At 66.1% G+C, this 57,004-nt stretch carries 50 protein-coding genes, 4 tRNA genes and 1 riboswitch (1 of these 55 cut by a window edge); of the genes, 11 read left to right on the plus strand and 43 right to left on the minus strand.

Translation table 11 applies throughout. The annotated features are described in order from the left end of the window. Positions 1-392 precede the first annotated feature (392 nt). The 6 genes from AC5RUU_RS18275 to AC5RUU_RS18300 are packed head-to-tail and all read right to left on the minus strand — an operon-like array spanning position 393 to position 5,533. Positions 393-1,151 (minus strand): hypothetical protein, encoded by a 759-nt coding sequence (locus AC5RUU_RS18275; RefSeq protein ID WP_493976628.1) that lies wholly within the window; start codon positions 1,149-1,151, stop codon positions 393-395. After that, on the minus strand, positions 1,148-2,155 hold the full coding sequence (locus tag AC5RUU_RS18280; protein ID WP_493976629.1) for a VWA domain-containing protein: 1,008 nt from the start codon (positions 2,153-2,155) through the stop codon (positions 1,148-1,150). Before AC5RUU_RS18280 ends, AC5RUU_RS18275 begins: the two co-directional genes overlap by 4 nt. Further along, positions 2,152-3,168 carry a vWA domain-containing protein gene (locus AC5RUU_RS18285; protein ID WP_493976630.1) on the minus strand — a complete coding sequence of 339 codons (1,017 nt, stop codon included), beginning with the start codon at positions 3,166-3,168 and terminating at the stop codon, positions 2,152-2,154. The genes AC5RUU_RS18280 and AC5RUU_RS18285 overlap by 4 nt, the downstream gene beginning before the upstream one ends. Further along, positions 3,159-3,629 (minus strand): hypothetical protein, encoded by a 471-nt coding sequence (locus AC5RUU_RS18290; protein ID WP_493976631.1) that lies wholly within the window; start codon positions 3,627-3,629, stop codon positions 3,159-3,161. The genes AC5RUU_RS18285 and AC5RUU_RS18290 overlap by 10 nt, the downstream gene beginning before the upstream one ends. Next, positions 3,619-4,518 (minus strand): DUF58 domain-containing protein, encoded by a 900-nt coding sequence (locus AC5RUU_RS18295; RefSeq protein ID WP_493976632.1) that lies wholly within the window; start codon positions 4,516-4,518, stop codon positions 3,619-3,621. The genes AC5RUU_RS18290 and AC5RUU_RS18295 overlap by 11 nt, the downstream gene beginning before the upstream one ends. Positions 4,519-4,525: 7 nt before the next feature. Continuing rightward, positions 4,526-5,533, minus strand: coding sequence for an AAA family ATPase (locus tag AC5RUU_RS18300; RefSeq protein ID WP_493976633.1), 1,008 nt, complete (start codon positions 5,531-5,533; stop codon positions 4,526-4,528). A 139-nt stretch (positions 5,534-5,672) separates the two neighbouring features. On the opposite strand from AC5RUU_RS18300, the gene AC5RUU_RS18305 reads away from it, so the two are divergent. Further along, a complete protein-coding gene (locus AC5RUU_RS18305; RefSeq protein ID WP_493976634.1) occupies positions 5,673-5,876 on the plus strand; it encodes a hypothetical protein in 204 nt (67 codons plus the stop codon). A gap of 8 nt (positions 5,877-5,884) precedes the next feature. On the opposite strand, the gene AC5RUU_RS18310 is transcribed toward AC5RUU_RS18305, so the two are convergent. The 6 genes from AC5RUU_RS18310 to AC5RUU_RS18335 form a co-directional block, all read right to left on the minus strand. Continuing rightward, on the minus strand, positions 5,885-6,757 hold the full coding sequence (locus AC5RUU_RS18310; RefSeq protein WP_493976635.1) for a carbohydrate ABC transporter permease: 873 nt from the start codon (positions 6,755-6,757) through the stop codon (positions 5,885-5,887). After that, a complete protein-coding gene (locus AC5RUU_RS18315; protein ID WP_493976636.1) occupies positions 6,754-7,635 on the minus strand; it encodes a carbohydrate ABC transporter permease in 882 nt (293 codons plus the stop codon). The genes AC5RUU_RS18310 and AC5RUU_RS18315 overlap by 4 nt, the downstream gene beginning before the upstream one ends. A 3-nt stretch (positions 7,636-7,638) precedes the next feature. Further along, on the minus strand, positions 7,639-8,991 hold the full coding sequence (locus AC5RUU_RS18320; RefSeq protein WP_493976637.1) for an extracellular solute-binding protein: 1,353 nt from the start codon (positions 8,989-8,991) through the stop codon (positions 7,639-7,641). Positions 8,992-9,106: 115 nt separating this feature from the next. Then, a complete protein-coding gene (locus tag AC5RUU_RS18325; protein ID WP_493976704.1) occupies positions 9,107-10,309 on the minus strand; it encodes an ROK family transcriptional regulator in 1,203 nt (400 codons plus the stop codon). 162 nt (positions 10,310-10,471) lie between these two features. After that, a complete protein-coding gene (locus tag AC5RUU_RS18330; protein WP_493976638.1) occupies positions 10,472-11,641 on the minus strand; it encodes a class I SAM-dependent methyltransferase in 1,170 nt (389 codons plus the stop codon). A gap of 58 nt (positions 11,642-11,699) precedes the next feature. Further along, positions 11,700-12,782, minus strand: coding sequence for an FAD-dependent oxidoreductase (locus tag AC5RUU_RS18335; protein ID WP_493976639.1), 1,083 nt, complete (start codon positions 12,780-12,782; stop codon positions 11,700-11,702). A gap of 116 nt (positions 12,783-12,898) precedes the next feature. On the opposite strand from AC5RUU_RS18335, the gene AC5RUU_RS18340 reads away from it, so the two are divergent. Continuing rightward, positions 12,899-14,221 carry a class I SAM-dependent methyltransferase gene (locus AC5RUU_RS18340; RefSeq protein ID WP_493976640.1) on the plus strand — a complete coding sequence of 441 codons (1,323 nt, stop codon included), beginning with the start codon at positions 12,899-12,901 and terminating at the stop codon, positions 14,219-14,221. Between the two features lie 91 nt (positions 14,222-14,312). Here the strand turns inward: AC5RUU_RS18340 and AC5RUU_RS18345 are convergent. From AC5RUU_RS18345 to AC5RUU_RS18405, 13 genes are all read right to left on the minus strand, one after another. Continuing rightward, a tRNA-Ala gene (locus AC5RUU_RS18345) sits at positions 14,313-14,388 on the minus strand. A 208-nt stretch (positions 14,389-14,596) separates the two neighbouring features. Next, positions 14,597-14,669, minus strand: a tRNA-Ala gene (locus AC5RUU_RS18350). A gap of 112 nt (positions 14,670-14,781) precedes the next feature. Continuing rightward, positions 14,782-15,183 (minus strand): ribosome silencing factor, encoded by a 402-nt coding sequence (gene rsfS, locus AC5RUU_RS18355; protein WP_493976641.1) that lies wholly within the window; start codon positions 15,181-15,183, stop codon positions 14,782-14,784. Positions 15,184-15,221: 38 nt separating this feature from the next. Further along, positions 15,222-16,544, minus strand: a complete 1,323-nt coding sequence (locus AC5RUU_RS18360; protein ID WP_493976642.1) for a hypothetical protein — start codon at positions 16,542-16,544, stop codon at positions 15,222-15,224. A gap of 7 nt (positions 16,545-16,551) precedes the next feature. Then, positions 16,552-17,208, minus strand: coding sequence for a nicotinate-nucleotide adenylyltransferase (gene nadD, locus AC5RUU_RS18365; protein ID WP_493976643.1), 657 nt, complete (start codon positions 17,206-17,208; stop codon positions 16,552-16,554). A 13-nt stretch (positions 17,209-17,221) separates the two neighbouring features. Beyond that, a complete protein-coding gene (locus tag AC5RUU_RS18370; RefSeq protein WP_493976644.1) occupies positions 17,222-17,452 on the minus strand; it encodes a hypothetical protein in 231 nt (76 codons plus the stop codon). 80 nt (positions 17,453-17,532) lie between these two features. Further along, the gene (locus AC5RUU_RS18375; RefSeq protein WP_493976645.1) at positions 17,533-18,909 is read right to left on the minus strand and encodes a glutamate-5-semialdehyde dehydrogenase; all 1,377 of its coding nucleotides are present in this window, start codon (positions 18,907-18,909) and stop codon (positions 17,533-17,535) included. Positions 18,910-18,935: 26 nt separating this feature from the next. Beyond that, positions 18,936-20,087 (minus strand): glutamate 5-kinase, encoded by a 1,152-nt coding sequence (proB, locus tag AC5RUU_RS18380; RefSeq protein ID WP_493976646.1) that lies wholly within the window; start codon positions 20,085-20,087, stop codon positions 18,936-18,938. Further along, positions 20,077-21,663, minus strand: coding sequence for a GTPase ObgE (obgE, locus tag AC5RUU_RS18385; RefSeq protein WP_493976647.1), 1,587 nt, complete (start codon positions 21,661-21,663; stop codon positions 20,077-20,079). Before obgE ends, proB begins: the two co-directional genes overlap by 11 nt. Positions 21,664-21,779: 116 nt before the next feature. Next, positions 21,780-22,043, minus strand: a complete 264-nt coding sequence (gene rpmA / locus AC5RUU_RS18390) for a 50S ribosomal protein L27 (RefSeq protein WP_009372867.1) — start codon at positions 22,041-22,043, stop codon at positions 21,780-21,782. Between the two features lie 61 nt (positions 22,044-22,104). Beyond that, a complete protein-coding gene (gene rplU, locus AC5RUU_RS18395) occupies positions 22,105-22,413 on the minus strand; it encodes a 50S ribosomal protein L21 (protein ID WP_066276623.1) in 309 nt (102 codons plus the stop codon). Positions 22,414-22,685: 272 nt separating this feature from the next. After that, on the minus strand, positions 22,686-24,221 hold the full coding sequence (gene thiD / locus AC5RUU_RS18400; protein WP_493976648.1) for a bifunctional hydroxymethylpyrimidine kinase/phosphomethylpyrimidine kinase: 1,536 nt from the start codon (positions 24,219-24,221) through the stop codon (positions 22,686-22,688). A gap of 7 nt (positions 24,222-24,228) precedes the next feature. Next, positions 24,229-24,326, minus strand: a riboswitch (TPP riboswitch). Between the two features lie 157 nt (positions 24,327-24,483). Further along, complete coding sequence (locus AC5RUU_RS18405) at positions 24,484-27,828, minus strand: Rne/Rng family ribonuclease (RefSeq protein WP_493976649.1); 3,345 nt, start codon at positions 27,826-27,828, stop codon at positions 24,484-24,486. 437 nt (positions 27,829-28,265) lie between these two features. On the opposite strand from AC5RUU_RS18405, the gene AC5RUU_RS18410 reads away from it, so the two are divergent. Further along, positions 28,266-28,934 carry a vitamin K epoxide reductase family protein gene (locus tag AC5RUU_RS18410; protein WP_493976650.1) on the plus strand — a complete coding sequence of 223 codons (669 nt, stop codon included), beginning with the start codon at positions 28,266-28,268 and terminating at the stop codon, positions 28,932-28,934. A gap of 92 nt (positions 28,935-29,026) precedes the next feature. On the opposite strand, the gene ndk is transcribed toward AC5RUU_RS18410, so the two are convergent. From ndk to ileS, 4 genes are all read right to left on the minus strand, one after another. Then, positions 29,027-29,440 carry a nucleoside-diphosphate kinase gene (gene ndk, locus AC5RUU_RS18415; protein ID WP_493976651.1) on the minus strand — a complete coding sequence of 138 codons (414 nt, stop codon included), beginning with the start codon at positions 29,438-29,440 and terminating at the stop codon, positions 29,027-29,029. Between the two features lie 64 nt (positions 29,441-29,504). Further along, positions 29,505-29,969, minus strand: coding sequence for a DUF4233 domain-containing protein (locus AC5RUU_RS18420; protein ID WP_493976652.1), 465 nt, complete (start codon positions 29,967-29,969; stop codon positions 29,505-29,507). A 2-nt stretch (positions 29,970-29,971) separates the two neighbouring features. Further along, complete coding sequence (locus AC5RUU_RS18425) at positions 29,972-31,330, minus strand: bifunctional folylpolyglutamate synthase/dihydrofolate synthase (RefSeq protein WP_493976653.1); 1,359 nt, start codon at positions 31,328-31,330, stop codon at positions 29,972-29,974. Between the two features lie 3 nt (positions 31,331-31,333). Continuing rightward, a complete protein-coding gene (gene ileS, locus AC5RUU_RS18430) occupies positions 31,334-34,654 on the minus strand; it encodes an isoleucine--tRNA ligase (RefSeq protein WP_493976654.1) in 3,321 nt (1,106 codons plus the stop codon). 342 nt (positions 34,655-34,996) lie between these two features. Here ileS and AC5RUU_RS18435 point away from each other — a divergent pair, with 342 nt between their 5' ends. Then, positions 34,997-36,004, plus strand: coding sequence for an endonuclease/exonuclease/phosphatase family protein (locus AC5RUU_RS18435; RefSeq protein ID WP_493976655.1), 1,008 nt, complete (start codon positions 34,997-34,999; stop codon positions 36,002-36,004). 6 nt (positions 36,005-36,010) lie between these two features. Here AC5RUU_RS18435 and AC5RUU_RS18440 read toward each other — a convergent pair whose 3' ends face one another. Beyond that, positions 36,011-36,766: an SDR family oxidoreductase gene (locus AC5RUU_RS18440; RefSeq protein WP_493976656.1), complete on the minus strand. Its 756-nt coding sequence runs from the start codon at positions 36,764-36,766 to the stop codon at positions 36,011-36,013. 237 nt (positions 36,767-37,003) lie between these two features. On the opposite strand from AC5RUU_RS18440, the gene valS reads away from it, so the two are divergent. Next, complete coding sequence (gene valS, locus AC5RUU_RS18445; RefSeq protein ID WP_493976657.1) at positions 37,004-39,625, plus strand: valine--tRNA ligase; 2,622 nt, start codon at positions 37,004-37,006, stop codon at positions 39,623-39,625. A gap of 333 nt (positions 39,626-39,958) precedes the next feature. On the opposite strand, the gene AC5RUU_RS18450 is transcribed toward valS, so the two are convergent. From AC5RUU_RS18450 to AC5RUU_RS18475, 6 genes are all read right to left on the minus strand, one after another. Next, positions 39,959-40,573, minus strand: coding sequence for a mycothiol-dependent nitroreductase Rv2466c family protein (locus AC5RUU_RS18450; RefSeq protein ID WP_493976658.1), 615 nt, complete (start codon positions 40,571-40,573; stop codon positions 39,959-39,961). 80 nt (positions 40,574-40,653) lie between these two features. Then, on the minus strand, positions 40,654-41,934 hold the full coding sequence (clpX, locus tag AC5RUU_RS18455) for an ATP-dependent Clp protease ATP-binding subunit ClpX (RefSeq protein WP_493976659.1): 1,281 nt from the start codon (positions 41,932-41,934) through the stop codon (positions 40,654-40,656). A gap of 177 nt (positions 41,935-42,111) precedes the next feature. Continuing rightward, positions 42,112-42,771: an ATP-dependent Clp protease proteolytic subunit gene (locus tag AC5RUU_RS18460; RefSeq protein WP_493976660.1), complete on the minus strand. Its 660-nt coding sequence runs from the start codon at positions 42,769-42,771 to the stop codon at positions 42,112-42,114. A 37-nt stretch (positions 42,772-42,808) separates the two neighbouring features. Next, entirely contained in the window at positions 42,809-43,432 is a 624-nt protein-coding gene (locus tag AC5RUU_RS18465) for an ATP-dependent Clp protease proteolytic subunit (RefSeq protein ID WP_493976705.1), read from the minus strand. 229 nt (positions 43,433-43,661) lie between these two features. Further along, positions 43,662-45,044: a trigger factor gene (tig, locus tag AC5RUU_RS18470; protein ID WP_493976661.1), complete on the minus strand. Its 1,383-nt coding sequence runs from the start codon at positions 45,042-45,044 to the stop codon at positions 43,662-43,664. Positions 45,045-45,126: 82 nt separating this feature from the next. Beyond that, positions 45,127-45,201 (minus strand) — tRNA-Pro (locus AC5RUU_RS18475). Positions 45,202-45,342: 141 nt separating this feature from the next. Here AC5RUU_RS18475 and AC5RUU_RS18480 point away from each other — a divergent pair. Continuing rightward, positions 45,343-45,413 (plus strand) — tRNA-Gly (locus AC5RUU_RS18480). A 108-nt stretch (positions 45,414-45,521) separates the two neighbouring features. Here the strand turns inward: AC5RUU_RS18480 and AC5RUU_RS18485 are convergent. The 3 genes from AC5RUU_RS18485 to AC5RUU_RS18495 form a co-directional block, all read right to left on the minus strand. Continuing rightward, positions 45,522-46,475: an Fpg/Nei family DNA glycosylase gene (locus tag AC5RUU_RS18485; RefSeq protein ID WP_493976662.1), complete on the minus strand. Its 954-nt coding sequence runs from the start codon at positions 46,473-46,475 to the stop codon at positions 45,522-45,524. Then, the gene (locus tag AC5RUU_RS18490) at positions 46,475-46,969 is read right to left on the minus strand and encodes a ribose-5-phosphate isomerase (RefSeq protein WP_493976663.1); all 495 of its coding nucleotides are present in this window, start codon (positions 46,967-46,969) and stop codon (positions 46,475-46,477) included. Before AC5RUU_RS18490 ends, AC5RUU_RS18485 begins: the two co-directional genes overlap by 1 nt. A gap of 78 nt (positions 46,970-47,047) precedes the next feature. After that, the gene (locus AC5RUU_RS18495; RefSeq protein ID WP_493976664.1) at positions 47,048-48,064 is read right to left on the minus strand and encodes a hypothetical protein; all 1,017 of its coding nucleotides are present in this window, start codon (positions 48,062-48,064) and stop codon (positions 47,048-47,050) included. Between the two features lie 164 nt (positions 48,065-48,228). On the opposite strand from AC5RUU_RS18495, the gene pepN reads away from it, so the two are divergent. Both pepN and AC5RUU_RS18505 read left to right on the plus strand, forming a co-directional pair. After that, entirely contained in the window at positions 48,229-50,781 is a 2,553-nt protein-coding gene (pepN, locus tag AC5RUU_RS18500; protein WP_493976665.1) for an aminopeptidase N, read from the plus strand. 24 nt (positions 50,782-50,805) lie between these two features. Further along, on the plus strand, positions 50,806-51,279 hold the full coding sequence (locus AC5RUU_RS18505) for an OsmC family protein (RefSeq protein WP_493976666.1): 474 nt from the start codon (positions 50,806-50,808) through the stop codon (positions 51,277-51,279). Between the two features lie 80 nt (positions 51,280-51,359). Here the strand turns inward: AC5RUU_RS18505 and AC5RUU_RS18510 are convergent, their stop codons facing one another. Next, complete coding sequence (locus AC5RUU_RS18510; protein ID WP_493976667.1) at positions 51,360-51,662, minus strand: hypothetical protein; 303 nt, start codon at positions 51,660-51,662, stop codon at positions 51,360-51,362. A gap of 126 nt (positions 51,663-51,788) precedes the next feature. On the opposite strand from AC5RUU_RS18510, the gene AC5RUU_RS18515 reads away from it, so the two are divergent. Both AC5RUU_RS18515 and AC5RUU_RS18520 read left to right on the plus strand, forming a co-directional pair. Continuing rightward, positions 51,789-52,475, plus strand: coding sequence for a mechanosensitive ion channel family protein (locus AC5RUU_RS18515; protein ID WP_493976668.1), 687 nt, complete (start codon positions 51,789-51,791; stop codon positions 52,473-52,475). A 3-nt stretch (positions 52,476-52,478) separates the two neighbouring features. Then, complete coding sequence (locus AC5RUU_RS18520) at positions 52,479-52,931, plus strand: globin (protein ID WP_493976669.1); 453 nt, start codon at positions 52,479-52,481, stop codon at positions 52,929-52,931. Between the two features lie 22 nt (positions 52,932-52,953). Here the strand turns inward: AC5RUU_RS18520 and AC5RUU_RS18525 are convergent, their stop codons facing one another. Further along, positions 52,954-53,613, minus strand: a complete 660-nt coding sequence (locus tag AC5RUU_RS18525) for a DUF8185 domain-containing protein (protein WP_493976670.1) — start codon at positions 53,611-53,613, stop codon at positions 52,954-52,956. Positions 53,614-53,676: 63 nt separating this feature from the next. On the opposite strand from AC5RUU_RS18525, the gene AC5RUU_RS18530 reads away from it, so the two are divergent. Next, the gene (locus tag AC5RUU_RS18530; RefSeq protein WP_493976671.1) at positions 53,677-54,657 is read left to right on the plus strand and encodes an acyl-CoA thioesterase; all 981 of its coding nucleotides are present in this window, start codon (positions 53,677-53,679) and stop codon (positions 54,655-54,657) included. Positions 54,658-54,775: 118 nt separating this feature from the next. Here the strand turns inward: AC5RUU_RS18530 and ettA are convergent, their stop codons facing one another. Next, positions 54,776-56,458 carry an energy-dependent translational throttle protein EttA gene (ettA, locus tag AC5RUU_RS18535; protein ID WP_493976672.1) on the minus strand — a complete coding sequence of 561 codons (1,683 nt, stop codon included), beginning with the start codon at positions 56,456-56,458 and terminating at the stop codon, positions 54,776-54,778. Positions 56,459-56,507: 49 nt separating this feature from the next. Beyond that, on the minus strand, positions 56,508-57,004 hold the 3' portion of the coding sequence (locus AC5RUU_RS18540) for a DUF6993 domain-containing protein (protein WP_493976673.1). Its footprint extends 52 nt past the window's final position; the window shows 497 of its 549 coding nt (coding positions 53-549); its start codon lies off the right edge, out of view — the gene reads right to left on this strand; its stop codon occupies positions 56,508-56,510.

Below are 57,004 nucleotides of genomic sequence, written 5' to 3' on the forward strand. Positions count from 1 at the left end.
CCCTGCGCCCAGCCCGTCGGCCGGGACCCCTGCTGCGGCCTGCTCCCGCCGCTGCGCCTGATCAAACGCGACGCTGATCTCGGCCTGCCGGGCAGCAGCCAGCGACTTCACATCCTCCAGCGCCCGCAGCTGGTCAATCATCCCCGCACCATCGCCGGCGACACGGAAAGAAGCCAGGACCGCGAAAGCATCAGCAACCGCCGGAACACCACCGCGCCCCGCAGGTACCCCCGCGACTACCCCTGCCAACGCCCCAAACGCCTCCATAAACAAAGTCTTCCAGCACCCACCGACAACCTCGGCCACCCAAAACCCCTATGTGGAAAAGCCGCGCAGGTAAACCTGGCGCCCACAGTCGTCGTTCCATCCATGGCCTCCGCGTGGCCGAAGCGCTACCAGGGGCGCTCCGGCCCCGTAGCGTCACTGGTATCCCGAAGGTAGTCCTCCCGTTCGCGGCCCGCGTTGCGTTCGCGCTCCGCCTGCCGGGCATTCTCCTCAAGCTGCTCCAGGTGGCTTTGATGCGGGGATGACGGCTCCCCGCTGTCCTCCTGCTGCGTTTCCCCGGGCGCTTCTGGCGGTTGAGCTGCAGCAGCCAGTTTGCCGTTCAGACGCCGTTCCGCCTCGGCCAGGTGTTTGCCCGCGTCCTGGCCAGTGGCCCCGGAGAAGCATCCCGGCGGCGCGGCCCCCGCCACGCCCAGGGCTTCGGCATAGAGGGGGGCGGCCGACGACGGGTCCTCCGTCCGCAGCTTGCCGTCACCAATTCTTTCGATGGCCAGGCTGAGATTGACCCGGACAGTGCACTCGTCGGCAGAGCCAACGGGCACTGCGGACAGCGATTCCTCGAACAGGAGCCGGGCGGCGGGATAGTCCCCGGCCAGGACCTTGGCGTCGCCTGCCGCGAACGGGGCCTTATGCCGCTCGACGACGTTCGCCAGGTTCAGCCCTTCAGCTGCCGCGCCGACAGCTGCGGCGTCTTTCGCTGCATATGCGCCCGCAGCCTGCCCGGCAAGCAGGCCAAGGCTGAGCAGCTTTGCGGCAACAGAGAGCAGAATCAGCACCGGCACAGCAGACCAGAGCAGGAGGCGCCGCCTGCGCAGCCGGCTCCCGTTGGTGTTGTCCGGGATGACCGGCGCCGGCATGGAAGGGGTCATCGGACCGTCTCCCTGGTGTCGCCGGAGCGCCCGTCCAAGCGGCTCGGCCCGGTAACTGATGCGGGTTCAGTCTTGGTGTTAGCCGGCCGCAGGTCCCGGACCCGCCGGATGACCACGGCGGCTTCCACCAGGGCCAGTGCGAAGGCGCCGGCCGCGAAGAGCCAGTAAAGCTCTGTCCTTCCCGGCAACGATCCGGCATTCGGGGTGTGCTCCAGCGCGCCGGGGCGGGCCTGCTGCAGCATGGCCGCCGCCCGATCACCGGCAGCCCGGTGCACATACGGCACCTGCATCTGCGCGGCAATCTCCCGGAGCCTTCCTTCGTCAATGACGGACACTGCGTCCCTGCCGCTTCCATCCCGGACGTACTGCGGGGACTGTGCTCCGCCGTCGGACTCCACCCCCGTGTTCTCCTTCATCCGTCCGCCGGCTGCGGTGCCGTAACCCAGCACCGCTCCCCCGGCCACCAGGCCGTTGTCCAGTTCCATCGGCTCGGGCCCCCTGGAGCTGGTCTGCTCCCCGTCGCCGAGGTAGAAGACGAGCCGCGGCCGTTCCGGGCGGCTGTCCCGGGCTGCCGCGAGGCGTTCGGCCAGCACCTCGCGGGCTGCCGTTATGGTGCTTCCCTGGGCGTAGGCGGTGACTTGGGGCTCAAGGACGGACGTGATGGTTTCCAAAGCAAGCGTGTCGGTGGTCAATGGCATCCGGACGTGTCCCTTGGTGTCAAAGGTGATCACGGAATAGCGGGCTCCCGGCAGTTCGGCGGCGATGGCCCTGATGTCCTGCCTGACGCCGTCCATCCGCGGCCTCCCGTTGCCGTAGTCTTCGGCCACCATACTGCTGGTGGTATCCACCACGAAGAACACGTTGAGATCCGACGTCGACGCCTGGGCGGTGCCGCCGGGCAGGCCTGGCCGCACCAGGGCAAGCAGCAGGAGCGCCACCAACACGATGCGCCGCAGCCAGGCGCGATGCCGCTTTAGCAGGGCAGGAATCCGGCGGCCGGTCATATCCGCAACCGCCACAGCGCCGTACAAAGGGCGAGCCCGGACAGGAGCGCAGCAGTCAAGGGCAGCGCAGGCTGGTCAGAGACAACAGCCCGTGGCGCACCCGGGATGGCTGCTGTCTCTGTTTCCTCCACGGCCGACACAATGCCCGGGATCGCCTCCGGGTTGTCCAGCGCGTAATAGGTGCCGCCGGTGGACTCCGCAGCCGCCCTAAGCTCGGCCCCGGGCTGGCCGGCGCCGGATCCGTAGTCGAAATCCCCGGGATTCAAGGCGTAGAGGCGCACGGTCCGGTCCGCCGCCAACTGTGCAGCCTCCGCCAACGTCATGATGGGCTCGCCGGACAAGAGGTTGTCCGTGGCCAGGACCACCGACCGCGAGCGCTGGGGGGTGTTCGGGCCCGGAGTATCTCCGGTGCCGTTGTCCTGCTGCGGAAAGCTGTTCAGGCACGATGCCAGACCGTCACCGATCAGGGATGAGCCGCGGCCGCTCCAGGTCCCATCGAGGAAACCCGAACTGCCGGGCTTTCCCTCGAACGCGTCCCGTGCCAGCCGCAACTGTTCCTGGGCGTAGTCATAATCGTCGGTCAGCGGAAAGACCTGGATGGCCGTGCTGTCGAAAATGGTCAATCCGATCCGTTCGCCCGCGAACTCCCGCGCCAGCCCGGCATAGGTATCCACCACCTCCGCGTCGGCACTGCTCATGGACCCTGACGCGTCCAGGCACAGCATGATGTCCCTGTTGTGCTGCTCCGGCGTGGTGGTGGTGAGATCCACCGGACGGGCCGCAGCGACCGCGGACGAGACCAGCAGTGAGACGCAGGCAAGCGCGGCCACCGCCAGCCACCGCCGGTAGCGCCGCAGCGCTGCCTGGTACTCCGGCAGCATGGTGAGACGGTCAGTATGCGCCGCGGGCCGCCGTCGGGCGTAGTTGCTGCGGTCTGCGCGAGCGGCCGCCAGGGCAACGGCGGCAGCGGCAAGCACGGCCGGCGGAAGCAGCCACCAGAACATCAGCTCCAAGTGCTCACCGCCTCCCGGGCCCTGGCAGCGGCGGCGGAAACGGAGGGCAACGGTTCGGTGCCGAATTCGCCCGGGTACAGCGCCCCGACGGCAGACGCGGCAACAGGCAGCTGATGCCGTTCCAGGTCCAGGCGCGTCATCCGGAGTGCTTCCACTCCGGTGGCGTCCCGGACGAAACTGCGCAGCAGGTGGCTGATCTCCTGGTGGGTGGCCCGGACGCCCAGGCGGCCGGCCGCGGCGTTCCTTTCGACGTCGTCGATGCGTTGCAGGTAGGCGGCTTTCAGCGCCGGGAGGTCCGTGAGGGCGCGGGGGCGCGGGTTGTTTGCCGCCCTCCCCGGGCGGCGGGCGGCGGCGGAGACGAGGACGTACCAGCCTGCCACCAGTACGAGGAGTGCCACGCCTGCCCACATCCATACCGGGTTGTACTGCAGCGGACCGTAGAAATCGGAGTCAGCCTGCACGGCGGTGCCTTTCCAGGAGGGCGAACAGCGCGGTGACTACGTCTCCGCTGGCGGCCAGCTCACCCTGGGTGATGCCTGCCCGGCGCAGCATGGCGTTGCGGGCCGTGTCTCGTTCGGTGAGAGCCGTTGTGTAGGCGGCCGTGACGGATGCGGTGTGTGCCAGGTGGCCGGGAAGCACAGCGGAGTCGGCCACACTGTAGAAGTCCCGGGAGGCGGCGCCATCAGCGCCGGAAAGTGGCAGCGCCAGGTCCGCGTCACGCACCGTGAGCCAAAGAATTTCGTGCTGCGCGCGGAGCCGGCGCAGGAGTCCGGCCAAGGCGGGGCTGGCGGCGATCTCGTCCGCGACGACGAAGATAAGGTTCCGTCCCTTCACGGTCCGCGCCACGTGGTCCAGCTGGTTTTCAAGCCTGCTTGGCGCCGCATCCATGCCCGCACCCCCATGGACCTGCCGGAGGAGCCGTTCCAGGTGCGCTTCGCCTGCCTTTGCGGGAATGAGGCGGGTGCCGGCGGAGTCGCCGCTGACCAGCCCGACCACGTCACCATGCCGGTGTGCCAGGTACCCCATGACTCCCAGGGCCATGACAGCAATGTCCTTCTTCGCCTCCCCCGTCCGGGAAAGGGCCGCCATGTTACGTCCGGTATCAGTGAGCAGCAGGAGCGTCTGGCGGCGCACCGCCATGTAGCGCTTGATGAGCGGAGACCCATGACGCGCGGACGCTTTCCAGTCGATGTCCCGCACTTCGTCTCCGGGCACGTAGGCGCGGAGGTCGTCAAAGTCCAGGCTGCGGCCACGGAACACTGAACCGTACTCGCCGTCGAGCATGCCGCGTGCTTTGCGGTGGGCGAAGATCGCCATCCTGGACTTCACGCGCAGGAGGAGGCTGGCCATGCCGGCCTCAGGGAGTCTGGACGGCAGCGACGATGGCGTCGATCACCGACTCCACCGGCACCTGCTCGGCCACGGCGTCAAAGTTGAGGATCAGCCGGTGGCGCAGCACCCGGTGGGCCAGCGCCTTGACGTCCTCGGGTACCACATGGTCCCTGCCGTTGAGCAATGCCACCGCGCGGGCCGCCTGGCTGAAGGCGATGCTGGCACGGGGGCTGGCGCCGAACTCGATGTACCCCGCCAGCCGCTGGTCGATGTACTGGTGGGCGTTGCGGGTGACGAAGACCAGTCCCACGATGTAGTTGATGATGGCCGGGTCGATATAGATGCGCCGGACGATGTCCTGGACCCCGGCCACCGAGTCCAGGGATGCGGCGGCGGCGGGGGCTTGCTCCGGCGTGAAGACTCCGGCGTCGATCCGGCGAATGATTTCGGCCTCCTCAGCCGGGGACGGGTAGTCAAGCACCTCCTTGAGCATGAAGCGGTCCATCTGGGCTTCGGGGAGCTGGTAGGTGCCCTCCTGCTCGATGGGGTTCTGGGTGGCCAGCACCAGGAACGGCGACGGCAGCCGGTAGTCCTGGCCGCCAATGGACGTTTGCCGTTCCTGCATTGCCTCAAGCATGGCGCTCTGGGTCTTGGCGCTGGAGCGGTTGATTTCGTCCAGCAGCACGATGTTGGCGTGGACAGGGCCCAGCTGCGTGATGAAGGTTCCCTTGGCGGCGTCGTAAATCTGCGTGCCCACGATGTCGCTTGGCAGCAGGTCCGGGGTGCACTGGATCCTGCGGAACTCTGCACTGACCGCCTCGGCCACCGTTTGCGCCGCTGTGGTCTTGGCCAGACCCGGGACGCTTTCCAGCAGAACGTGGCCGCCGGTCAACAGCCCCACCAGCAGTGACTCCCGCAGCCGTGACTGCCCCACAACCTTGGCTTCAAAGCTCCTGGAGATACTGGCGACCACTTGTTGTGCCCGTGCCAGCTCCGCCGGTTCGATTCTCGCGGATGTACTGGTCTGAAGCACTGTAAATCCCCCTGGTGGCTGTTCATGGCCGTGCCTGCCGGACGGCTGCACTCCGCCGCCATCCTATCCAAGACCGGGAGCACTGCCCCGGCAATGGGGACCCCTCCCCATCAGGGGCATGCAGGTCTATCCTTTTGCCATGAGTGAGCTTCCAGCCAGTTACAAGGAGTTTCTCGCCGACAAGAGCGAGATGTTCATCAGCACGGTCCGGCCAGTCCTGCTGCAGTCTGCGGCAGACAAGCTTCACGGGGTCCGCGTCACGTACAACCCCGGTTCCACCGGCCACCAGGCCCACCTCGATGACAGCATCCCCTTCGGGGTTGTGGTCGAGGACATCGACTAGAACCGACCCTAGCCGCGCACGGCTCCAGACAGCGCGAAAGAGCTGCCGGCCCCCCTTGCCACGATGACGTACAGGGCCAGGACCGGCAATGAGTACAGGATGGAGAATGCGGCCAGCTGGCCGTACGCGACTGCCCCATGCTGTCCGAAGAAGCTGTAGATGGACACCGCCGCAGGCTGCTGTGCTTCGGACAGGAGCAGCACGAACGGAACGAAAAAGTTCCCCCAGGCCTGGATGAACACGAAAATGAAAACGACGCCGAGTCCCTGGCGCATGAGCGGCAGCACAATGGTGCGCAGCGCCGTCATCCTCGAGGCGCCGTCCACCCAGGCGGCCTCCTCCAGGGACACCGGCACTCCGTCCATGAAATTCCTGGTCATCCAGATGGCCATCGGCAGCGTGGTGGTGGCCATGAAGAAGATGGTGGCCGGCATCGAATCAAGCAGTTCCAGCCGAACGAACAGGCCGTACACCGGAACCATGATCGCCGTGATGGGCAGGCACGTCCCGAACAGGACCGCGTAGAGGAACGGCGTGTTGAACCGGGAGCGGTAGCGGGAAAGCGGGTACGCGGCAAGCACGGCCGCCACCAGGGTGACCATCCCGGTTCCTGCGGACAGGACCATGCTGTTCCACAACGGCTGCAGCAGCAGTTGGGGCGTCAGGATGGCGGCGAAGTTCTCCAGGCCCGGCTGCCGCGGCACCCGGGTTTCGTGTCCCGCCTGCGGGTCCAGGGAACCCAGGACAAGCCACAGCAGGGGCAGCAGGAAGCAGGCGCCCACCAGCAGCAGGACCATGTCCGCAGGGGTGCTGCCGCGCTTGCGCCGGGGCGGCAGCACCTGCTCCCGGTGCGGCTGCAGCGTCCTGGCCGGGGCGGTCACGGCCGCGGCTCCCTCAGCATGCGGATGTACACCGCGCCAAACACGGCGCCGATAATGATGAGCACAGAGGCCACCGCCGCCCCGTACCCGATGTCACCAAACTTGAAGGCCTCCTGGTAGGCCAGGATGGGCAGCGTGGTGCTGGCGTTGGCGGGGCCGCCGGCGGTCATCACCCAGACCAGGGTGAACACCGCCAGGGTCTGCAGCGTAATGAGCATCAGGTTGGTGGCGATGCTGCCACGGATCATTGGCAGAGTGATAAACACCAGCCGCTGCCAGCCGCGGGCGCCGTCCATCTGGGCGGCTTCGGTGACCTCCGTGGGAACGTCGTTAAGCGCCGCCCGGTAAACGAGCATGGAGAAGGCGGTACCGCGCCATACGTTGGCCAGCATCACGGCCACCATCGGGAAGGCGTACAGCCATTCCGGCCGCCCGAATCCCAGGCTCCCCAGCAGCTGGTTGAGTGTCCCGTCCTTGCTGAAGTAGGCGTAGGCGGCGAACGCGGCCACAATTTCGGGAAGCACCCAGGCGGCCACCACGGCCGTTCCCACGAGGGACGACACGACTGGTCGCGCCCGGCGCATCAGCACGGCGATCGCGAGGCCCAACAGGTTCTGGCCAAGCACTGCGGACCCTCCCACGAACATGACAGTGAGCCAGAGGGAGAGTGGGAAAGCCGGATCCGTGAGCAGCCGCTGGTAATTCTCCACTCCCACCCATTCCGGGTTCCTGGCGCTGCGGCCGGTCAGTCCGGCGTCGGTCAGCGAAGCCTGGAATGCCCAGAGCACAGGGCCGGCCAGGAACACCAGCAGGAGCACGACGGCAGGGAGGACCGGCAGGTAGCGGACCAGCTGCCGTTGCCGGTGGCTAAGCAGCACAGGTTACTTCCGGACGGTCTTGTCGCCGCCCACTATGTCAGTGACTGCTGCGTCGTAGTCGGCTGCCGCCTGCTCCGGCGTCCGCGTGCCGGTGATGACGGCCTCCGTTGCTTCCTGGACCGCGGCGGAAATGCGGGGGTAGTCGGAAGTCGCCGGCCGGTACCGTGTGACGGAGACAAGCGCGGAGACGTCCTTCACGAAGGGATTGGCACCCTGGTAGCCGGGATCGTCGGCCACGTCCGTACGGACCGCGATCTGCGAGCTCTCCACGGTGAACGTGAGGGAGTTCTTCTGGTTCAGGGCGGTGGTCAGGAACTTGAACGCCAGGTCCGGCTCTTTGGTTTCGGCGCCTACCGCAAGGGTCCAGCCGCCGGACATGCTGACTGCGCCCGGAGCCTCACCGTTCTGCGTCGGGAACGGGGCCACGCCCATGTCCTGTTCGTAGCCTGGCCATTCGTAGCTGCCGCCCTCCTGCCAGAACGACGGCGCGTAGGAACCTTCCACGGTGGCGCCCAGCTTTCCGTCCGGGAACCATTCGCCGAACACCTTCTTCCAGACGTTCGCGTCCAGTGCCTCGGCCGGGGTGACGGCAAGCTGTTCGTCATAGAGCGTCTTGAGGAAGCCCAGCGAATCCTTGAACCCCGCCGAACCCACCACCCACTTCTTGCTTTCCTCGTCGTAGAGGCTGGATCCGGTGCCGTAGAGCAGTTCGTAGAACCCCTGCATGACGGTCCCCTCACCGGTGCCTTTGCCGGCGTACATGTTGAACGGGGTCACCGAGGGATCGTTGGCTTTGATCTTCCTGGCCGCATCGAGGATGTCCTGCCAGCTGCGCGGCTGCCAGGGGTCGCTGACGCCGGCGGCTGTGAGGACCTTCTTGTTGTACCAGATGGCGCGGGTGTCGGTGCCCAGCGGCACTGCGTAAGTGCCGCCGTCGTCCGCACGCCCGGCAGCCTTGGCGGCGTCATCGTACTTGTCCCAGTCCTCCCAGCCTTCAAGGTGGGAGTCAAGCTTCAGGAGGTATCCGGCGTCGACGTCGGAGCGCACCTTGAAGGTGTCCTCGTAGAACACGTCCGGCGCCGTTGACGGCGAGCGCAGGGCAAGGGCAAGCTTGGTGCCGTAATCGTCGTCGTTGCCCTGAATGGGCTGCAGCTCAACGGTGACGCCCTGGTTGGCCGCCTCGAACTCCTCCTTGGCGGCCTGGAACATGGTGTCCAAGGCGGTAAAGGAATCGGTCTTCTGGTACGCCACCTTCAGGGTCTTGGACCCCTGATCCGGAGTACCCGGGGTACAGGCCGCCAGTGCAACCAGTGCCGCAGCGATCAAGGACATGCTCTTCAGGGCCCGGCGACGCATGGTGCTCCATTCGGTCTAGAGCTGCGGCCCCGTTGTCAGCGGGCCCCAGCCGCGGCAATATGCACATGCTAGATGGGAGGGGGGCCGCAATCAAGGCGCGCGGCCAATGCGTCGCTCAGCTCTCCAGCAGCAGCCGCTGGGCGCGGGGGGCCAGCGTGTGTTCAAGCACCAGTGAAGCTGCGCCAATGGCGCCCACGTCCTCCCCCACGCCGGTGCCCACCACCTCGATCGGGTGGATCAGCCTGGCGGCACTGTTGCCGTCCAGCAGCGGGGGTACCTTCTCCAGGAAGCGTTCAGCCATGCCGCTCCAGAAGGGGCCGCCGAAGACCACCCGCTCGACGTCCAGGGTGTTGGTGACCACCGACACCGCCCTGGCAACCAGCACGGCCGACTTGTCGATGATGGCGGCCGCGCGCTGGTCGCCGCCGTCAGCAAGTTCGCACAGCCTGGCGAAGCTCTGCTGTATTTCGGCTCCGCTGTTTCCGGAGCGGGAACTGTCCAGGATGCCGGCGGCCTCAGCTTCGGCGACCAGGACCTGCGGGATGCAGGATGACTTTACGCACCCCCGCAGCCCGCAATCGCACTGCGGCCCGTCCGGGTCCACGACGATGTGGCCGATTTCGCCGGCGTTGCCGGAAGTGCCCCGTACTACCTCGTCGTTGAGCACGATGCCGCAGCCGATGCCCGTCCCCATGTACATGAAGACAAAGCTGCCGGCACCGCTGGGCCCGCCGGCCCACGTTTCGGCAACCGCTGCGCTGGTGACGTCCTTGTCCACCAGGACGGAGTAGCCCGTGGCGTCGGACAGCGCGTTGCGCAGCTCCACCCTGTCCCAGCCGGGCAACAGCGGTGGATCCACCACAGTCCCGTTGTCCAGGTCGATGGGCCCCGGAGCTGCAACCCCCAGGCCCGCGATCCTGTCCCGCTCCACGCCGGAGTCCTCCACCAGCTGCGAGATCTCAGCAGCGATGGTGCTGATGACCGCTGTGGGATCATTTCCGCCCGGCGTTTTAATCCGCGAGTGGCGCACCACCGCCCCCACCAGGTCAAGGACCACGAAGGTGGTTACGGCGGGGTCCAGGTGCACGCCCAGGGCGTACATTCCACGAGGGTTGAGGCGGAGAATTGTGCGCGGTTTTCCAGGTCCGCTGCCTTCCTTGCCGGCTTCAACGATGAGGTTTTGGTCCAGGAGGCGGCGGGAGATATTGGAAATGGTCTGCGGCGACAGTCCAACGATCTGTGCGAGCTCCACCCGGCTCAGGCCGCCGGCCGACCTGCGGATGGCATCGAGGATCACCGTGAGGTTGAAGTCGCCCATCCTGGGCAGGTTGGTTCCGCGCCTCGGTGACGATTGGCGGATCTCGGTCACGGTGTCCCCTAAACATCTTTGGCCATGGTTGTGGTGCTGCTTGAATGGTACGTTACGCGTGGGCGCAGACCCATAGGGCGGGACAGCGGCGCGGCGGCCTTGCGGATACATTTACCGGACGCTGCGCCTGACGCTCCTGGTCACCAGGAACTTGGGGTTTTGCCCCTTGACGGCGGTGGGGCCAACATGCCGCTCCAGCGCCGGGAGATAGGGCAGGTGGCGGTTGAACACTGTCCACAGCTCGCCCTCCGGCGCGAGGACACGGCCGGCGGCTTCGATCATCTTCAGCCCGGCGCCCGCATGGACGCCTGCACCGACGTGGAAGGGCGGATTGAGCAGCACCAGGTCTGCGCTGCCGGCGTCCATGGTGCTGAGGGCGTCATCCTGCAGGACCCGAATGCGGTCTTGGAGTCCGTTCACGCGGGCGGTTGCCAGGGCGGAGGCCACGGCAGCGGCGGACTGGTCTGTGGCGGTCACGGTTGATCCCGGCGAGTGCCGGGCGTATACGGCGGCGAGGATACCCGTGCCGCAGCCAAGGTCGATTGCGTGGCGGGCGGGCGTCATGGCGGGCAGGAAGGTCAGCAGGAAACGGGTGCCGATGTCCAGTTTCGGGCCGGCAAAGACCGCCCCGTGGGCTGCCACGTCAAGGTCCAGTTCGGCAACGTGTTCGACGACGGGAAAGCGGTCCTGCTCCGGGCTTGCCTTCACGCCCGTGGCCACGATGATTCGGGACTTTTGCCGGGCGAGCTGCGGCTGGACCGAATCGAAGTACTTTTCGAGGACGGTGTTCATACCGAGGGTCATGTGCTTCACCCGTCCGCCGGCCAGCAGCGTTACACCGGCCGGCGCATGCCTGGCGACCGCCGCCGCAATTTCGTCCAGCTCGGCCAAAGTCTTCGGCAGCTGCAGGAGCACGGTCTGCGCGTCCGCCAGGAGCCCGGGGCCAAGCGGCACCTGCTCAAAGCCCGGCACCGTGGCCGCGCCGCCGTCGTGCGCGCTGGCAGCCCGCCAGGCCTCCGCGTTCAGGCGCAGCGCCCGCTCCCCGGTAACCAGGTCCTGGTGCACCCGGACCGTGCCGGGGGCCAGCACGGCAAGCGCTCCCAGGGTCAGGGCGCCGTAGCGGTCACCGACAACGGCAAGCGTACTGCCCGCAGCCACATGCTCTGCTGCCTTCTCCAGCAGCAACGAGTCAGTGGCATCCCAGGCCTGGAGGTTGGGTGCCTCGACATCGGGCCGCCGCCGGAGCACCCGGAAGACGTCCTCAAGACGGTTGGTTGCCACTGTTTCCTGCTGCTTTCTGCTGTTCCTGCTGCCGTGCGCCTGTGTTGTTGCGGCCGGGTCAGCCCCACGTTACCGTTTCCGCGGCAGGAGCTATCCCGGGGAGCTTCAGGATGGCGGCAACGGCCGCGCGGCCTGCCCGGTTGGCGCCAATGGTGGACGACGACGGCCCGTAGCCCACCAGGTGCACGCGCGGTTCGGCCGCCACCTGCGTCCCGTCCATGACAATTCCCCCGCCAGGCTCCCTCAGGTGCAGCGGCGCGAGATGCTCAAGCTCCGCCCGGAAGCCGGTGGCCCAGAGGATGACGTCGGCCTTCAGGAAGCTTCCGCCGGCCAGGCGGACACCGTCCGGCTCGATGGCCGTGAACATGGGTTGCCGGTCCAGGGCGCCGCGCGCGGCCGCGGCCCGGAGCGCGGGCGTCCAGATCAGCCCCGTCACCGCCACCACGCTTTGCGGGGGCAGCCCCTTGCGGACTCGTTCCTCCACGAGCGCCACGGCGTCATGTCCCGCCCGGGCGTCGAACTCCGCGTCGCGCCACACCGGCTCCTGCCTGGTGAACCAGCTGGTGGAGGTCACCTGCGAAATTTCGTCGAGGAGCCCGACGGCGGAGATCCCGCCGCCCACCACGATGACGTGCCGCCCCGCGAACTCCTCGGCGGTGACGTAGTGGGCCACGTGGAGTTGCCTGCCGCGGAAGGTGGACTGCCCCGGGTAGATGGGCCAGAACGGCCGCGTCCAGGTTCCCGTCGCGTTGATGACCGCCTTTGCTGCCCAGCCGCCGTCGGATGTTGAAATGGCCAGCCTGCCTGCCGGGTCGTTGTCTTCGCGGCTGACCGTGCGGACTTTGACAGGGCGCCGGACGGCCAAGCCGAGTTCCTCCTCGTAATCGCGGAAGTAGCGGGTAAGGAATTCCGAGCTGGGTTCGCGGGGATCGACGGCGGGTTTGGCAACGCCGGGGAGGTCGCTGATCCCGTTGACGGTGGCCATCCGGAGGCTTTTCCACCGGTGCCGCCACGCACCTCCGGGCCCTTCTTCGGCGTCGAGCACCACATAGTCAAGCCCGCGGCGCTGAAGGTGGTAGGCGGCGGAGAGGCCCGCCTGGCCCGCACCGATCACAACGACGTCGGTTCGGGCAGAATTCACTCCCCCATGATAGTCGGGCGGGGGGTTCTGGCTTTAGGGTTGGCCCATGGAACCGGCCCGGAGGGCATGGGAAACAGTACCCGGGGCGGCCCGGGCGGAAGAGGAAGGCAGCCACCATGACTAGAGACCGGGGGGCGGCAGCAAGGCTGGCCAAGGCGTTGGGAATCGTCCTGGGCACGGAGCAGATACCACTGCGCCTGAGGGCGTGGGATGGCTCGGAAGCCGGACCGGACGGGGCGCCCGTGCTGGAGTTCCGTTCACGGCGTGCCCTTCGCAGGATGCTGTGGTCGCCTGGCCAGTTGGGGCTGAGCCGGGCTTACGTGTCCGGCGAGATCGATGCGCCGGGCGATATCTTCGAGGCCTTCTCCGCACTGAGTTCGGCCGGCAAGTTCGCAGAACCCGGCCCGTTCCGGCCTCCTGCCGCCGCCGAACTGTGGACCCTGGTCCGTACGGCCATCCGGCTGGGAGCCGTTGGCCCCAACCCTGCCCCGCCGCCCGAAGAAGCACGCATCGGCCGCAAGGGCAGGCTGCACTCGCGCCGCCGTGACTCGGCCGCCATCTCACACCACTACGACGTCGGCAACGACTTTTATGCCCTGGTGCTGGGACCGTCAATGGTTTACTCATGCGCGGTATGGCCCGGGGATACCGACGCTGCCGGTGGCGGGGCTGGAGGCCGGGAGCTGGTGGACGGGCTGGACGCGGCGCAGGAAGCGAAGCTTGACCTGGTCTGCCGGAAACTGGAGCTGAAGCCCGGGATGCGCGTGCTGGATGTCGGCTGCGGCTGGGGCAGCTTCGCCCTGCACGCGGCGGGGAAATATGGCGCCACCGTGGTGGGGGTAACGCTGTCCGCTGAGCAGGCCATCCTGGCCCGGAAACGGGCTGCCGATGCCGGACTGACGGAGAAGGTGGACATCCGGATCCAGGATTACCGGGATATCCCGGATGGGCCCTTCGATGCCATCAGTTCCATCGGGATGTCGGAGCATGTGGGGCGTGAACAGACGCCCGGCTACGCGGCGGCCCTGTTCGCCCTGCTCCGGCCCGGCGGCCGCCTGCTCAACCATGCCATCTCCTGGAACGCCGGCCCCACCAAACCGGACCCCGACTCCTTCATTCCCCGCTACGTCTTTCCCGACGGCGAGATGATCAGCCTGGGTGAAATGGTCACGGCCTTGGAGTCCGCCGGGTTCGAGGTTCTGGATGTCGAGGCACTGCGCCGGCACTACGGGCTGACCCTGCGTGCCTGGGTCAGGCGGCTGGAGGAGAAATGGGAACAGGCCTCCGCGTTGACCAGCCCGGGCCGCGCCAGGGTGTGGCGGCTATATATGGCCTCGAGTGCGCTGGGCTTCGAAAACAACCTGACGGGCGTCAACCAGGTCCTGGTCCGGCGGCCAGGAGGTGAAGAACCTCCGCTGCGCCGCAATGCCTGGATCTAAGCGCCTTCACCCAACCCGGGTCCCGGGCTTAAAGCGGAAGAGGAACCATCCCTGCCGGGTGGTTCCTCTTCCAGTCTCCTGCTGGAGACCTTGGTGGAGCTGAGGGGACTCGAACCCCTGACCCCCTGCATGCCATGCAGGTGCGCTACCAGCTGCGCCACAGCCCCGTACTTTCGCCGATCCGGACGGTTCCCCCGGAGCAACCTGACCAGCTTAATGCACTTTTGCCCGATGCGCCAATCAGGGAAAGCCCATCGTCCGCATCCGGGCCCGGGAAGGTTCGCGGATGTACCGGCGGTGCAAAAGAGGGACCCTTGGCCGGTCGGGGGAACAAAAAATCCGCCGGAATCGGATGATTCCGGCGGATTTATCCGGTGGAGCTGAGGGGACTCGAACCCCTGACCCCCTGCATGCCATGCAGGTGCGCTACCAGCTGCGCCACAGCCCCGGATTGCTGCTCCTGAACCGTTCTTCCGGGTTTCCCCGAAGCAACTCAAATATCTTAGAACAGCAATTCCGAAAATTCCAAATCGGGAATATTCCCCGGTCTGGAGGGCCGGTTACTCGCTGTCGGAAGCTGCCGCGGCCTTCGCCGATGCGTCGTCCCCGAGCTGGAGGTCCACTACTGGGCAGTCCTTCCAGAGGCGCTCGAGTGCGTAGAACACGCGGTCCTCTTCGTGCTGGACGTGGATGACAATGTCGGAGTAATCCAGCAGTACCCAGCGCCCACCGGAACGGCCTTCCCGGCGTACCGGCCGCAGGTCCTGCTTAGCCAACTCCTCCTCGATGCCGTCGACAATGGCGTTGACCTGGCGTTCGCTTGGCGCGGATGCGATGAGGAATACATCGGCCAGAGCCAACCGCTCACTGACGTCGAGGGCGACGATATCCTGGGCTATCTTGTCCGCGGCTGCCCTTGCGGCGGTGCGGGCTATGGTGATGGATGAATCTGATGCAGTCACGGGACTCCTTGTTGATTAAAAGTGTTGCTGCTGACCGGTCAGCGGGACATGCCGCTGATGATCAGGAAAATGCCTGAGATGAGCGCCACAACGCCGAAAAGCAGGATGCAGAGCTGCAGCATACGGTTCCGCTTCGCCCTGGCCAGTCCGGCCGTGGCCGCGTCCAGGGGATCGAGTCCGTACGCCGAGCTGGCTGGAATCCTGGGGAGTTCCTCTACGAGGTCCTCCGAGTGGTTGTCAGCGAATACCACCGGCTTGGGACGGGTGGCCGCCCGGGCAGCAGCCTCGGCACGGGCGATAACCTGCGAGCGGCCTGATACCCCATCCGCCGTGGCGGGGTTGGGACGGCTGGCGGGGCGCCGCTTACCGGACCCTGCAGGCTGGACTTTGCTGCCGGGACGCGTGGTGACGGGAACGTGGGAGGTTGCGGGCGGCTTCATGACCGGTCGGTCAACGCCCGGCACCTGCACAAACTCCAGGGGCGTTACCATCGCCAGGTTGTTGGCGGTTGACGGGCCCGGACGGTCCTGGGAGGCGGTTTCCCTGGTGGCCGCTTCCCGGGATGCGGGATCCATCGCCGGGGCCGGCGATCCTGCCTGTTCAGCAAGCTTCTGCTTGGCTATGGCGCGGCGGTTCATGACTGCGGCGCGCTCGGCGAGGGCGATCTGCTCCGCCAGGATGTCCGGATCGACTGCTTCCGGATCGAGGGAGGCAATATGCTCCATCTTGGCGATCTGGTTCCTGGCCTGTTCCGCGATCAGGGCCCTGGCCGCCAGGGCCTGCTCTACGGTCATTCCATCCGGGCCGGTAGATCGGGGGCCGGCAGATCGGGGACCGGCAGGTGATCCTGCCGGAGCTGAGGTTTTCTTTCCGGTTGCCCCTCCAGCGCCTTGCGCTGATTCATCCTTGGAGCCTGCGGGCGCAGGAGTATTGGATGGTGCCGCCGAAGGGCCGGCGGCGGCAGGCGGAACAATGGGATTGGCCGCGGTCAGGGCCTGTTCCTTAAGCTGTTGCAGGCGAAGCTGCCGGCGGGTGGGCGGACCTCCGCCGGCAAGCTGCCCTTCTTTTTCCTCGAGCTCCTTGATGGTGCGCAGGGCTGCGCGATCCCTGGCCCGGATCTGGGATGACCGTTGGGTGTGGGTAGGGTCCGGGGCTTTTGCGACGGGCGTCGGTTTGCCGCTGACCGCCTGGCTAGAGGCCGGGCTTCCGGCGGGCTGCTGTTTGGCTTCCTGCGCCGTGCCGGGCTGCCGGCCAGTAGCAGGGGAAAGCTGCTCCGTGCCTGTGGGCACGGACGCCTGCTGGGCATCCCTGGCCTTCCGGAGTTCCCGGCGGCTGCGGATGGGGGGCTGTTCCTGACTCATGGAGAACTCATTCAGTACTGGCTGGTTCACGTGCTTGGGAGGATGGCTGGTTTCCGCTTACCGGCGCCTGGGCGTAGAGACCGTACTTGGCGATGTACTGCACCACCCCGTCCGGCACCAGGTACCAGACGGGGTTATTCGCCGCCACGCGCGTCCGGCAGTCAGTGGAGGAAATGGCCATTGCCGGAACCTCGAGCAGGCTGACGTCGTCCCGGCCCATTCCGTCCAGCACGTGGCCAGGACGGGTGACGCCGACGAAATGGGCAAGGGACCACAGCTCGTCAATGTCCTTCCAGGACAGAATCTGCGCCAGGGCATCTGCCCCGGTAATGAAGAACAGATCCGCATCAGGACGCTGCGCACGCAGGTCCCGCAGGGTATCGATGGTGTACGTGGGCCCGGGACGGTCCACGTCAACGCGGCTCACGGTAAACCGCGGGTTCGATGCGGTGGCGATCACGGTCATGAGGTACCGGTGTTCGGGTTCGCTGACCTGCTTATGGGACTTCTGCCAAGGCTGGCCGGTGGGGACGAAAACCACCTCGTCCAGGTCAAACTCGGCGGCAACTTCACTGGCCGCGACCAAGTGGCCGTGATGGATGGGATCGAACGTCCCGCCCATCACGCCCAGGCGCAGCCTGCGGCCGGCACCGCTATGGCGCAAAACGCGGGAAATGTTAGTGGCCCTGCCCGTGATCGTGCTTGTTGGGGTGCTGGCGGTGCGGATCCGCGTGCTCCTCGGTAGCCGTGTGGCGGTTGCCGAGGTTGGTGTAGGACAGGGTGATGAACATGAGCACCAGGAAGATGGCGAAGATGACCACACCGAAGACCCACGGCTCAGCCCACAGCGGAGCGAGTTCGTGTTCTTCGCCTTCGGCGACGGTCATGGCGATCTGCTGGAGCAGCATGTTCTCCCCTAAAGTTTCAATGGTTGATGGCAGCGGAAGTTTCCGCTGCTTTCTGGCGTCTGGTCTATGTTACCGCGTTGCTACCCGCGGACCTGGCCCTCGCCCTGCACGATCCACTTGGTGGTGGTGAGCTCGGTCAGGCCCATAGGCCCGCGGGCATGCAGCTTTTGCGTGGAGATGCCCACCTCGGCACCCAGCCCCAGTTCGCCGCCGTCGGTGAAGCGCGTGGATGCGTTGACGATCACGGCCGCGGAGTCCACTTCCGCAATGAACCGTTCGGCGTTGGCCAGGTTGTTGGTGAGGATGGCCTCGGTGTGGCCGGTGGACCACGTGCGGATGTGCTTGACGGCCTCATCGAGGCTGTCAACCATTGCAACCGCCAGGTCAAGGTTCATGTATTCGGTGCCCCAGTCCTCGTCAGTGGCCGGCTCCGACTCAATGGACGCCGGCAGGGCGGCGCGGATGCGTTCATCCGCGTGCAGGCGGACGCCCGCCTTGCTCAGGGCTGCGGCGACGGCGGGAAGCACCGTGGATCCCGAGTGCACCAGGAGCGTTTCAACTGTGTTGCAGACGCTGGGCCGCTGCGTCTTGGCATTAAGCAGGATCTCCACCGCCATTTCCTCACCGGCTGATTCGTCGATGAAGATATGCACGTTCCCCTCCCCCGTTTCGATGACGGGAACCGCGGAATTGGTGACCACGGTCTGGATGAGGTCGCGGCCGCCGCGGGGAATCAGCACGTCAACCCTGCCACGGGCCCGCATGAGAACGTTGGCCCCGGCGCGACCGTACTGGTCCACCGTTTGCACCGCGTCGGCTGGAAGGCCCACGGACTCCAGTGCCTCACGCAGCACCCGCACAAGCACTTCGTTGGTGGCCTCGGCGGCGCTGCCGCCGCGCAGGATCACTGCATTGCCGCTCTTGAGCGCCAGCCCGGCAATGTCCACGGTCACGTTGGGGCGGGCTTCGTAGATGGCTGCGACCACGCCCATGGGGACGTTGATCTGGCGCAGGCGCAGACCGTTGGGCAGGGTTTGCCCGCGGACCACGTTGCCGACGGGATCGGGCAGGTTGGCCAGGTTTTCCAAGGCGGCCACCAGGCCGGCGATGCGGGCTTCCGTCAGCGTCAAACGGTCCAGCATGGCGGCAGAGGTGCCGTTGGCCTTGCCGGCGGCCACGTCCTTGGCGTTGGCCGCCAGGATTGCCTGCGTGCTGCCCTGCAGGGCGGCACCCACGGCGCGCAGTGCGCGGTCCTTCCACGCACGGTTGGCCATGGCCATCCGGCGGGCGGCGGTGCGCGAACGGTCGGCGATGGCATGGACGGCGGCCTGGACATCAGCGTCCTGGAGGGGAACCGAAGCCGCTTCCGGCGCTGCTGCAGGCGTGACCGGCTGTGCGCCGGCAGCGGCAGCGTCTACGGAATCGGCAGCAGTGTTGGAAATTAGGGCCTCAGTCATGTTCCAAGTTTAGGCGAGCCGGAGGCTCAGACCAGAACCAGGTCGTCAACATGAACAACTTCGCGGTCGTAGCCGGTGCCCAGTTCCTCACCAAGGTCCCTGGTGGACCGTCCCAGCATGCGGGGCAATTCCTCGGACGAGTAATTCACCAGCCCCCGGGCAACCACGGTGCCGTCGGCACCTGCGATCTCGACGGCGTCGCCTGCTTCAAAATCCCCCTGCACCGCCGAAATGCCTGCGGGCAGCAGCGAGGTGCGGTGATGCCGCACGGCCCGCACGGCGCCGTCGTCCAGGACCAGCCGGCCATGCACTGACGCGACGTGTGCCAGCCATAGGAGCCGGACGGGTTTGCGTGCCCCATTTACAGGGAACCAGGTGCCAACGTCCTCGCCGTTCAGTGCAGCAGCGGCGTTGGAAGTGGAAGTGACCAGGGCATGGATACCGGATCCGGCTGCCATGGTGGCAGCCTCCACCTTGGTCAGCATTCCCCCGGTTCCGACGCCGGCCTTGCCCGCCTTGCCGATGGTGACACCTTCGAGGTCCTGGGCTCCCTGGACGAGGGGGATGCGTCGGGCGCCAAGCGACGGCGGGCCGTCGTAGAGGGAGTCGACGTCGGACAGCAGCACCAGAGCGTCCGCACGGACCAGATGGGCAACCAGCGCGGCGAGGCGGTCATTGTCGCCAAACCGGATTTCGTGCGTGGCCACGGTGTCATTTTCGTTGACGACCGGAACTACTCCCAGGTTCAGGAGCCGGTCCAATGCGCGGAATGCGTTCGTGTGCTGGCTGCGGCGCATCAGGTCTTCGGCCGTGAGCAGCACCTGGCTCACCGTCACGCCGTGCGCGCCGAAGGCCTGGGTGTACCGGGCCATGAGCAGCCCCTGCCCCACGCTCGCCGCAGCCTGCTGGGTGGCAAGGTCCCGGGGGCGCTTGGCAAGACCCAACGGGGCCAGCCCGGCAGCAATGGCACCGGAGGACACCAAGATGATTTCCGTGCCTGCGTTGCGCTTGGCGGCCAAGGCGTCGGCGAGGGCGGTCAGGGACTCCTCCGAGATGCCGCCCTTGATGCTGGTCAGCGACGACGAACCGACTTTCACCACAACCCGCCGGGCGCTTGCGAGGACCCTCCTGTCCACGGAACGGGTTACCGTTTCCGCGGCTGCCGTCCTAGAAGTCATCGGCGTCCAGTCCGCTCTCCTTAACGGGCCTGGCAGCACGGCGTCCGCTCACGGACTCGGTCCAGATACCGGCTTTACGCTCCGCTTCCAGCTCTGCCCGGGCTGCAGCCTTGGCGTCGCGGCGTTCCTGCTGCTCCTCCCGCTTCTGGCTGCGGGTGGGACGGTCGCCGACGTCGGCAAAGCGGATGTCCGTGCCGCGCGGCGAAGCCAGGAGTTCGGCGCCTGCCATCATGGTGGGCTCCCAGTCGAAGACGACGCCGTCATCCTCGCCGATCACCACGGTGTCACCGGGCTTGGCACCCTGCTTGAACAGTTCCGTCTCCACCCCGAGTTTCGCCAGACGGTCAGCAAGGTAGCCGATGGCTTCCTCGTTGGTGAAGTCGGTCTGCTTGACCCAGCGCACCGGCTTTTCGCCCAGGACGCGGAACAGCGGCTCGAGGTTCTTTTCCTCACGGCGGATCTTAAACCCGGTTTCATTGACGGCGCGCGGCCGCAGCACGGCCGGCTGCACCTTTGGCGGCGCGGCTGCCACGGCATCACGGGCCGCCTTGACGATTTCGGCCATGGCGAAGCCCAATTGGCGCAGGCCTTCATGGCTGGTGGCAGACACTTCGAACACGCGGTAACCGCGGGATTCCAGCTCCGGCCGGACGAACTCCGCCATGTCCTTGCCGTCCGGCAGGTCCACCTTGTTGAGGGCCACCAGGCGCGGCCGGTGGTTCAACGGAACCACCTCGCCGTCCTGTCCGGCGTAACTCATGTCCACGGCGTACTTTTCCAGCTCGGCCTCGATGATGGCGAGGTCGGAGAGGGGGTCCCGGTCCGATTCCAGGGTGCCGCAGTCCAGGACGTGGACCAGGGCGGCGCAGCGCTCCACGTGGCGCAGGAAGTAGTGGCCGAGCCCCTTGCCTTCGCTCGCGCCCTCAATCAGCCCCGGAACGTCTGCGATGGTGAAGCGGACGTCTCCGGCCTGCACCACGCCCAGGTTGGGCACCAGGGTGGTGAAGGGGTAGTCGGCTATTTTGGGGCGCGCCGCTGACATTGCCGCGATAAGGCTTGATTTGCCGGCCGACGGGAAGCCGACCAGCGCGATGTCCGCAATGGACTTCAGTTCCAGGACGATGTCCCGGGCCTCGCCCTCGATGCCCAGCAGCGCGAATCCCGGCGCGCGGCGTTTCTGCGACGAGAGGGCAGCGTTGCCCAGGCCGCCGATGCCGCCGGCTGCGGCGACGTATTCGGCGCCTTCACCCACCAGGTCCGCCAGGACGGTGCCGTCCTTGGCCTTGACCACAGTGCCATCGGGGACGGGCAGGACGAGGGTCTCGCCGTTCTTGCCGCCTCGCCAGTCGCCCATGCCCGGGCCACCGTTGCTGGCATGGCGGTGCGGGGCGTGGTGGTAGTCGAGGAGGGTGGTGGTCTGGTGGTCCACGCGCAGGATGACGTCGCCGCCGTTGCCGCCGTTGCCGCCGTCGGGACCGCCGAGCGGCTTGAATTTCTCGCGGTGGACGGAGACACACCCGTGGCCGCCGCTACCGCCGGATACGTGCAGTACTACCCGGTCTACAAAACTGGCCACGTAAATCTCCTCAGTGCTGTTTTGCCGGCGCCCAGAGGCGCCATCACGATTGTAATGCGGTTAAAAGAACAGTGGAGCGGGCCATCAGGCCCGCTCCACCGCTTTGAATCTGGTTGTTACTCTGCAGCTGCAGCAGCAACGATGTTGACGACGCGACGACCGCGGCGGGTACCGAATTCAACGGCTCCCGGGGTCAGTGCGAACAGTGTGTCGTCGCCGCCACGGCCAACGCCGGCGCCCGGGTGGAAGTGGGTGCCGCGCTGGCGGACGATGATCTCGCCGGCGGAAACTACCTGGCCGCCGAAGCGCTTGACGCCGAGGTACTGTGCGTTGGAGTCGCGGCCGTTACGAGTGGAGCTCGCGCCCTTTTTATGTGCCATCTGAAATGCCTGCCTCTAAATTCTGGGGAATTTGCTGAAAAACCTGAACAGTAACCGGTGGTTACTTGATGCCGGTGATCTTGACCTTGGTCAGTTCCTGGCGGTGACCCTGGCGCTTCTTGTAGCCGGTCTTGTTCTTGAACTTCTGGATGACAATCTTGGGACCACGGAGGTCCTGGAGGATCTCAGCCGTGACAGTCACCTTGGCCAGGTCGGCAGCGGCGGAGGTGACCTTGTCACCGTCTACCAGGAGCAGTGCGGGCAGCTGAATGGTGCTGCCAGCCCCACCGGCGACGCGGTTCAGGGTAACGAAGTCTCCGACGGAAACCTTCTCTTGGCGGCCGCCTGCGCGGACAATCGCGTACACCACTTGGGAACTCACTTCTCTCGACGTTTCTAACAAAATTTGCGTGCGGAACCGGCTCTAACAGGCTGGTTTCTCGCTGTGCCTCAACGCCGTGGGGTCATAACCCAAGTGTTGGCGTAAGCACCGAAGAACTAGACTACGCTAATTTCGTCTTCGGCCGCAAATGAGGCTGGCTCCGGCGCGCCTACTGTGATAGCAACCACAGGACAGTGGCACCACAGTGGGCGGCGGTACCGCGCACCATCCATGATACCGCCGGGACCGCCCCGGGAGGCTCAGGAGTGCAGCCGCGGCGCGTCGAAAAACTCCACTTCCAGGCGGCAGGACTGCTTGAAGGCCGTGGCCATGGCGGCCCGTTCAGCGTCCGACGCGTTCCGGCCGGCCTCGTCCACGAAGGCGATGGCCTTGCGGGTTGCCTCGGCGAAGTCCTCGTCGGCGTAGGTCCGGAGCCACTCGGCGTAGGGGTGCCCGGCCGGTTCACCTGCGGCCAGGAACTGGGCGTGCAGCTTTTTGCCCACCTCCGCGTACAGCCAGAAACAAGGGAGGACGGCCGCGGCCAGCACCGCGTAACTGCCCGACGCCGAGGCCGCCGTGAGGTGGTCGACGTAGGACTTTGTCACAGGACCCAATTCGGGCCGGACGGTGCGGGTGCTCAGCCAGGACCTGTGCAGCTCAGACTCCACTTCAAGGCACTGCTGCGCGGACCCGGCCCAAAACAGCTGCTCCGCCTCGGTGGGCGCAAGGGCGCTTGCCCTTGCCAGGATCCGGGAGTAGCCGTTGAGGTAGATGGCGTCCTGGGCCAGGTAGTAGGCAAACTCCTTCTCGGGCAGGCTGCCCGTGGCCAGTCCGCGGATGAAGTCCAGCCCGTAAATGGCGTCCAGGTCCGCTTCAGCAGCAGCCCTGAGGCTGGCCGCGAAAGCCCCCTGGTGCGGAACCGGCCGCACGTGGTGGAAATGGTGGACGGGCCCGTTCCCGGTTCCCACCTCCAGGCGGCCAGCGGTTTCCAGCGCACCGACCAGCCAGGGCTTCACGTCCCGCAGGGCCGCCTCCCAGTCCCCCAGCCGCGCCTGGACAGTGGCCATTGCGGAGGACAGCGAACAGCCGGTTCCGTGGCTGTTCCGGGTTGCCACCCGCTCCCCCGGCACCTCCACGACCTCGGCGCCCAGCAGCCCGCCGGTATTCACCAGCGCGTCCGGGCAGTCCGCACCCGCCAGATGGCCGCCTTTCACCAGGACCGTGGCACCGGTGGCCGCGGCAAGTTTCCTGCCCTGTGCCAGGGCTCCGGCCCAGGTGTCCTGCTGTTCCTCCCCTACGAGGATGGCCAGTTCGGCGAGGTTGGGGGTGATGAGGTGCGCGAGCGGCAGGAGTTCGCGAAGCGCCGCCTCGGCGGATTCTTGCAGCAGCCGGTCACCGCTGGTGGCCACCATCACCGGGTCGAGGACCACGACGGCGGGGCGTACGTTTTCCAGCCATGTCCGTACGGCGGCGATCACCCCGGCGTCGCCCAGCATGCCGATCTTGACGGCGTCGATGCTGATGTCGTCGCTGATGGCATCCAGCTGGGCCGCCAGGAAGGACACCGGCGGCACATGGACCGCAGCCACACCGTGGGTGTTCTGTGCGGTAAGGGCGGTGATGGCGGCCATACCGTACCCGCCGTGAGCGGCGATGCTTTTCAGATCCGCCTGGATACCTGCACCCCCCGACGGGTCCGAGCCGGCGATGGACAGGACACGCGGCACGTCCCTGCCGGTCCCGGGCGGCACGGTAGCGGTTTCAAGAGTGCCGGCCTGGAGATCTACTGGGGGCAAAACAAGAGTCGAAGACAAGAGACATCCCTTCGCCGGTACTAGCCGGACAGGTTCAACGGGTCTGGATCTCAGCCGGCCCTTCGCGCGGCACCCCGTGTCAGTCCCCCAGCCTAGCCGTTTTGCTTCGGGCGCCTCAAAGGTGAAGCGGGCATTGCGCGAAAAGTCCCCGTTTGGTGGACTTTTCCCCCGGTACTTCAGAGGGGAGAAGTCCACCAAACGGGGACTGGTCGAAAGGTGGGGCTCCCGGCGCACCCGCCAAGGGTTACAGCTCGGAGGCGGGAACCCCGACGCCCAGGATGATGGGCGCCTCGGCGGGTTTGGCAGTCCCATCCTTGCGGTCTGCGGAGGCCGCGGGTTCCGGCGCCTTGGCAGCATGTGTGTGCCCGGTGCTGGCCGCAGGCGCGTTCTCATGGTGCTGCACAGTGGTTTCATTGGCGGCACCCTGGGCACGGCTGGCGCTGCGGTTGCGCCGCGGCCGGCGCTGGCGGGTCTGGTCCACAGTGTGGTCAGACCAGTCCTTTTCCTCTGCTGCGGGTGCAGGCGGCTGTTCGGCGTTGACCGGCCCGGCCTCGGAAACCTTGGTTTCATGTTCTTCCGCCGGCGTTTCACCAGCAGGTGCCGGTTCACCAAGGTGGGCGAAAGCTTCAGCGAGCCGGTCCAGGGTGAGGGCCGGCTGCGGCTGCTGTTCTTCGGCATGCTCCACGAACGGCAGGACAACCTTCTCGCCGCCGAAGGTCAGGACAGCCGCCGGCCGGGGCGCCGCGCCGGCGTCGTGCTTGTCTTCTGCGGCCGGCGTTTCGGGCTGGACTGACTGCGCCTGTTTGGCCGCCGCCACCTCGTCATCGTGCAGGTGCGCCGCATGCGCCGCGGCAGCGATGTTGGCAAGGGCCAGCCTGGTGGCTTCCGCCTTCGCGTGCCGCTCGGCATCGGCCGGATCCGGATGGACGGTATGGACATGCACCGCCGCAGCCGGGGCAGCTTCAGGCTGCTGGCCACCGCGTCCGCGCCGCCGTTTGCGGTCCGGCCTGCCGTTCGGCTGGCTGCTGTCGGTCCGCTGTCCCTCATTACGGTGCCCTTCGGCGCGGACGTCGGGCCGAATGTCGGAACGCTGCACGTGGTGCTCGGCGGCAACGATGTTCGCGCGGCGATGCTCCACGGGGTCGTCGTGGGTCACCACACCGCGGCCGGCGCACGCTTCGCACTGCTCCCCGAACACCTCAAGGAGCCCCGTGCCCATGCGCTTGCGGGTCATCTGGACCAGGCCCAGCGACGTGACTTCGGCAACCTGGTGCTTGGTGCGGTCGCGGCCCAGGCATTCCACCAGGCGGCGCAGGACCAGGTCCCGGTTGGATTCCAGCACCATGTCGATGAAGTCGATGACGATAATGCCGCCGATATCGCGGAGGCGGAGCTGGCGCACCACTTCCTCGGCTGCTTCAAGGTTGTTCTTGGTGACGGTTTCCTCAAGGTTGCCGCCGCTGCCCGTGAACTTGCCGGTGTTGACGTCCACCACGGTCATGGCCTCGGTGCGGTCGATCACCAGAGAACCGCCGGAGGGCAGGAACACCTTGCGTTCCAGGGCCTTGTGGATCTGCTCATCGATCCGCCATGCCGCAAAGATGTCCTGGTCCTTGGTCCACTTCTCAAGGCGGCCCACCAAGTCCGGGGCAACGTAGGTGACGTAGGCCTCAATGGTGTCCCAGGCTTCTTCACCGGACACGATCAGCTTGGAGAAGTCCTCGTTGAAGACGTCACGCACCACCTTGATGGTGAGGTCCGGCTCGCCGTACAGCAGTTCGGGTGCCAGGACCTTGGTGGAGGTGGACTGGCTTTCGATGCCTTCCCACTGCGCGCGCAGCCGATTGATGTCGTGCGTCAGCTCTTCCTCGGACGCTCCCTCCGCGGCTGTGCGGACGATGACCCCAGCCTGCTCAGGGAGGCGGTCCTTGAGGATGCGCTTGAGGCGGTTGCGTTCGACGTCGGGCAGCTTGCGGGAGATGCCCGTCATGGAACCGCCAGGCACGTACACAAGGTAGCGTCCGGGCAGCGAGATCTGGCTGGTGAGGCGTGCGCCCTTGTGCCCGACGGGGTCCTTGGTCACCTGGACCAGGACGGTGTCGCCTGACTTGAGGGCGTTTTCGATACGGCGCTGCTTGCCCTCGAGGTTGACGGCCTCCCAGTTCACCTCGCCTGCGTACAGAACGGCGTTACGGCCGCGCCCGATGTCAACGAAGGCTGCCTCCATGGAAGGCAGGACGTTCTGGACCTTGCCCAGGTAGACGTTGCCGATCAGCGAGTCCTGCTGGGTCTTGGAGACGAAGTGCTCGGCCAGGACGCCGTCTTCGAGGACCGCGATCTGGATTCTGTCATCGCGCTGGCGGACGATCATCTGCCGGTCCACGGACTCCCGGCGGGCCAGGAATTCGGCCTCGGTAATGACAGTGCGGCGGCGGCCCGTATCGCGCGACTCGCGGCGGCGCTGCTTCTTCGCCTCCAGGCGGGTGGAACCCTTCACACTGGTAACCCGGTTGCTGGCGACCTGCTCGCTCACGGCCCGGGGGGCGCGGACACGGGTCACCGTGTTGGGCGGGTCGTCATCCCCGCCGCCGGTCAGCTCGAGGTCCTGGTCACCGCGGCGCCGCCGGCGCCGGCGGCGGGACGTCACGCCCTCTTCCAGCAGCCCGGACCGTTCTTCGTCAGCGTCTTCGGCGTCGTCGCCGCCTTCGGCATCGGCGCCGGAGTCCGCATCGCGTTCATCGAGGCGGCTGCGCCCGCGGCGTCCGCGGCTGCGGCGCCTGCGGCGGCTGGCGGAGTCGTCCGCGTCGCCGTCCTCGGCGTCGTCCGCTTCCGCTTCCTCGGCGGCGGCTGCCGCCGGGCGTACCACGGTGCTCAAGTCCGGGGCCTGGAACAGTACAGAAGTGGGGGACGCGGGTTCCATGAACAGCGAAGCGAAGGGGCTGGCAGCGGGTGCCACAGGAGTCTCTTTTCCAGCCGCAGTTTGCTCCGCTGCCCCGGGCTGCGGGCTGGTGTCCGCTGCAGCGCCCGGCGGCGACTGCCCGGCTTCCGGCGCTGGCTCTTCCGATGCTTCTTCCACGGCGGGTGCAGTGTGGGCGCCTTGGGCGTCCGCCGCTTCGTCAGCAGCAGGCGCCCCTGGCTGCTGTACGGCCGCTTCCGCCACAGCGGTTTCCCCGGTGGACGTCGCGTCGGGTGCCGATGCCGGGGCTGCGGCTTTTCGGGTGGCTACCCGACGGCGGCGTACAGGTTTGGTTTCCGTTTCGGGTTCGCCGGCGGCAGGCACGCTTTCCTCAGTGTCCGCCGGCGTGCCTGCAGTGACTCCGGCTGCTGCCGCATCATCGGCGAAGGCCGGGAGCGGTTCAGCAACTTCAACTTTCTTGCGGGCGCGGGTACGGCGGGCCGGTGCCTTGGCTTCAGCAGCGGCGGCTTCAACGTTCTCCGCCGTCGCAGCGTCCGCCGGGGCGTTGTCCCCCGCGCCGCTGCCGCCGTCGTCTGTTCTCGGCGCCGCTTTCCGGCGGGTCCTCTTGGGTGCAACAGCGGCCTCCGCGGCCGCCGCATCGCCATTAACAGCCAGGTCTTGCTCGTTTTCCATATGCAGCTACACTCCTGCCCCTGACGTACCGCCACATCCGGCACCCATTGGGGCACATATTGTCAAAACCCGCAGGCGTTGACAGAAGTCAAGTGGATACTCCCAGGTTCGCACCGGCATTGGGGTGCGGCAGCCCGTGGGAGCCGGGGGATGTCCTGAAACCCGTTGTTCTACGTGCCACAACCAGGTGCCGTCCAATGGAGTCGCGGGAGTGCCGTAAGCTTCCGAAGCCTGCCCTGCTCGTCATTGGCGGTCTTGAGAACAGTCCACCGGACCGGAGTCCGAATGTGGATCGGCTTCCAGCCACGTTCATTCTCTCACACCCCGGCTAAATCACGGCGGAGGCATAGGCTTGTCGCCCTTTTGGCTGGGGATGCCTTCCAGCCGTCGGCGTTACAATCGGGCAAGGAGCACCGGACGAAAAGGACGCCATACCCATGCCCAGCATCTCCCCCGCCAGCGGCACGCATGCCCCGGACCTGACCGGCGGCCCGGACAGCAGTTCAGCACCCGTGCCCTTCATGGCCCGCAACCGCCCCTTCGGCTGGCTGCTGTTGTTCACCGGCGCCGTCGGCTGGCTGGCCTCCGGAACCCTCGTCCTGGAAAAGCTCGCAGTGCTCCAGGACCCCAACCACACCACAGTGTGTGACGTTAATCCCTGGATCTCCTGCGGGGACGTGATGAAGACCTGGCAGAGTTCCCTGTTCGGCTTCCCCAACATGTTTATCGGGATCGTGGCGTTCGCCGTCGTCATCACCGTGGGCATGGCGCTGCTCTCCGGGGCCACCTTCGCCCGGTGGTTTTGGGTAGGACTGCAGACCGGCGTCACGCTTGGCTTCATTTTCGTGGTGTGGCTGTGGTCCCAGGCCCTCTACGACATCCACGTCCTGTGCCCGTTCTGCATGATTGTCTGGGCCGCCATGATCCCGCTGTTCGTGTGGACCACCATCCGGAACATCAGCGCCGGCATCATTCCCGTCCCGTCCGGAGCGGCGCGCGTGGTGGCCGACTCCGGCTGGATCATCATTGCCCTGCTGTACGTGGCCGTCGCCGCCAGCATCTTCTTCGCCTTCATCCAGGTGTTCGCGGGGACCTCGGGTTTCTAGCCTCCCCCTCCACCGCTAAATGACAGTTAAGGCCAATGTTCACGGGGAACATTGGCCTTAACTGTCATTTCGCGCAGCGTCAGACCAGGATGCTAGAACCAGATCTTGATCTCGCGTTCGGCGGAATAGGTGGAGTCGGAGCCGTGCACCAGGTTCTGCTGGACCTTCACGCCCCAGTCACGGCCGAAATCGCCGCGGATGGTGCCGGGTGCCGCCGTCGTGGGGTCGGTGGTGCCGGCCAGCGAGCGGAAGCCTTCGATAACGCGGTGGCCCTCGAAGATGGCCGCCACCACGGGCCCGCTGAGCATGAACTCCACCAGCGGCTCGTAAAAGGGCTTGCCCACGTGCTCCTCGTAGTGCTGCTCGAGCAGTTCGCGGGTGGCGTCCACCTTCTTCAGATCAACCAGGGTGTATCCCTTGGCTTCGACGCGGGCCAGGATGGTCCCGGTGAGGTTACGGGCGACGCCGTCGGGCTTGATCAGGACGAGGGTGCGCTCAGTGGTCACAACTGCTCCAATGCTTTCGTGGGGTTTCGGGCTAAGTCTACGGGGACTGGTTGACAGGCTGGGTTTACGGGGTTTGCGGCTGGCCGGGTCCGGCGGCCTGGTCCGGGTGGGCTGCTTCCCACTCGGCCTGCTCACGCTCGCGCTGGGCTGCTTCGCGGTCCAGCCGGATGCCGGTACGGATGCCGTACCACCAGGCCAGCGCGAACAGGGCACCCACAAGGAACATGGCCGGCTCGAAAATGCCGGTCAGGACCAGGACGATCTGCAGGATCCAGCCCAACCCGATGCCCCAGGGCTTGGACAGGAACGCGCAGGCCAGGACCATCACAACGCTCAGCGCGATGCCGGTGCCCAGGATGAGTGCCGGCGGAAACTCGCCGCGGCGGAGTCCAAACACCGCCAGAGTGGCGAAGAACATCACGAATGCTTCCAGGAGCAGCACCGTGGAGGCGAACATGACTTTGGTGGAGCGGCGCTTCTTGGGCATGCCGGGCCGCCATTCGCGCTGCGCCTTGGTGACTCTGGCCATCCCTACGCCTCCGTCTTTCCGAGCAGGATGCGGGCTTCCGCCACCAGCGTGATGGACCCGGTGACCAGTACCCCGCCGGAGAGGTCGTCATTGGCTTCGGCCCGTTCCACTGCCCATTCCAGGGCGTCGTCCAGTTTTTCGGCGATGTGCACATTGTCCTCGCCGAAGCCGAGGTCCACGGCGAGCTCGGCAAGTTCGGCGGCCGGGACAGCGCGCGGGGAGTTCGACTGCGTGAAGCAGTATTCCTCCGCCATGTCGCCCAGGGATTCCTTGAGCTGGCGGAGGATTTCCTCCGCGTCCTTTTCCTTCAGCACGCCCACCACGGGAACAAGCCGGGTGAAAGTGAACGCCTCCTGCAGTGCGGCGGCGGACGCTTTGATCCCGTCCGGGTTGTGGGCGGCGTCAACGATGATGGTGGGTGCCGTCCGGACCACTTCCAGCCGGCCGGGGGACGTCACGGCAGCGAAGCCCTCCTGCAGCACTTCCGAATTAAGCTCCTTGTCGCCGCCGAAGAATGCCTCCAGCGCGGCCACCGCCACGGCGGCGTTCTGCGCCTGGTGGGCGCCATGCAGCGGCACCAGGAGGTCCGGGTAGCGTCCGGCGATGCCCTGGATGCTCACTATCTGGCCGCCTACCGCCACTGTCCGGGACTCAACGCCGAACTCGACGCCCTCGAAGCGGAAGGGGACGCCCACGTCCTTGGCCTTCTCCAGCAGCACCTGTGCGGCGTCCAGTGGCTGGGCTGCGCTAATGAGGTATCCGCCCGGCTTGATGATGCCAGCCTTCTCAAGGGCGATATCGCCGGGCGTATCGCCCAGCAGGTCCGTGTGGTCGAGCGAGATCGGCGTGACGACGGAGACCTGGCCGTCACCCACATTCGTGGCGTCCGTGATGCCGCCGAGGCCCACTTCGATGATGGCCACGTTGACGGGCTGGTCCGCGAAGATGGCGAAGCCCAGGATGGTCAGGCACTCGAAATATGTCAGGCGGGGCTGCCCGTCCGCTTCCAGTTCGGCGTCCACTATCTGCAGGTAGGGACGGATCTCGTCCCAGATCCGGACGAAGGTTTCGTCGGGGACCGGATGCCCGTCGATGCTGATGCGCTCGGTGACCTTCGACAGGTGCGGGCTGGTGTAGCGGCCCGTGCTCAGGCCGTGGGCGCGCAGGACGGACTCGATCATGCGGGAGGTGGAGGTCTTGCCGTTGGTGCCGGTGACGTGGATGATCGGATACGCCTTGTTCGGCTCTCCCAGCACATCCATCGCCCGGAACAGCGGGGCAAGCCGGGGCTCCATCTTGTTTTCCGGCGCCCTGCCCAAGAGTTCGGCGTAGACACTCTCTACGGAAAATTCGTCAGTCATGGATTATGCCTCTACTTTTTCGACGGCGACAGCCGGCTCTGCGATGTCCGCGGGTTCCGCCGTAAGGTCCACGGTGAGGGTTTCCCCCTTGACCAGGTCAGCGTTGGCAAGCAGGGCGTCGACGACGTTCTGCGGGGCAGTCACGGCGGTCCGGATCCGGTCGCTGACATTCAGCCCGGCGTCCTTGCGTGCCTGCTGGATGGCGCGGACCATGTCGCGCGCCAGGCCTTCGGCCTCCAGCTCCGGTGTGACCTCGGTGTTGAGGACCACGAACCCACCGCCCGGCAGCACGGCGACAGAGGCGGAGCCGCCCTCGGACTCAGCCACCACCGTCTCCAGCGTGTACTCCTGGGGCTCCAACTGCAAGCCGCCGGAAATGACCACACCGGCGTCGTCCACTGACCAATCACCGGACTTGGACCCCTTGATGGCCAGCTGCACGTTCTTGCCCAGGCGCGGGCCGGCAGCACGGGCGTTGACCACCAGCTTCTGCTGGATGCCGAACTCTTCCGGGGAAGCGGTGGCGGCATCAAGCAGCCGGACGGAGCGAAGGTTGAGTTCGTCTGCGACGACGGCGGCGAAGCCTTCCAGCGCATCGGCACCCGGTGCCACCACGGTGAGTTCCTGCAGCGGCAGGCGGACCCGCAGGTTTGCGGCCTTCCGGAGGGACGACCCGGTGGAGCAGATCTGCTGGACGCGGTCCATGGCCTGGACGAGGTCCGGGTCAGCGGGGAACAGGTCAGCGTCGGGCCAGTCGGCCAGGTGTACGGACCGGCCACCGGTGAGCCCCCGCCAGATCTCCTCGGTGACCAGGGGCAACAGCGATGCGGCGGCGCGCGAAACGGTCTCCAATGCGGTGTACAGGGCGTCGAACGCGTCCTGGTCCTCGTCAAAGAACCGTTGGCGGCTGCGGCGGACGTACCAGTTGGTGAGCATGTCCAGGTATCCGCGGAGCTCGTCGCAGGCACCGGAGATGTCATAGGTGTCCAGCTGCCCGGTCATGTTCCGGACCAGCCCGCCGGTGTTGGCCAGGAGGTACTGGTCCAGGGTGTCCGTGTAGCCGTCGTACCGCAGCTTCGCCTCGTAGCCGGCGCCCCCGTTGGCGGCATTGGTGTAGAGGGTGAAGAAGCTGTACACGTTCCACAGCGGAAGGATGACCTGCCGGACGCCGTCGCGGATGCCCTGTTCCGTGACGATCAGGTTGCCGCCGCGCAGGATGGGGCTGGACATCAGGAACCAGCGCATGGCGTCGGAACCGTCGCGGTCCAGCACCTCTGACACGTCGGGGTAGTTCCGCAGGCTCTTGGACATCTTCTGCCCATCGGAGCCCAGCACAATGCCGTGGCTGATGACGTTGCGGAACGCGGGCCGGTCAAACAGCGCCGTAGAAAGGATGTGCAGCATGTAGAACCAGCCGCGTGTCTGCCCGATGTATTCGACGATGAAGTCGGCGGGGTTGTGCGTGTCGAACCAGGCCTCGTTCTGGAACGGGTAGTGCACCTGGCCGTAGGGCATGGAGCCAGAGTCGAACCAGACGTCCAGGACGTCCTCCACCCGGCGCATGACGGACTGGCCCTCTTCGGGTGTGCGCGGATCATCGGGATTCGGACGGGTCAGTTCGTCGATGAACGGGCGGTGCAAGTCAACCTGGCCGTCCTTGTTCAGCGGCAGCCGGCCGAAATCCGCTTCGATCTCGGCCAGGGAGCCGTACACGTCGGTGCGCGGGTATTCGGGGTCGCTGGACTGCCACACGGGGATGGGGCTGCCCCAGTAGCGGTTGCGGCTGATGGACCAGTCACGGGCGTTTTCCAGCCACTTGCCGAACTGGCCGTCCTTGACGTTGCCCGGGATCCAGTTGATCTCCTGGTTCAGTTCGGACATCCGGTCCTTGAACTTGGTGACTTCCACGTACCAGGAGGAGACAGCACGGTAGATCAGCGGGTTCCGGCAGCGCCAGCAGTGCGGGTAGCTGTGCTCGTAGCTGGCCTGCTTGACCAGGCGGCCCTGTGCGCGCAGCACCTGGGTGATGGGTTTGTTGGCCTCGAACACCTGCAGCCCCGCGATGTCGTGGAGGTCGCCGTGCTTGAAAAGGGGCAGGAACCTGGCGCCCTCGTCAACGGACAGGATGACGGGGATTCCGGCTTCCTCACACACCTTCTGGTCATCCTCGCCGTAGGCAGGGGCCTGGTGCACGATGCCTGTGCCGTCCGTGGTGGTGACGTACTCGGCGACCAGGATCCGCCAGGCGTTCTCCATGCCGTACTTCTCGTTGTCGCTGAAGTCCTGCCACAGCGGCCGGTAGGCGAGTCCCTCCAGCTCGGCGCCGGTGTGGGTGGAGACAACGGCTGCCTGGGCGTCCTCAAAGCTGTCGTAGCCCAGGTCCTTGGCGTAGGCGGCCACCAGGTCCGCGGCCAGCAGGAAGCTGCCGGTCACGGGGGCATCGGCGGAGGACGCCTTGATGCCGTTGGGTCCCGCCGGGAGGACGGCGTAGGTGATGGAAGGCCCGACGGCGAGCGCGGCGTTGGTGGGCAGCGTCCAGGGAGTGGTGGTCCAGGCGAGCGCCTGGACGCCGTCGAGCTGCTTCGACAGGGCGGACTCCCCTGCCGTGATGGGGAATGTGACGGTGACGGTCTGGTCCTGCCGGTTCTTGTAGACGTCGTCGTCCATGCGCAGTTCATGGTTGGACAGCGGCGTCTCGTCCTTCCAGCAGTAGGGAAGCACGCGGTAGCCATTGTAGGTCAGGCCTTTTTCGTGCAGCTGCTTGAACGCCCAGAGGACCGACTCCATGTACTCCACGTTGAGGGTCTTGTAGTCATTGTCGAAGTCAACCCAGCGTGCCTGGCGGGTGACGTAGCTGCGCCATTCGTCGGCGTATTTCATGACGGACGCGCGGCAGGCGTCGTTGAATTTGTCGATGCCCATGGCTTCGATTTGGGTTTTGTCCGTCATGCCCAGCTGCTTCATGGCTTCCAGTTCCGCGGGCAGCCCGTGGGTGTCCCAGCCGAAGCGGCGCTCGACGCGCTTGCCGCGCTGGGTCTGGTAGCGGCCCACCAGGTCCTTGGCGTAGCCGGTCAGGAGGTGGCCGTAATGCGGCAGGCCGTTCGCGAAGGGCGGGCCGTCGTAGAACACGAATTCGTTGCTGCCGGGTTCCCCGCCGGGAGCGTCCGCGCTGCGCTGGTCGATGCTGGCCTGGAAGGTACCGTCCTGGTCCCAGTACTTCAGGATGCGCTCTTCGATCTCCGGGAACTTCACGGAGGCTGTGACGCCTGCACGGCTTGTGCCGGTGCCGGTGGTGGAGGCTGAGACCTTGGGGTAATACGTCATTCTCGACATCCTGGGTTGGGCGTGGCGAACCGCCGGCGGGTGCCGGCCGTTCCGTTCAGGATGCGAGGACGGCTGCCGTGCTGTCCGGGGACTGCACGCTCACCGCGGTACCACCTCACTTACCGCCGCTCCCTGGTCCTGCGGACCAGCCGGCGCGACGGCCTCTCATTACTGCTGTGACGGGCTTACCCGTCCGGTTCTACTGGCGCGGCTGCCAGGTACTGGTTTTCCGCGTGTTCTTCCGGAAGCTCACCGGTGATTGCCGGGTCGTAGCCGGTTACGAGTCTACTATTGCCGCGGCGTCCTGTGCCATTCCGGGTGGTCCATTCCCGATAATGGGCTATGCGCAGGTTGGGTTTGGCAGCGGTGGTGGTCCTTGCCCTGCCCGGTGCCGCCCTGACGGTGCTGCGCCTGGTCCCGTGGGACGTGGGTACCCCCTGGATGCAGTTGCTCGCGTTCTTTCCCGCGACGCTGTTGCCGACGGCGGCCGCCCTTGCCGGTGCGCTGGTGGCCCTGGTCCGCCATGCCGGCACCGGCAGGGTGGTGGTGGCCTCGCTGGCCGTGGCGCTGCTGGCGGTCCAGGTTGGCCTGGTGGCGCCCCGTGTGCTGGCTGAGGTCCCGCCTCAGGTGGCGAACCGGGCTGCTGCGCAGGGCCCGGACAGGGAGGGGGGCCGGCTCCTGACGGTGATGGCACTCAACGTGGGCTCAACGGGAATCGATGCGGGCGCGCTGCTTTCGGAGGTGCGGCGCCGGAACGTGGATGTCCTCGCCCTGCCGGAGCTGGCGCCTGCTGGCCTGGAGGCGCTCGACGGCGCCGGGCTGGCCTCCGAACTGCCCCACCGGGTCCTTGATGTGGACTGGGCGGGAACCGGCAGCGCACTGTTCGCACGCTTTCCCCTGCAGCGCCAGGAACGCGTCCCCGGCTCCGTGTTCTACCAGAGCCAGGCAGTGGCCGACGTTCCGGGCGCCGGCACCCGCCTGCGCCTGACGGCCGTCCATGTGGACTCGCCGCGGCCGGGGCATACACCACAGTGGCGCAGTGAACTGAAACAGCTCGGCACCCTCCACGCCGGCCTGCCGGCTGGTGCGTCCGCCGTCCTGCTGGGAGACTTCAACGCTGCCGCCGACCACCGGGAATTCCGGGAGCTGCTGGAGACGGGGCTGAAGGATGCTGCGCAGGCAGCCGGCAAGGGCCTCACCCCCACCTGGCCGCTCAACGGCCCGGTCCCACCGTTCGTGGCCCTCGACCACATCCTGGTCAGCGCGGGAGTCACGGTTGCCGGGTTCGACCGCGTGCTGGTGCCCGGCAGCGACCACGCCGCCGTCGTGGCCCGGCTGGTGCTTCCGTAGGCGAAGTCAGCCTTTCCTGATCAGCTTGTAGTTGGATGCCTGCGCCACCGGCCGGATGACGATCTGGTCCAGGTTGACATGGTGCGGGGCGCTGACGGCATACAGGACCACGCCGGCGACGTCTTGGGCCGTGAGCGGTTTCTCCACGCCCTGGTAGACCTTGTCCGCAGCCTGCCGGTCACCGAGCCGGTTCAGGGCAAACTCCTCGGTCTGGACCAGCCCCGGCGCAACCTCGATGACCCGGACATTATGGTCGGCCTCCTCCAGCCGGAGCGCTTCGGTCATGGCACGCTGGGCAAATTTCGCCGCGTTGTACCCGGCACCGCCCTCGTAGGCCGCCAGCCCCGCGGTGGACGTCAGGTTCAGCACCGTGCCTTCGCCCTTGGCGCGCAGCATGGGCAGGAACGCGCGCGTCAGCTTCATGGTGCCCAGGACGTTGACCCGGTACATCCAGTCCCAGTCCTCCGTGCTGGCTTCGCCGATCCGGTCGGCGCCCCTGGCGCCGCCGGCGATGTTGATGAGGGTGTCGATGCCACCCGCTTCGGTGACCTGGGTGAGCAGCCGGGACACGTCGTCGTCCTCGGATATATCGGCCGGGATGGCGACGGCGCCCGTTTCGGCCGCCAGTGCTTCCAACCGGTCGGCACGGCGTGCCACGGCAAACACCGACCATCCGTCAGCCCGCAAGGCCCGCACGGTGGCTTCCCCGATCCCGCTGCTCGCGCCGGTCACCAAAGCTGCCTTCTTCTGCACGTCAGTCATGGCACCACCATAGCCCGCCACTGCTTGGGAACCTGACCGCCAGTTACCCGGCGTAAAACGTCAGGCGGGTGGCGCCGCGCGGCCAGAGCCTGTCCACCAGGACCCCGGGAGCCGTCGTCGTCCGCCCACGGGTCGAAGATCCGTTTCGCGGCGAAGCTGCCGCCTGTTGCGCCCATGGGCGGCATGCTACTCCGCCGCGGTTCGGTGCGATGCAACAGAGCATGAAAGAATTGCCCAATGGCTGAAGACACTCAGGGTACAGACACGCCCACCACCACCCCCATCAACGTTCCTGACAAGCCGGCCCTCGAAGGCCTCGAAGCTGCGCTTACGCAGCGCTGGCTGGCCGAAGGGACCTACAGGTTCAACCCCGACACCACCCGGGAGCAGGTCTACTCGATCGACACTCCCCCGCCCACCGCCTCGGGGTCCCTGCACGTGGGGCACATGTTCTCCTACACACAGACCGACGTGCTGGCCCGCTACCAGCGCATGACCGGCAAGAACGTCTTCTACCCGATGGGCTGGGACGACAACGGCCTGCCCACCGAACGCCGGGTCCAGAACTACTACGGCGTCCGCTGCGACCCCGCCGTCCCCTACAACCCGGACTACCGGCCGCCCGCCCAGCCGGCCAAGAACCAGCGGGACTTCGACGTGGTCTCCCGGCGGAACTTCATCGAGCTGTGTGAGGAACTGGCGGTCGAGGACGAGAAGGTTTTCGAAAACCTGTTCCAGACGCTTGGCCTGTCGGTCGACTGGAAGCTGACGTACCGGACCATCGATGACAACTCGCGTGCAGCCTCGCAGCGCGCGTTCCTGGCCAACCTCGCCGCCGGCGACGCCTACATGGCCGAAGCGCCGACCCTGTGGGACGTCACCTTCCGGACGGCAGTGGCGCAGGCCGAGCTCGAGGACCGGGAAGTGCCCGGCACGTACTACCGCTACCCCTTCTTCACCGAGGACGGCGGGAAGATCTACATCGAGACCACGCGTCCCGAACTCCTGGCCGCCTGCGCGGCGCTGGTGGCAAACCCCGACGACGAACGGTACCAGCCGTTGTTCGGCAAGAAGGTCACCTCCCCCGTGTTCGGCGTCGACGTTGAGGTCAAAGCCCACCCGCTCGCGAAGGCGGACAAGGGATCCGGCATCGCCATGGTGTGTACCTTCGGTGACCTGACGGACGTGACCTGGTGGCGCGAGCTGCAGCTGCCAACCCGCGCAATTGTGGGCCGCGACGGCCGCATCATCGGGGAAACCCCCGAGTGGATCACCACGGACGCCGGCCGGGAGGCGTTCGCGAAGATCGCCGGCAAGACCGTCTTCAGCGCCAAGGAAGGCGTCGTGGAGCTCCTGGCCGCCGAAGACCTCCTCGAGGGTGAACCGAAGAAGATCATGCACCCCGTGAACTTCTACGAGAAGGGTGACAAGCCGCTTGAAGTTGTCACGTCCCGCCAGTGGTACATCCGCAACGGCGGCCGTGACGAAGACCGCCGCGAACGGCTGATCTCCCGCGGCCAGGAGATTGACTTCCACCCCGCGTTCATGCGCTCACGGTACGAGAACTGGATCTCCGGGCTCAACGGCGACTGGCTGGTCTCCCGGCAGCGCTTCTTTGGCGTGCCCATCCCCGTCTGGTACCCGCTGGACAACGACGGCAACCCGAACTACGACGCGCCCATCGTCCCCTCGGATGAGCAGCTGCCGGTGGACCCGATGGCCGACGCCGCACCGGGCTACGACGAATCCCAGCGCGATGTGCCCGGCGGCTTCACCGGTGACGCCGACATCTTCGACACCTGGGCCACCTCGTCGCTGACACCGCAGATCGTGGGCGGCTGGAGCCGGGACGAAGACCTCTTCGCCAAGGTCTACCCGTTTGATCTGCGCCCGCAGGGCCACGACATCATCCGGACCTGGCTCTTCTCCTCGGTGGTGCGCGCCGATGCACTGCAGAAGAACCCGCCCTGGAAGCACGCTGCCATTTCCGGCTGGATCCTGGATCCGGACCGCAAGAAGATGTCCAAGTCCAAGGGCAACGTGGTGGTCCCCACGGACATCCTGGACGAGTACGGTTCCGATGCCGTCCGCTACTGGGCTGCCTCCGCCCGGCTGGGTGCCGACACCGCTTACGAGATTGCCCAGATGAAGATCGGGCGCCGCCTGGCCATCAAGCTGCTGAACGCCTCCAAGTTCGTCCTTAACCTCGGGGCCACGGAAGACTCGGTGGTGCGTGCGGACCTGTCCGTCCTCACGAATCCCCTCGACCTTGCCCTGCTGGCACAGCTGGGCGAGGTTGTGCGTGAGTCAACCAAAGCGTTCGAAAACTACGACTACGCCCGGGCGCTGCAGATCACCGAGAGCTTCTTCTGGCAGTTCACGGACGACTACGTGGAGCTCATCAAGGACCGGGCGTACGGCGCTGCGGGTGAAGCCCAGCAGGCCTCGGTGCTGGCCGCACTGGCCACCACGCTGGACACGCTGCTGCGGCTGTTCGCGCCGTTCCTGCCCTTTGCTACCGAAGAAGTATGGAGCTGGTGGCGCAACGGTTCGGTCCACCGCGCGGAGTGGCCAACGGAGCTGGAGGTTCCCGGCGGGGACACCACCATGCTGGCCACGGTGGGCGTTGCGCTCAGCGGTGTCCGCAAGGCCAAGTCCGAGGCGAAGGTCAAGCAGCGCACGGAGGTGCTGTCCGCGACCATCACCGCACCGGAGGCATTGACCGCACAGCTCCAGGCCGGCCTGTCCGACCTGAAGGCCGCGTCCAACGCCCGGGAGATCAACCTCGTGGCCGCCGAAGGTGAGCTTATGGTCAGCGACGTGGACCTTGCGGTCACTGACGAGCCCGCCAAGGCCTAGGTACCGCAGGCCCTGTTTCAGGGCAAAGGGGAAGCCCCATCAGCGTTTTGCCGTTGGTGGGGCTTCGACTTTTCGGCCATCTGGTGACGTCTTGATGGTCTGGCAGGATCCTCAGATTTTCAGGTCTTCCTACCTCGTCACTGGTAGCTTGTATCTGGCTTTGCCAAAGGCTGCGTCAAATACATGTCACTGAATCCTTGGTTCCTGCGTCCCACTTCTTTCGAAGTGGGTAAAAACCATTCTTGTCCCGCCCGGGGCCATGCGCAAGGGCCCCGGGAGAACTACATACAGGTAGTTTTCCCAGGGCCCTTGCGCGCATGCTGGACCGGGGCCTCAGTCGAATTCCGGCCTCTCGGTGCGGCTCCTCTTGAGTTCGAAGAAGTGCGGGTAGGCAGCCAGGGCGGTGGTGGCGTCCCAGAGCCTGCCGGCCTCCTCGCCGCGGGGAATACGGGTGAGGACCGGACCGAAGAACGCTGTTCCGTTGAAGGCCACCACTGGCGTGCCAACGTCCTGCCCCACCAGGGAAATGCCTTCCTCATGGCTCGCACGGAGCTGGGCGTCGTAGGCGTCCGTAGTGGCAGCCCCTGCCAGGGAGGCAGGAAGTCCGCACTCCGCCAGCGCCTTGCTGATCACGAGGCCGCGGTCCTTCTCGCCGCCGTCGTGGATCAGCGTACCCATGGCGTCGTACAGCGCCTTGACGGTCCCAGGTCCGTGCTCTTCCCGGGCGGCGATGATGACGCGAACCATGCCCCAGGCGTTGTCCATGGACTCCCGGTAGGACGGCTCCAGGTCGCGGCCCTCGTTGAGCACGGCCAGGCTCATGACGTGCCACTCCGTGTCAATGTTCCGGACCTCCTCAACCTCCCCGATCCACCGGGAAGTGATCCAGGCGAAGGGGCAGAGCGGATCAAACCAGAAGTCGGCTTTGTTCTTGGCGGTTTCAGACATGGCTGTTTGTCCTCCAGGTAGGGCGGCTGCGCAGGGGGCAGCCAAGGCTGACAGGGGCATTACGGATTGTGGAGATCCGGTCAGGCGGACTTCCGGCGCTTTGCTGCGTGCGGAATCATGGTGGGCTCCGCGCCCCTCAGCACAACGTCCTCGGTGATCACTACGCTTGCAACGTCTTCACGGCTGGGGAGATCGAACATCACCGGAAGCAGGACTTCCTCCAGGATGGCACGGAGGCCGCGGGCACCGGTGCCGCGCTCCAGCGCCTGGTCCGCGATGGCGTCCAGGGCGGTGTCATCGAAAACGAGCTCGACACCATCGATCTGGAACATCTTCTGGTACTGCTTGACCAGCGCGTTCTTGGGCGTGGACAGGATCTGGATCAGGGCATCGCGGTCCAGGTTGGACACCGTGGTGATCACGGGGAGGCGGCCGATGAATTCCGGGATCAGGCCGAACTTGAGCAGGTCCTCCGGCATGACCTCGCCATAGGAGTCCACCTTCTTGCTCGCTTCGTTGAGCGGTGCACCGAATCCGATCCCCTTCCGTCCGGAACGGGATCCAATGATTTCCTCAAGGCCGGCAAAGGCACCGGCAACAATGAACAGGACGTTGGTGGTGTCGATCTGGATGAATTCCTGGTGGGGATGCTTCCTGCCGCCCTGCGGCGGCACGGAGGCGACGGTGCCCTCCAGGATTTTCAGGAGCGCCTGCTGGACACCTTCCCCGGAGACGTCGCGGGTGATGGAGGGGTTTTCGCTCTTGCGGGAGATTTTGTCGATCTCGTCGATGTAGATAATACCCTGTTCGGCCTTCTTGACGTCATAGTCAGCGGCCTGGATGAGCTTGAGGAGGATGTTCTCCACGTCCTCGCCCACATAGCCGGCCTCGGTCAGCGCTGTGGCGTCCGCGACGGCGAACGGGACGTTCAGCCGGCGGGCGAGGGTCTGGGCCAGGTAGGTCTTGCCGCAGCCCGTGGGGCCGATGAGGAGGATGTTCGACTTGGCGATTTCGACGTCGTCATGGTGGCCGCCGTCGGCAAGGCTGCCGGATTTGGGTGCGTGGCCGGCCTGGATCCGCTTGTAGTGGTTGTAGACGGCGACAGCGAGGGAACGCTTTGCAGGCTCCTGGCCGATCACGTATTCCTGCAGGAAGTCGAAAATTTCGCGGGGCTTTGGCAGTTCGAAACTGCCCAGATCGGCGACCTCCGCGAGTTCCTCCTCGATGATTTCGTTGCACAGTTCAATGCATTCATCGCAGATGTAGACTCCTGGCCCGGCAATGAGCTTGCGCACCTGCTTCTGGCTCTTTCCGCAGAAAGAGCACTTCAGCAGATCCGTGCTCTCGCCAATCCGAGCCATATGTGAACCCCTTAGTATCTTGCTGCCGAGCAGCCTTGCACCGTTGCTGGAATCTTCACCAGCCTGCGAGGACCGGTTTGTGACAACATCCACTCTAGGTCACATTGGCCCCCATGGGTGGAAGGAAAAGGCCGGTGGGGCCAAATGAACTGGCCCGCACCGGCGCTTTACGTACTGCTACCTCGTGATTGCCTGAGGTTTGATCTTGCGTGAATCCAGGACCTGGTCGATCAGCCCGTATGCCTGGGCCTCGTCCGCGGTAAGGATCTTGTCACGCTCGATGTCGTTGTTAACCTGCTCCGACGTTCGGCCCGAGTGGTGGGCCAGGGTGTCCTCAAGCCAGGACCGCATGCGCATGACTTCCGCCGCCTGGATTTCCAGGTCGGAGGCCTGTCCGCCCTGGCCGCCGGAGAGGGCGGGCTGGTGGATCAGTACCCGGGCGTTGGGAAGCGCCAGGCGCTTGCCCGGGGTTCCGGCAGCAAGGAGGACGGCGGCGGCGCTTGCGGCCTGTCCCAGGCAGACGGTCTGGATCTCAGGCCGGATGTACTGCATGGTGTCGTAGATGGCCGTCATGGCGGTGAAGGAGCCGCCGGGCGAGTTGATGTAGAGGGTGATGTCTCGGTCCGGGTCGGTGGACTCGAGGACCAGCAGCTGGGCCATGACATCGTCGGCCGATGCGTCGTCCACCTGCACGCCGAGGAAGATGATGCGGTCCTCAAAGAGCTTGGTGTAGGGATCCTGGCGCTTGAAGCCGTACGGGGTACGCTCCTCGAACTGGGGCAGGACGTAGCGGCTGGACGGAAGATTACCGGCAGACCACCCGAAGTTGTAGTTCATTTTTGTTGCTCCTGATCTGAGTGTTCTTGGTGCCGGGTTAGTTCTCGGATGCTGACTGGCTGCCCGAGCCGTTCGACGTTCCGCCGCCGCCGGACACGGAGCCGGCATGGGCGGCGATCTTGTCGAAGAAGCCGTACTCGAGGGCCTCCGTAGCGGTGAACCACTTGTCGCGATCGTTGTCCTTGAGGATGGTGTCCACGGTCTGCCCGGTTTGCTCGGCGGTCAGCTCCGCCATGACCTTCTTCATGTGGAGGATGAGTTCGGCCTGGATCTTGATGTCCGAAGCGGTGCCGCCGATGCCGCCGGAGGGCTGGTGCATCAGGACGCGGGCGTTGGGGGTGGCGTAGCGCTTGCCCTTGGTGCCGGAGGACAACAGGAACTGTCCCATGGAGGCGGCAAGGCCGGTGGCGACGGTGACGACGTCGTTGGGGATGAACTGCATGGTGTCGTAGATGGCCATGCCGGCCGTCACGGAGCCGCCCGGGGAGTTGATGTACAGGTAGATGTCCTTGTCCGGGTTCTCGGCGGACAGGAGGAGCAGCTGGGAGCAGATTGCGTTGGCGTTGTCATCGCGCACCTCCGAGCCAAGCCAGATGATCCGCTCCTTCAGCAGGCGGTTGTAAATGTAGTTGTCCTGGGCCGCGGGATCGACGGTCGCCATCCGGGGGGCCTCTGGGTGCTGTGACATGTTTACTTACCTCTCGCTGGTGACGGTGACATCACTGAAAATCACTACTTGGACACTAACCGGTTTCACCGACATTTTGTTCGCGCCCCGAGGGCTGTTCGCTGACGGCGCACGATGGGCGAACCGGGGGTGGTTGAACCCCCGCGGAACGCGAACGGCCCCCGGATCTGGCGATCCAGGGGCCGTGCGTGCGTCGTTGTGACTAGGCCTTTGCCTCGGCCTTGTCGTCCTCGGCAGCGGTCTCGGCCTCAACAGCCTCGGTGTCTGCTGCTTCAGCAGCGGGAGCTTCCTCGCCGCCGGGACGGACGAAGTCGCTCAGGTCCACGGCCTTGCCGTCAGTGTCGGTGACTTCGGCCTGGCCGAGGACAACAGCCAGCGCCTTGCGGCGGCGGACCTCGGAAACCATCATGGGGACCTGGCCGCTCTGGTCGATGATCTGCGCGAACTGGTTGGGGTCCATGCCGTACTGGCCGGCGGTGGTGACGATGTAGTCGATCAGCTCGTTCTGGCTGACGTTGACTTCTTCCTTCTCGGCAATGGCGTCGAGGATGATCTCGTTCTGGAAGGCCCGGGCGGTGTTCGCGCGGACTTCTTCGCGGTGTTCCTCGGTGTCGTGCTCGCCTTCGCCGTGGCCGCTGCCCTCCTTGAAGTGGGCTTCGAGCTGCTCCTCGACGACGGAGTCCGGAACCGGAACCTCGACGAGCTCAACCAGCTTGTCCAGGACCTTGTCGCGGGCCTCAACGCCCTGCTCCACGATCTTGGAATCGGCGGCCTGCTTGGCCAGGTCTTCGCGGAGTTCGGCCAGGGTGTCGAACTCGGAAGCCAGCTGGGCGAAGTCGTCGTTGGCTTCCGGCAGTTCGCGTTCCTTGACGGCCTTCACCACAACCTTGACCTGGGATGCTTCGCCGGCATGGTCGCCGCCCACCAGGGTGGTTTCGAAGATGGCGTCTTCGTCGGCGCTGAGGCCGGTCACGGCCTCGTCAAGGCCTTCGAGCATAGTGCCCGAGCCCACCTGGTAGGACAGTCCGGAGGCGGAGTCCACCTCTTCGCCGTCGATGGTGGCGGTGATGTCGATGGTGAGGAAGTCGCCGTCGGCAGCCGGGCGGTCAACGGACTTCAGCGTGCCGAAGCGGCCGCGCAGCTCATCAAGGGCCTTGTCCACGTCTTCTTCGGAAGACTCGGCAGCGGCAACCTCAACCTTGATACCGGCGTAGTCCGGCAGTTCGATCTCGGGGCGGACGTCAACCTCGGCAGCGAACTTCAGGCCGCCGTCGGTGGCGGAGGGATCCGGAACTTCGGTGATCTCAACCTCGGGACGGCTCAGCGGGCGGATGCCGGATTCCTGCACGGCAGCCTGGTACCAGCCGTTGAGGCCTTCGTTGATGGCGGTTTCGAGGACGTAGCCACGGCCGACGCGCTGGTCGATGAGCTTGGCGGGAACCTTGCCCTTACGGAAGCCAGGGACCTGGATCTGCGAAGCAACAGTCTTGTAAGCCGAGTCGATGCTGGGCTTCAGTTCCTCAAAGGGAACCTCAACGTTGAGCTTGACCCGCGTGGGGGTGAGGTTCTCGACAGCGCTCTTCACGGTCTAAGTACTCCTGGGTTTGTGGGATGGGTTTCTGCAAACGCAATGTTTTTGTCCAGGCCGTGTGGTCCGGGCCGCAGAGTCGGGGTGACAGGATTTGAACCTGCGACTTCCTGCTCCCAAAGCAGGCGCTCTAGCCAAGCTGAGCTACACCCCGTTAGTGCACAGGCAAGTCTACGGTGATACGCGCCGTGTTTGCACATTTGACACGTAGCCCATGGATTAGGTTTAGTTATATCCGGCTTGGACAGCCAGCCCGAAGTTTCCAGCTGCTAGTGTTGCAGTCAGAACTTCCTTCGGGGACGTAGCTTAATGGTAAAGCCTCAGTCTTCCAAACTGATTACGCGGGTTCGATTCCCGTCGTCCCCTCTGCGGAACAAAAAGCCCCTCAATTGAGGGGCTTTTTTCGTTCCAGACTTTTTCGTCCGGGCTTTTTCGCAGGGGCTTTTTCGTATCCGGGGTCTCTCCGTACCCCGCTTACTCCTGCTGGCAGTTCGGGCACCAGTACAGGTTGCGGCCGGCCAACTCGGCGATGAGCACGATGGTGCGGCACACCCGGCAGGGCAGGCCGTGCCGCTTGTAGACGAAATGGACGTCATCGCGGGACGGGAAGCTTCCGCTCCTGGCCGGGACCGGCAAGCCGGCGGCGGCTGCTTTCGCGGCGGTCGTCCCGTTGAGGGTCCAGTACTTGGGCGGCGTGGTGATGATGCGGCCGTCGGCCACGCCGTCGTTCATGAGGGAGACGACGTCGCGCCACAGTTTCCGCGCCGCGGTGTCTGTCACGGCAGCCCCCGGAAGCCAGGGGTGCAGGCGCAGCCGGAAAAGGACCTCGGCCCGGTAGACGTTGCCGATGCCGGCAATAATCTTCTGGTCCATCAGCAGCGCGGCCACAGGTGCCTTGCGGCTTTGAAGGTTGGCGGCAAAGCGGCCGGCGTCGCCACGGCGGTTGCGCAGCGGATCGGGCCCCAGCCGGGCCAGCACGGCATCGGCCTCCGCGGCAGTGATCGTTTCGCAGGTTGTTGCACCGCGCAGGTCCGCCCAGCCGTGGCTGCTGGCGAGCCGGACCCGGACCGCCCCCACCGGGGCGGGCGGGCCCGCGTAGGGGGCACCGGCGTCGTCATTTCCTTCCGGGAAGGCCTCCTGCTCCCCCACCCTGCGTGGCGCCCCAATACTGGAGGCGCCGGTGAAGGTGCGGTCCCCGCCGAAGCTCCAGGCGCCGTACAGGCCCAGGTGGACGTGCAGTACAAGCGAGTTGTCGAAGTGCAGGAACAGGTGCTTTCCGTGGGCTTCGGCGGTGAGCAGCGTGTGGCCATCCAGCAGTGCTGCTCCCCCGCGGAACCTGCCCTGCGGGCTGGACACGGCGAGCTTCTCCCCGGCGAAGACGTCCCCGAACTGTCGGGCCAGGCGTCGGACTGAATGCCCCTCCGGCACTACTCGATGACCTCGCCGGTGGCCTCGTAGGCAGCGATCTTGCCGATCCTGCGGACGTGGCGCTCATCGTTGCTGAAGGGCTCGGCCAGGAAAGCTTCGATGAGCTCCGTGGCTTCCTCCACCGTGTGCTGGCGGCCGCCAACAGCCACCACGTTGGCGTCGTTGTGCTCGCGGGCCAGGGTGGCTGTGGAGTGGTTCCAGGCGAGGGCTGCCCTTACACCCTTGACCTTGTTCGCCGCGATCTGTTCGCCGTTTCCGGACCCGCCCAGCACGATGCCGAGTGCGTGCACTCCGGCCCGCTGGTCGGCCACCACAGCGAGGGCGGCGTTGATGCAGAAGGACGGGTAATCGTCCTGGGCGTCATAAACCTTGGGACCGTGGTCCACCACTTCATAGCCCTTGGCGGTCAGGTGGGATACCAGGTGGGCGCTGAGCTCCATTCCTGCGTGGTCGGTGGCGATGTGGACCCGCGGGAAGGCAGGGGAAGAGGTCACGAGCAGAATCCGTTCAGTTAGCGGCGCTGGCGGCCGGTCCGGGAGGCGCCGGCCGGTGGAACAACACGGACAAGGATACTAGGAGTCCGCGGGGCCGGCCTGCTGGGAACCCCCGCCCCGACGCGCCCTGTCGGCCACCCGGGTGAGGACTTCCGCGAGCCGTGTGGCCGAAGCCTGGCTTCCGCTGCTGACTGCCAGGCGCCGGCCGTCGCTCTTGCTGACGACGACGGCGGGGCCGCTGCTGACGAGCATCGCGGCGGTTTCTCCGTGGTTCCGGTAGCCCCACCCGCCATAATCAGCGGCCCGCACGTCCGCCGCGCTGGCTGCAGTGATGGAACCTGCCGGGATGTCCATCACCGGAACCACGCCCGCCAGCAGGACTTTCAGTCCGCCGCGGTCCGCCTTGACGCGGGCAAACAGGAACGCGGCTCCAAAGAAGGCCATGATCACGAGCAGTACGCCCAGCCACGGCACGGCGATGGCGATCAGCGCCGCCGGGAACAGAGAAGCGATGGCGATCATGACAAAGACCGAGCTCCGGGCGTGGACCCAAAAGCGCATGCTGTCCCTGGTCAGGTCCGGATCGAGTTCTTTGGCGATGGCAGCCTGGAGGGCCCGGTCGTCGTCCGGGGACCACTGCTGGTCCGCTTTGTAGACGAAGCCCATGGTCACGCCGAGGGCCACCGCGGCGCCGCTGCCGAGCGCAAGGACAGTCAGGTCAACCCGGGATTCCCGGGCGTCGGCGAGTCCGGCCTGGCCGACGAGGCCGGCCGCCAGGGCGGTGGTCATGAAGAGGCTGAGGAACAGGCCGGCGCCCATCATGATCCGGCGCATCACCACCGGCCTGCCCAGCGGCACGGCCTGGTAGAGGACAAGCCAGCCGAACAGCACGATCATCAGGGCGCCCGCACCAACGAAGGCACCGAACGGGGCGAAGGCTGCGCCGCCGGCGTCCGTCCAGCGGACGGCCAGCGGCTCGGGGAGGTCACGCCGCAGCAATAATGCGCAGAGGACAAAAGCGCCGGCCAGCACGACCGGAAACCCGACGGCAAAGCGCAGGGCCTTGGCATCCACCGAATCCAGGAACTTTCCCATGAGTTAACGCTACTCCGCGCCGGGCGCCGCCGTGACGGTGCAGCACGCCGCGCTGGGTGTGACGGGGGCAACGTGCGGGGGCCGGGAATGCAAGAATGATCAGTGCCGGAGCTGGGTACCCCACCTCCGCAGCCGCAACTTCTCTGGAGGTCCACTTGCCAGGCATGAACCTGACCCGCGCCGAAGCCCGTGAGCGGGCCGAACTGATCACCGTTGACTCCTACGATATCGACCTGGACCTGACAAGGGGCGGGGAGGTTTTCGGCAGCACCACCACCGTGAAATTCACCGCAAGGCCCGGGTCCTCCACCTTCATCGATGCCGTGACGCGCACCGTGCACAGTGTCACCCTGAACGGCCGGGGCCTCGATCCGGCCGCCGTGTCGGACGGTGTGCGGATCCAGCTGCCGGACCTCCAGGAGCACAACGAGCTCACTGTCGTGGCCGATGCCCCGTACATGAACACCGGCGAAGGCCTGCACCGGTTCGTGGATCCGGTGGACAGCGAGGTCTACCTCTACACCCAGTTCGAGGTTCCCGATTCGCGCAGGATGTTTGCTGTTTTTGAACAGCCGGACCTGAAGGCCACGTTCGCGTTCACCGTCACCGCGCCGTCGCACTGGGATGTCATCTCCAATTCCCCCACTCCCGCGCCGGCCGCGGTTGCTCCTGGTGAGGATGGCAGCGCCCGCTCCGTCTGGACTTTCGCCCCGACTCCCCGGCTCTCCTCCTACGTCACCGCTTTGATTGCCGGCCCGTACCAGTCCGTCCGCAGCGAAGTGGCCAGCTCCGACGGCCGGGTTATCCCGCTTGGCGTCTTCGCACGGAAGTCTCTCATGCAGTACCTGGATGCGGACAACATCTTCGAGCTGACCCGGCAGGGCTTCGCATTCTTCGAGGAGCAGTTCGGCTGCCCCTATCCCTTCGAGAAGTACGACCAGCTCTTCGTGCCGGAGTTCAATGCCGGCGCGATGGAGAACGCCGGGGCAGTGACCATCCTTGAAGGCTACGTCTTCCGCAGCAAGGTCACCGGCGCCCAGATTGAGCGCCGCGCCATCACCGTCCTGCATGAGCTGGCCCACATGTGGTTCGGAGACCTGGTGACCATGCGGTGGTGGAACGATTTGTGGCTGAACGAATCGTTCGCGGAGTACATGTCCCACCTGGCGGCGGTGGAAGCCACCTCGTTCACGAGCGCCTGGACCACCTTCGCCTCGGTGGAGAAATCCTGGGCGTACCGCCAGGACCAGCTGCCCACTACCCATCCCATCTTCGCCGAGATTAACGACCTGCAGGACGTCGAGGTGAACTTCGACGGCATCACCTACGCCAAGGGCGCGTCCGTCCTCCGCCAGCTGGTGGCCTGGGTGGGGCCGGAGCAGTTCATGGCGGGCGTCCGGGAGTACTTCGCCAAGCACGCCTGGCAGAACACCGAGCTACGCGACCTGATGGTGGAGCTGGAAAAGGCCAGCGGCCGCGACCTGGACGACTGGGGGCGGCAATGGCTGGAAACCGCCGGCGTCAATACCCTCAGGCCGGAACTGGAAACAGACGCCGACGGCACGCTGCGGTCCTTCGCGATTCTGCAGTCCGCGGTGCAGGAATGGCCCACCATCCGTCCGCACCGGCTCGCGGTGGGCTTCTACAACCTGAACGATGCCGGAAAGCTTGAGCGGGTGCACCGCGAGGAGCTGGACGTCGACGGCGAACGCACGGAGGTGCCTGCCCTGGCGGGCCTGGCCCAGCCTGACCTGATCCTGGTCAACGACGACGACCTCGCCTACGCCAAGGTCCGGCTGGATCCGAAATCGCTGGCGACGGCGACGGCCCACCTGAAGGACTTTGAGGCGAGCCTGCCCCGGACCCTCGTCTGGAATTCCGCATGGGATGCTGCCCGCGACGGTGAAACCCCTGCCCGGAAGTACGTGGAGCTGATCCTGGCCAATGTTGCGGCCGAATCCGATTCCTCGGTGATCCTGGTGCAGCTCCGCCAGCTGGCCACCACGCTGAACTTCTACGTGGCCGAGGAGCACCGGAAGGCAACCACCGTGGCGGCGGCGGACAGGCTCTGGATGCTTGCTTCCGAAGTTCCCGGTGGCTCGGATGCGCAGCTGCAGTTCGTCAAGTCCTTCGCACTGCTGGCAAGCAGCGGGCAGCAGCTGGACCGGGTGGCCGGGTTGCTCAACGGCACGGTGCCGCTGGAGGGGCTCAGCGTGGACCAGGACCTCCGCTGGGAGCTGGTGGCTTCGCTGGTTGCCGGCGGCCGGATGGGCCAGGACGGAATCGACGCCGAACTGCGGCATGACAACACGTCCAGCGGGCAGAATGCCGCAGCCCTGGCCAAGGCGGCCATCCCGACCCCCGAAGCGAAGGCAGCGGCCTGGGACTCGATCGTGGTCAGGGGCGAACTGTCCAACGCGTTGCAGGGATCGGCGGTGACCGGCTTCATGCGCGTCATTGACCGGTCCCTTCTGGAGCCCTACGCGGAGAAGTATTTCGAGGCGGTGCCGGGCATCGTCGAAAGCCGCACGCACGCACTTGCCCAGCAGATCGTCGTCGGACTCTATCCTGCACTGCTGACCACGCAGGCGACTATTGACCGCACGGACGGCTTCCTCGCGGCCCTCCCGCCCGGGAGTGCGGCACTGCGGCGCATGATGCTGGAAAACCGCGACGGCGTTGCGCGCGCCCTGCGTGCACGGGCCGCCGATGTGTAGCTCCACGAACGCAGTGGGTAAGTGATGGGCCTTTCCGAACACCACTACGCCCTGGCGGTGCAGTGGACCGGCAACCGGGGTGACGGGACTTCGTCGTACCGCGGCTACGCGCGGGACCATGACGTGATCATCGCCGGGCTGCCCGTCCTCAAGGGCTCCGCAGACCCGACGTTCCACGGCGACCGGGAACGGTACAACCCGGAGCAGCTGCTTCTCGCCGCACTGGCGCAGTGCCACATGCTCTCCTACCTGCATGTGGCCGTCAAACACGGCGTGGTGGTGACGGACTACCGCGACGAGGCGACGGGAATGCTGCGGCTGAACCGTGACGGCAGCGGCCAGTTCGAACGGGTGACGCTGCGCCCCCGGGTTACCGTTGCGGACGCCGGGCAGGCGGAGCTGGCGCAGGGGCTCCACCACGAAGCCAACCAGGTGTGCTTCATTGCCCGGAGCGTGAACTTCCCCGTGGAACACGAGCCTGTGACGCTGACGCCCTGATACCCCAACTGGGTAGCAGCAGATGTCGTATTGGGGGCCCAAAACGACGTCTGCTGCTACCCAGATGGGGTGGACGGGCCTCAAAGGATTCGGCGAAGCTCGTCGATGGGCCGGGCTTCCGTTGCGGCCACAAGCCCGGCTTTACGGGGCCGGTCCAGTCCGCGCCTGCGTTCGTCCCGCAGGGTGTCCTCCAGTGTTTCCCGCCAGGGCCGCTGGGCCGGTACCGGATTCCGGGCTACGTCGATGACGGCGCCGCAATCTCCCGACACGCCGTCATAGGCGTTCGCGCCAAGTGAACGGTCCGCCCTGATCCATACCGCACCCGGCGGCGGCCCGCCCGCCGTTCCCCGCGCCAGGAGGGCGGCCCGGTGCCCGGCAGCCACCGCCCGGCGGACGACTTCTGCTGACAGGAAGGCGGTTCCGCCGAGGACGAGGATGCGGACGGCTCCACGGTACGGGGCTAGGGTTAAAGGAGAACACAGCCACGCTTCAAGGAGTTTTTCCCGCTTATGGTCAGCATGTTGTCAGTCCTGCCGTCCGCCGCGTCCGATCCGGGCGGCATCAGCATCACGGGGATCGTGATCAGCCTCGGTGTGGGTGTTGCCGTATGGCTGGTAGCAACGTTCGTCATTTCGCGTATCACCTCGCGGGTGGCGTCCGGAAGCAACTTCTTCAAGAAGCGCACGTTCAAGTGGGTGGCGCCCGCCCTGCGCGCGCTGGACCATGAACGGCGCGTGCAGCGCGCCGAGACCATTGGTTCACTGCTGAACAGCGTGGTGGGCGTCCTGGTCGTGGTCATCACCGGCATGTACGTGCTCCAGAACCTGGATATCAACATCGCCCCGCTGCTCACCAGCGTCGGGATCCTCGGTGTGGCCATCGGTTTCGGCGCCCAGCAGCTGATCCGCGACTTTTTGGCGGGCATCTTCATCACCATTGAAGACCAGTACGGCATCGGCGACGTGATCGAAACCAGCGAGGTGGTGGGCGTGGTCGAGTCCATGGGCCTGCGTATCACGCGTGTCCGCTCCGACGACGGCGCCATCTGGTACCTGCGCAACGGCGAGATCCTGCGCGTGGGCAACCGCTCGCAGGGAAACTACACGCCAGTGCACGAATCAGCAGACGGAACCACGGACCAGAGTTCGGATCATGGTGCCCAGAACACCAAGACCGAACAGAAAGCCGGAGAATAAACCATGACGATTCCTGTCGAGCCACAGCGGCCGCGCCAGCTGATGCAGAACGATCCCTTCAGCCAGCCCGGCTACACCGATAACTTTTACGACGCCGTGGGCGGCCACGACACGTTCGTCAAGCTCATCGATGTCTTTTACGACGGCGTGGCAACCGATCCGCTGCTGCGGCCGATGTACCCGGAAGAGGACCTGGGGCCGGCCAAGCGGCGGTTCCTGATGTTCCTGGAGCAGTACTGGGGCGGGCCCACCACATACGGCGAAGAGCGCGGCCATCCCCGCCTCCGGATGCGCCACATGCCGTTCAAGGTGACGCCCGAGGCAAAGGACCGTTGGCTCTTCCACATGCGCAAAGCCGTGGACGCCCTGGAGCTGCCGCCGCTCTACGAGGGCACGCTGTGGGACTACATGGAGCGCGCCGCGCTGTCCATGATCAACAGCCCGTCCGACCAGTGAGCTGTGCTGCCTTCGCTGCCGCTTAGAGCAGCCCGCTTCCGGTCCGCGCGAGGACGTGCCCCCGGTTGCCGGTGAGCCGGAACCAGCGGCCGGACCGGTACAGCTTCTGGTCGCCGTCGGCCAGGAAGCCCAGGGCGAGGGCCGCGAAGGCCGCGCCCGCCGGCAGTCCGGAGCTGTCCAGTACCCTTCCCCAGACGGCGGCGCGCGCGTTGTTCACGACCATGGCGCCTGGCTTGTCAGGGACAATCTTGGCCACTTCAGCGATACCGGCCTCGGCAGCCTCCCGAAGGAATGCGTCATGCAGCGGGCCAAGCAGCTCCCAGCCGCTCCGCGGGGCGCCCACTCCCGTCCAGGATTCGGTGACGGTGGTCGGCGGAACCGGCAACTCGACGTCGTCCTCCCCAGCCCTGGCCAGACGGTCCAGGACAGCCGACAGCGTCACGGTGACGTCCGTCTCCGAGGGTGCGGCCAGTGCCATGGTGCGCAGTCCCAGGATGGTGGGAGTGGACTCGCCCAGCAGCCTGGGCCGCAGCACGCACACGTACGCCGCGAGGACGGAACCGGCAGCCTGCAGCCGGATCGCGCCGTCGTCGATGGCTTTGGCACGCGTGGCGTAGGTCTTTAGGTCAGCCAAATCCCTGGGATCGGCGAAGCGGAAGGACGAGGTGAGGAGATCAGACACACTAAGAACACTACCGGCTGGGCGCCGGTTGAGCAGTGCGGGGGCGCCGTCTAGAGTCAAACCATGACTGAAGCCGAAGCCGGACTCCTGGCGCCTCCAAGCGGTGACCCCACCTCCTCGCTGATCAAACTCCTTGACCTTGGCCAGCTGGAGGGGGCGCGGACGGACGAGGACATCTTCCTTGGGCCATCTCAGCAGCAGCCCCACCACCGCGTCTTCGGCGGCCAGGTACTGGCACAGTCACTTATCGCGTCCATCCGAACGGTGGACGCGGAGCGCTTCGTCCATTCCATGCACGGGTACTTCCTGCGGCCCGGCGACGCCAACAAGCCCATCACCTTCGGGGTGCAGCGGCTCCGTGACGGCCGGTCCTTTTCCGCCCGGCGCGTCCATGCGTACCAGGACGGCGTGCCCATCCTGTCCATGATCGCGTCCTTCCAGGGGGAGGACGAAGGGGTCGAGCACGAATCCCCCATGCCTGTGGGCATTCCGGACCCCGAATCCCTCCCCTCCACCGCGGACCTGCTGGGCAAGTTCGACCACCCCGTAGCACGGCACTGGGCCTACGAACGGCCCTTCGACATCAGGCACGTGGATCCGCCGCTGTACGTCTCGGCCAAAGGCACCAGGGAAGCCCGGAACGCCGTATGGATGAAGACGTTCGGGCCCATGCCGGACAACGCCAACCTGCACCGGGCTGCCCTGGCTTACGCCAGCGACTACACGCTGCTGGAGTCCATTTTGCGTCGGCATGGCCTGAGCTGGATCACGCCGGGCATGAACGTGGCCAGCCTTGACCATGCCATGTGGTGGCACCGTCCCGCCCGGGTTGATGAATGGCTCCTCTATGTCCAGGATTCACCCAGTGCGCAGGGCGCCCGCGGACTTGCCACCGGCAGGATTTTCAACCAGGCCGGCCAGCACGTTGCGTCGGTTGCACAGGAGGGCATGGTCCGGGTCCCCACGGATTTGAAGAGCAAGGTGGCGGGTGCCTTTCAGTCCAAGGTCCTGGAGCACCAGATCCGCAAGGCTGGCCGCGACTAGCTGTCCCTGGGAATCCGCGTCCGCCGAACAGCTGCGTCCTGGAAAACCCCGGGCGCGGAGGAGGCCGGCACCCATGCGGGTGCCGGCCTCCTCCGGTCTGTGGCTCCTTGCCCGGCGCTTAGTCGCGGGTCAGGCGGCGGTGGGTCACGCGATGCGGCTTCGCGGCATCGGGGCCGAGCCGCTCCACCTTGTTCTCCTCGTAGGACTCGAAGTTGCCTTCAAACCAGTACCACTTGGAGGGGTTTTCGTCATCGCCTTCGTAGGCCAGGATGTGCGTGGCCACACGGTCCAGGAACCAGCGGTCGTGCGAGACGACGACAGCGCAGCCGGGGAATTCGAGCAGCGCGTTTTCCAGGCTGCTGAGGGTTTCGACGTCGAGGTCGTTGGTGGGCTCGTCGAGGAGCAGCAGGTTTCCGCCCTGCTTGAGGGTCAGGGCGAGGTTCAGGCGGTTGCGCTCACCGCCGGAGAGCACGCCGGCCTTCTTCTGCTGGTCCGGGCCTTTGAAGCCGAAGGCGGCAACGTAGGCGCGGGACGGCATTTCCACGTGGCCCACCTGGATAAAATCGAGCCCGTCAGAAACAACTTCCCACAAGGTCTTGTTGGGGTCGATGCCGCCGCGGCTCTGGTCCGCGTAGGAAATCTTGACGGAGTCGCCGATCTTCAGGTCGCCGCCGTCGAGCGGTTCCAGGCCAACGATGGTCTTGAACAAGGTGGTCTTGCCCACACCGTTGGGCCCGATGACCCCCACAATGCCGTTGCGGGGCAGGCTGAAGGACAGGCCGTCAATCAGGACCCGGTCCTCAAAGCCCTTTTGGAGGTTCTTGGCCTCCAGCACCAGGCCGCCCAGACGGGGTCCCGGCGGGATCTGGATCTCCTCGAAGTCAAGCTTGCGGGTACGGTCCGCCTCCGCGGCCATCTCCTCGTAGCGGGCGAGGCGGGCTTTCGACTTGGTCTGCCGGCCCTTTGCGTTGGAGCGGACCCACTCGAGTTCCTCAGCCAGGCGCTTGGCCTGCTTGGCGTCCTTCTTGCCCTGGATCTCCAGCCGGGCGCGCTTTTTCTCCAGGTAGGTGGAGTAGTTGCCCTCGTAGGGGTACAAGTGGCCGCGGTCCACTTCGGCGATCCATTCCGCCACGTGGTCCAGAAAGTAACGGTCGTGGGTGACGGCCAGGACGGCGCCGGAGTAGCTGGACAGGTGCTGCTCGAGCCACAGCACGCTTTCAGCGTCCAGGTGGTTGGTGGGCTCATCGAGGAGCAGCAGGTCCGGCTTCTGCAGGAGGAGCTTGCAGAGAGCGACGCGGCGGCGCTCACCACCGGAAAGGTTGGTCACGTCAGCGTCTGCGGGCGGGCAGCGGAGCGCGTCCATGGCCTGCTCGAGCTGGGAATCAAGGTCCCAGGCGTCGGCGGCATCGATGGCTTCCTGGAGCTTTCCCATTTCCTCAAGGAGGGTGTCATAGTCAGCGTCAGGGCTGGCCATTTCCTCGGAAATTTCGTTGAAGCGCTGGATCTTGCCGTAGATCTCGCCCACGCCTTCCTGGACGTTTCCCAGGACGGTCTTCTCTTCGTTCAGCGGAGGCTCCTGCAGCAGGATGCCTACGGTGTAACCGGGGCTGAGCCGGGCCTCGCCGTTCGAGGGGGTGTCCAGTCCGGCCATGATCTTGAGGATGGTGGACTTACCGGCACCGTTCGGGCCTACAACGCCAATCTTGGCGCCAGGGAAGAACGACATGCTTACGTCGTCAAGAATGAGCTTTTCGCCAACGGCTTTTCGGGCCTTGGTCATTGTGTAGATAAATTCCGCCATGGTTCCAAATCTAGTGGGTTGGCTGGCTTAACTCATATTTGCCGCGGATTCAGGACCCCACGAAGCACTTGCCGCTCGCCAGCACCGGCAGGACCGTCACCGTGACGGTTCCCTCCCGGACCTGGCCAATGACGCAGTCACTGCCTTGCAGCACCGCCGCCTCGATGGCGTCCGCCTCCAGGCCAGTGGGGGTGCGGCTCTGCGAGACCTGAAGGACTGCGGGCGCGATGCCGGCGCCTGTCAGGGCATCGGCAACCTGGGCGGTGGCAGGCTTGGGCGCTGCCGACGCCAGTTGCGTCAGTACATTAGTGACAGTCTGCTTGACCGTTTCGGTGGCCGCCGCAGCCGGATCGGGTGATGGCTTGGCCGACGTATCCGCTAGCGCTTCGGGGTCCTGGACGTTGCCGTCACCGGCCGGAGCCGTTTGTGCAGGTACGTCCCCCGTGCCGGTTAGGGGCGTGGCAGGTCCGGTGACGGATCCCGGGGTGCAGGCGGACATCATGGCGACAAGGGCCGCGCCGGCAACCACGCGAAGTGGCAGGGAAC

This window comes from Arthrobacter sp. K4-10C (assembly GCF_059090085.1).

What these genes read in the sequence shown, in the direction of transcription:
- AC5RUU_RS18275 (WP_493976628.1), bottom strand. Translation starts at nt 1,151, where the DNA reads ATGACCCCTTCCATGCCGGCGCCGGTCATCCCGGACAACACCAACGGG.
- AC5RUU_RS18280 (WP_493976629.1), bottom strand. Translation starts at nt 2,155, where the DNA reads ATGACCGGCCGCCGGATTCCTGCCCTGCTAAAGCGGCATCGCGCCTGG.
- AC5RUU_RS18295 (WP_493976632.1), bottom strand. Translation starts at nt 4,518, where the DNA reads ATGGCCAGCCTCCTCCTGCGCGTGAAGTCCAGGATGGCGATCTTCGCC.
- AC5RUU_RS18305 (WP_493976634.1), top strand. Translation starts at nt 5,673, where the DNA reads ATGAGTGAGCTTCCAGCCAGTTACAAGGAGTTTCTCGCCGACAAGAGC.
- AC5RUU_RS18320 (WP_493976637.1), bottom strand. Translation starts at nt 8,991, where the DNA reads ATGCGTCGCCGGGCCCTGAAGAGCATGTCCTTGATCGCTGCGGCACTG.
- AC5RUU_RS18325 (WP_493976704.1), bottom strand. Translation starts at nt 10,309, where the DNA reads ATGGGCGACTTCAACCTCACGGTGATCCTCGATGCCATCCGCAGGTCG.
- AC5RUU_RS18340 (WP_493976640.1), top strand. Translation starts at nt 12,899, where the DNA reads ATGACTAGAGACCGGGGGGCGGCAGCAAGGCTGGCCAAGGCGTTGGGA.
- AC5RUU_RS18360 (WP_493976642.1), bottom strand. Translation starts at nt 16,544, where the DNA reads ATGAGTCAGGAACAGCCCCCCATCCGCAGCCGCCGGGAACTCCGGAAG.
- AC5RUU_RS18370 (WP_493976644.1), bottom strand. Translation starts at nt 17,452, where the DNA reads ATGCTGCTCCAGCAGATCGCCATGACCGTCGCCGAAGGCGAAGAACAC.
- AC5RUU_RS18375 (WP_493976645.1), bottom strand. Translation starts at nt 18,909, where the DNA reads ATGACTGAGGCCCTAATTTCCAACACTGCTGCCGATTCCGTAGACGCT.
- proB (WP_493976646.1), bottom strand. Translation starts at nt 20,087, where the DNA reads ATGACTTCTAGGACGGCAGCCGCGGAAACGGTAACCCGTTCCGTGGAC.
- rpmA (WP_009372867.1), bottom strand. Translation starts at nt 22,043, where the DNA reads ATGGCACATAAAAAGGGCGCGAGCTCCACTCGTAACGGCCGCGACTCC.
- AC5RUU_RS18405 (WP_493976649.1), bottom strand. Translation starts at nt 27,828, where the DNA reads ATGGAAAACGAGCAAGACCTGGCTGTTAATGGCGATGCGGCGGCCGCG.
- AC5RUU_RS18410 (WP_493976650.1), top strand. Translation starts at nt 28,266, where the DNA reads ATGCCCAGCATCTCCCCCGCCAGCGGCACGCATGCCCCGGACCTGACC.
- AC5RUU_RS18420 (WP_493976652.1), bottom strand. Translation starts at nt 29,969, where the DNA reads ATGGCCAGAGTCACCAAGGCGCAGCGCGAATGGCGGCCCGGCATGCCC.
- AC5RUU_RS18425 (WP_493976653.1), bottom strand. Translation starts at nt 31,330, where the DNA reads ATGACTGACGAATTTTCCGTAGAGAGTGTCTACGCCGAACTCTTGGGC.
- ileS (WP_493976654.1), bottom strand. Translation starts at nt 34,654, where the DNA reads ATGACGTATTACCCCAAGGTCTCAGCCTCCACCACCGGCACCGGCACA.
- AC5RUU_RS18435 (WP_493976655.1), top strand. Translation starts at nt 34,997, where the DNA reads ATGCGCAGGTTGGGTTTGGCAGCGGTGGTGGTCCTTGCCCTGCCCGGT.
- AC5RUU_RS18440 (WP_493976656.1), bottom strand. Translation starts at nt 36,766, where the DNA reads ATGACTGACGTGCAGAAGAAGGCAGCTTTGGTGACCGGCGCGAGCAGC.
- valS (WP_493976657.1), top strand. Translation starts at nt 37,004, where the DNA reads ATGGCTGAAGACACTCAGGGTACAGACACGCCCACCACCACCCCCATC.
- AC5RUU_RS18450 (WP_493976658.1), bottom strand. Translation starts at nt 40,573, where the DNA reads ATGTCTGAAACCGCCAAGAACAAAGCCGACTTCTGGTTTGATCCGCTC.
- clpX (WP_493976659.1), bottom strand. Translation starts at nt 41,934, where the DNA reads ATGGCTCGGATTGGCGAGAGCACGGATCTGCTGAAGTGCTCTTTCTGC.
- AC5RUU_RS18460 (WP_493976660.1), bottom strand. Translation starts at nt 42,771, where the DNA reads ATGAACTACAACTTCGGGTGGTCTGCCGGTAATCTTCCGTCCAGCCGC.
- AC5RUU_RS18465 (WP_493976705.1), bottom strand. Translation starts at nt 43,432, where the DNA reads ATGGCGACCGTCGATCCCGCGGCCCAGGACAACTACATTTACAACCGC.
- AC5RUU_RS18495 (WP_493976664.1), bottom strand. Translation starts at nt 48,064, where the DNA reads ATGGGAAAGTTCCTGGATTCGGTGGATGCCAAGGCCCTGCGCTTTGCC.
- pepN (WP_493976665.1), top strand. Translation starts at nt 48,229, where the DNA reads ATGAACCTGACCCGCGCCGAAGCCCGTGAGCGGGCCGAACTGATCACC.
- AC5RUU_RS18505 (WP_493976666.1), top strand. Translation starts at nt 50,806, where the DNA reads ATGGGCCTTTCCGAACACCACTACGCCCTGGCGGTGCAGTGGACCGGC.
- AC5RUU_RS18515 (WP_493976668.1), top strand. Translation starts at nt 51,789, where the DNA reads ATGGTCAGCATGTTGTCAGTCCTGCCGTCCGCCGCGTCCGATCCGGGC.
- AC5RUU_RS18520 (WP_493976669.1), top strand. Translation starts at nt 52,479, where the DNA reads ATGACGATTCCTGTCGAGCCACAGCGGCCGCGCCAGCTGATGCAGAAC.
- AC5RUU_RS18530 (WP_493976671.1), top strand. Translation starts at nt 53,677, where the DNA reads ATGACTGAAGCCGAAGCCGGACTCCTGGCGCCTCCAAGCGGTGACCCC.
- ettA (WP_493976672.1), bottom strand. Translation starts at nt 56,458, where the DNA reads ATGGCGGAATTTATCTACACAATGACCAAGGCCCGAAAAGCCGTTGGC.